50 protein-coding genes, 3 tRNA genes, 1 pseudogene and 1 riboswitch (1 of these 55 running past the window's edge) are annotated in these 57,035 nt (G+C 70.3%); of the genes and pseudogenes, 25 read left to right on the top strand and 29 right to left on the bottom strand.

Translation table 11 applies throughout. From position 1 onward, the window contains the following. Window positions 1-259 carry the 3' portion of a GNAT family N-acetyltransferase gene (locus BLQ73_RS23495; protein ID WP_143020399.1) on the top strand. The gene continues 260 nt to the left of window position 1, outside the view, so only the last 259 of its 519 coding nucleotides appear in the window; its start codon lies off the left edge, out of view; it ends in the stop codon at window positions 257-259. Between the two features lie 5 nt (window positions 260-264). Beyond that, entirely contained in the window at window positions 265-540 is a 276-nt protein-coding gene (locus BLQ73_RS23490; protein WP_093173410.1) for a hypothetical protein, read from the top strand. Here the strand turns inward: BLQ73_RS23490 and BLQ73_RS23485 are convergent. The 4 genes from BLQ73_RS23485 to BLQ73_RS23470 all read right to left on the bottom strand — a co-directional run bounded on the left by BLQ73_RS23485 (window position 503) and on the right by BLQ73_RS23470 (window position 5,108). Further along, a complete protein-coding gene (locus tag BLQ73_RS23485; RefSeq protein WP_093173408.1) occupies window positions 503-1,792 on the bottom strand; it encodes an activator-dependent family glycosyltransferase in 1,290 nt (429 codons plus the stop codon). The two genes, BLQ73_RS23490 and BLQ73_RS23485, sit on opposite strands and share 38 nt — an antisense overlap. A 39-nt stretch (window positions 1,793-1,831) precedes the next feature. Continuing rightward, window positions 1,832-3,217, bottom strand: coding sequence for an NDP-hexose 2,3-dehydratase family protein (locus BLQ73_RS23480; protein ID WP_245691316.1), 1,386 nt, complete (start codon window positions 3,215-3,217; stop codon window positions 1,832-1,834). Next, window positions 3,214-4,326, bottom strand: a complete 1,113-nt coding sequence (locus BLQ73_RS23475) for a DegT/DnrJ/EryC1/StrS family aminotransferase (RefSeq protein WP_093173406.1) — start codon at window positions 4,324-4,326, stop codon at window positions 3,214-3,216. The genes BLQ73_RS23480 and BLQ73_RS23475 overlap by 4 nt, the downstream gene beginning before the upstream one ends. Window positions 4,327-4,544: 218 nt before the next feature. After that, window positions 4,545-5,108 carry an LmbU family transcriptional regulator gene (locus tag BLQ73_RS23470; RefSeq protein WP_176955620.1) on the bottom strand — a complete coding sequence of 188 codons (564 nt, stop codon included), beginning with the start codon at window positions 5,106-5,108 and terminating at the stop codon, window positions 4,545-4,547. Between the two features lie 314 nt (window positions 5,109-5,422). Here BLQ73_RS23470 and BLQ73_RS23465 point away from each other — a divergent pair, with 314 nt between their 5' ends. Genes BLQ73_RS23465 through BLQ73_RS23455 form a run of 3 tightly spaced genes read left to right on the top strand, consistent with a single transcriptional unit; the run spans window position 5,423 to window position 9,314 of the window. Beyond that, on the top strand, window positions 5,423-6,805 hold the full coding sequence (locus tag BLQ73_RS23465; protein WP_093173404.1) for an activator-dependent family glycosyltransferase: 1,383 nt from the start codon (window positions 5,423-5,425) through the stop codon (window positions 6,803-6,805). Between the two features lie 5 nt (window positions 6,806-6,810). Continuing rightward, window positions 6,811-8,034 (top strand): acyl-CoA dehydrogenase family protein, encoded by a 1,224-nt coding sequence (locus BLQ73_RS23460; protein WP_093173446.1) that lies wholly within the window; start codon window positions 6,811-6,813, stop codon window positions 8,032-8,034. A gap of 11 nt (window positions 8,035-8,045) precedes the next feature. Further along, window positions 8,046-9,314, top strand: a complete 1,269-nt coding sequence (locus BLQ73_RS23455) for an activator-dependent family glycosyltransferase (protein ID WP_093173402.1) — start codon at window positions 8,046-8,048, stop codon at window positions 9,312-9,314. 24 nt (window positions 9,315-9,338) lie between these two features. Here BLQ73_RS23455 and BLQ73_RS23450 read toward each other — a convergent pair whose 3' ends face one another. The 3 genes from BLQ73_RS23450 to BLQ73_RS23440 all read right to left on the bottom strand — a co-directional run bounded on the left by BLQ73_RS23450 (window position 9,339) and on the right by BLQ73_RS23440 (window position 13,110). Beyond that, window positions 9,339-10,565 (bottom strand): class I SAM-dependent methyltransferase, encoded by a 1,227-nt coding sequence (locus tag BLQ73_RS23450; protein ID WP_093173400.1) that lies wholly within the window; start codon window positions 10,563-10,565, stop codon window positions 9,339-9,341. Between the two features lie 107 nt (window positions 10,566-10,672). Then, a complete protein-coding gene (locus BLQ73_RS23445) occupies window positions 10,673-11,749 on the bottom strand; it encodes an NAD-dependent epimerase/dehydratase family protein (protein WP_093173444.1) in 1,077 nt (358 codons plus the stop codon). A 5-nt stretch (window positions 11,750-11,754) separates the two neighbouring features. Then, complete coding sequence (locus BLQ73_RS23440) at window positions 11,755-13,110, bottom strand: nucleotide sugar dehydrogenase (RefSeq protein WP_093173398.1); 1,356 nt, start codon at window positions 13,108-13,110, stop codon at window positions 11,755-11,757. Between the two features lie 175 nt (window positions 13,111-13,285). Between BLQ73_RS23440 and BLQ73_RS23435 the strand changes: the two genes are divergently transcribed. Continuing rightward, window positions 13,286-13,888 (top strand): CE1759 family FMN reductase, encoded by a 603-nt coding sequence (locus BLQ73_RS23435; protein ID WP_093173396.1) that lies wholly within the window; start codon window positions 13,286-13,288, stop codon window positions 13,886-13,888. Between the two features lie 9 nt (window positions 13,889-13,897). Next, on the top strand, window positions 13,898-14,197 hold the full coding sequence (locus BLQ73_RS23430; RefSeq protein WP_093173394.1) for a hypothetical protein: 300 nt from the start codon (window positions 13,898-13,900) through the stop codon (window positions 14,195-14,197). Between the two features lie 7 nt (window positions 14,198-14,204). On the opposite strand, the gene BLQ73_RS23425 is transcribed toward BLQ73_RS23430, so the two are convergent. The 3 genes from BLQ73_RS23425 to BLQ73_RS34240 form a co-directional block, all read right to left on the bottom strand. After that, window positions 14,205-15,266: a polysaccharide deacetylase family protein gene (locus BLQ73_RS23425; protein ID WP_093173392.1), complete on the bottom strand. Its 1,062-nt coding sequence runs from the start codon at window positions 15,264-15,266 to the stop codon at window positions 14,205-14,207. A gap of 422 nt (window positions 15,267-15,688) precedes the next feature. Then, entirely contained in the window at window positions 15,689-16,603 is a 915-nt protein-coding gene (locus BLQ73_RS23420) for a universal stress protein (protein ID WP_093173390.1), read from the bottom strand. 26 nt (window positions 16,604-16,629) lie between these two features. After that, window positions 16,630-16,962 (bottom strand): transposase, encoded by a 333-nt coding sequence (locus BLQ73_RS34240; protein WP_275936314.1) that lies wholly within the window; start codon window positions 16,960-16,962, stop codon window positions 16,630-16,632. A 128-nt stretch (window positions 16,963-17,090) separates the two neighbouring features. Here BLQ73_RS34240 and BLQ73_RS23410 point away from each other — a divergent pair, with 128 nt between their 5' ends. Beyond that, window positions 17,091-17,489 (top strand): DUF4259 domain-containing protein, encoded by a 399-nt coding sequence (locus BLQ73_RS23410; protein WP_093173388.1) that lies wholly within the window; start codon window positions 17,091-17,093, stop codon window positions 17,487-17,489. On the opposite strand, the gene BLQ73_RS23405 is transcribed toward BLQ73_RS23410, so the two are convergent. Beyond that, window positions 17,486-17,905, bottom strand: a complete 420-nt coding sequence (locus BLQ73_RS23405; RefSeq protein WP_093173386.1) for a protein kinase family protein — start codon at window positions 17,903-17,905, stop codon at window positions 17,486-17,488. The two genes, BLQ73_RS23410 and BLQ73_RS23405, sit on opposite strands and share 4 nt — an antisense overlap. A gap of 190 nt (window positions 17,906-18,095) precedes the next feature. On the opposite strand from BLQ73_RS23405, the gene BLQ73_RS23400 reads away from it, so the two are divergent. The 4 genes from BLQ73_RS23400 (at window position 18,096) to BLQ73_RS23385 (ending at window position 22,179) form a co-directional block, all read left to right on the top strand. Beyond that, entirely contained in the window at window positions 18,096-18,995 is a 900-nt protein-coding gene (locus BLQ73_RS23400) for an alpha/beta fold hydrolase (protein ID WP_093173384.1), read from the top strand. Window positions 18,996-19,072: 77 nt separating this feature from the next. Beyond that, window positions 19,073-20,365 carry a diaminopimelate decarboxylase gene (gene lysA / locus BLQ73_RS23395; protein WP_245691314.1) on the top strand — a complete coding sequence of 431 codons (1,293 nt, stop codon included), beginning with the start codon at window positions 19,073-19,075 and terminating at the stop codon, window positions 20,363-20,365. Window positions 20,366-20,610: 245 nt separating this feature from the next. After that, on the top strand, window positions 20,611-21,114 hold the full coding sequence (locus BLQ73_RS23390) for a SigE family RNA polymerase sigma factor (RefSeq protein ID WP_093173380.1): 504 nt from the start codon (window positions 20,611-20,613) through the stop codon (window positions 21,112-21,114). A 6-nt stretch (window positions 21,115-21,120) separates the two neighbouring features. Then, on the top strand, window positions 21,121-22,179 hold the full coding sequence (locus tag BLQ73_RS23385) for a hypothetical protein (RefSeq protein ID WP_093173378.1): 1,059 nt from the start codon (window positions 21,121-21,123) through the stop codon (window positions 22,177-22,179). Window positions 22,180-22,328: 149 nt separating this feature from the next. Here BLQ73_RS23385 and BLQ73_RS33550 read toward each other — a convergent pair whose 3' ends face one another. Then, window positions 22,329-23,210 (bottom strand): class F sortase, encoded by an 882-nt coding sequence (locus BLQ73_RS33550; protein ID WP_218125975.1) that lies wholly within the window; start codon window positions 23,208-23,210, stop codon window positions 22,329-22,331. A gap of 401 nt (window positions 23,211-23,611) precedes the next feature. Here BLQ73_RS33550 and BLQ73_RS23375 point away from each other — a divergent pair, with 401 nt between their 5' ends. The 3 genes from BLQ73_RS23375 (at window position 23,612) to BLQ73_RS23365 (ending at window position 26,710) form a co-directional block, all read left to right on the top strand. After that, window positions 23,612-24,685 carry a M23 family metallopeptidase gene (locus BLQ73_RS23375; protein ID WP_143020398.1) on the top strand — a complete coding sequence of 358 codons (1,074 nt, stop codon included), beginning with the start codon at window positions 23,612-23,614 and terminating at the stop codon, window positions 24,683-24,685. A gap of 185 nt (window positions 24,686-24,870) precedes the next feature. Continuing rightward, entirely contained in the window at window positions 24,871-25,821 is a 951-nt protein-coding gene (locus tag BLQ73_RS23370; RefSeq protein WP_093173374.1) for a hypothetical protein, read from the top strand. Window positions 25,822-25,906: 85 nt separating this feature from the next. Continuing rightward, the gene (locus tag BLQ73_RS23365; protein WP_093173372.1) at window positions 25,907-26,710 is read left to right on the top strand and encodes a vWA domain-containing protein; all 804 of its coding nucleotides are present in this window, start codon (window positions 25,907-25,909) and stop codon (window positions 26,708-26,710) included. Window positions 26,711-27,494: 784 nt separating this feature from the next. On the opposite strand, the gene BLQ73_RS23355 is transcribed toward BLQ73_RS23365, so the two are convergent. The 11 genes from BLQ73_RS23355 to BLQ73_RS23305 all read right to left on the bottom strand — a co-directional run bounded on the left by BLQ73_RS23355 (window position 27,495) and on the right by BLQ73_RS23305 (window position 42,930). Further along, complete coding sequence (locus BLQ73_RS23355; protein ID WP_093173367.1) at window positions 27,495-29,774, bottom strand: phosphotransferase; 2,280 nt, start codon at window positions 29,772-29,774, stop codon at window positions 27,495-27,497. Then, window positions 29,771-30,925 carry a serine/threonine-protein kinase gene (locus BLQ73_RS23350; protein ID WP_093173365.1) on the bottom strand — a complete coding sequence of 385 codons (1,155 nt, stop codon included), beginning with the start codon at window positions 30,923-30,925 and terminating at the stop codon, window positions 29,771-29,773. Before BLQ73_RS23350 ends, BLQ73_RS23355 begins: the two co-directional genes overlap by 4 nt. Further along, window positions 30,922-34,470, bottom strand: a complete 3,549-nt coding sequence (locus tag BLQ73_RS23345) for an Hsp70 family protein (protein ID WP_093173362.1) — start codon at window positions 34,468-34,470, stop codon at window positions 30,922-30,924. The genes BLQ73_RS23350 and BLQ73_RS23345 overlap by 4 nt, the downstream gene beginning before the upstream one ends. 2 nt (window positions 34,471-34,472) lie before the next feature. Beyond that, window positions 34,473-36,752, bottom strand: a complete 2,280-nt coding sequence (locus tag BLQ73_RS23340) for a P-loop NTPase family protein (RefSeq protein ID WP_176955619.1) — start codon at window positions 36,750-36,752, stop codon at window positions 34,473-34,475. 409 nt (window positions 36,753-37,161) lie between these two features. Beyond that, a complete protein-coding gene (gene rbsK / locus BLQ73_RS23335) occupies window positions 37,162-38,094 on the bottom strand; it encodes a ribokinase (RefSeq protein ID WP_093173358.1) in 933 nt (310 codons plus the stop codon). Between the two features lie 145 nt (window positions 38,095-38,239). Then, window positions 38,240-38,407, bottom strand: coding sequence for a hypothetical protein (locus tag BLQ73_RS33545; RefSeq protein WP_218125974.1), 168 nt, complete (start codon window positions 38,405-38,407; stop codon window positions 38,240-38,242). 988 nt (window positions 38,408-39,395) lie between these two features. Continuing rightward, entirely contained in the window at window positions 39,396-39,713 is a 318-nt protein-coding gene (locus BLQ73_RS23325; RefSeq protein ID WP_245691312.1) for a (2Fe-2S) ferredoxin domain-containing protein, read from the bottom strand. Between the two features lie 100 nt (window positions 39,714-39,813). Beyond that, a complete protein-coding gene (locus BLQ73_RS23320) occupies window positions 39,814-40,608 on the bottom strand; it encodes a (2Fe-2S)-binding protein (RefSeq protein WP_093173354.1) in 795 nt (264 codons plus the stop codon). Between the two features lie 135 nt (window positions 40,609-40,743). Beyond that, a riboswitch (cobalamin riboswitch) is annotated at window positions 40,744-40,926 on the bottom strand. A 138-nt stretch (window positions 40,927-41,064) separates the two neighbouring features. Continuing rightward, the gene (locus BLQ73_RS23315; RefSeq protein WP_176955618.1) at window positions 41,065-41,709 is read right to left on the bottom strand and encodes a GPP34 family phosphoprotein; all 645 of its coding nucleotides are present in this window, start codon (window positions 41,707-41,709) and stop codon (window positions 41,065-41,067) included. After that, on the bottom strand, window positions 41,696-41,977 hold the full coding sequence (locus BLQ73_RS23310; protein WP_176955622.1) for a type II toxin-antitoxin system antitoxin: 282 nt from the start codon (window positions 41,975-41,977) through the stop codon (window positions 41,696-41,698). Before BLQ73_RS23310 ends, BLQ73_RS23315 begins: the two co-directional genes overlap by 14 nt. 2 nt (window positions 41,978-41,979) lie before the next feature. Further along, a complete protein-coding gene (locus BLQ73_RS23305; protein WP_093173348.1) occupies window positions 41,980-42,930 on the bottom strand; it encodes an SPFH domain-containing protein in 951 nt (316 codons plus the stop codon). Window positions 42,931-43,182: 252 nt separating this feature from the next. Between BLQ73_RS23305 and BLQ73_RS31610 the strand changes: the two genes are divergently transcribed. After that, window positions 43,183-43,431 carry a hypothetical protein gene (locus BLQ73_RS31610; protein ID WP_143020395.1) on the top strand — a complete coding sequence of 83 codons (249 nt, stop codon included), beginning with the start codon at window positions 43,183-43,185 and terminating at the stop codon, window positions 43,429-43,431. A 12-nt stretch (window positions 43,432-43,443) separates the two neighbouring features. Here the strand turns inward: BLQ73_RS31610 and BLQ73_RS23300 are convergent, their stop codons facing one another. After that, window positions 43,444-44,340: a GntR family transcriptional regulator gene (locus BLQ73_RS23300; protein WP_218125973.1), complete on the bottom strand. Its 897-nt coding sequence runs from the start codon at window positions 44,338-44,340 to the stop codon at window positions 43,444-43,446. 65 nt (window positions 44,341-44,405) lie between these two features. Next, entirely contained in the window at window positions 44,406-45,434 is a 1,029-nt protein-coding gene (locus BLQ73_RS23295; protein ID WP_093173346.1) for a phosphotransferase enzyme family protein, read from the bottom strand. 565 nt (window positions 45,435-45,999) lie between these two features. Between BLQ73_RS23295 and BLQ73_RS23290 the strand changes: the two genes are divergently transcribed. Beyond that, a complete protein-coding gene (locus BLQ73_RS23290) occupies window positions 46,000-48,507 on the top strand; it encodes a DEAD/DEAH box helicase (protein WP_218125982.1) in 2,508 nt (835 codons plus the stop codon). A 121-nt stretch (window positions 48,508-48,628) separates the two neighbouring features. Here the strand turns inward: BLQ73_RS23290 and BLQ73_RS23285 are convergent, their stop codons facing one another. The 3 genes from BLQ73_RS23285 to dusB all read right to left on the bottom strand — a co-directional run bounded on the left by BLQ73_RS23285 (window position 48,629) and on the right by dusB (window position 51,516). Next, window positions 48,629-49,348, bottom strand: a complete 720-nt coding sequence (locus tag BLQ73_RS23285) for a YqeB family protein (RefSeq protein ID WP_093173342.1) — start codon at window positions 49,346-49,348, stop codon at window positions 48,629-48,631. Between the two features lie 270 nt (window positions 49,349-49,618). Beyond that, window positions 49,619-50,251 (bottom strand): hypothetical protein, encoded by a 633-nt coding sequence (locus BLQ73_RS23280; RefSeq protein ID WP_093173340.1) that lies wholly within the window; start codon window positions 50,249-50,251, stop codon window positions 49,619-49,621. 203 nt (window positions 50,252-50,454) lie between these two features. Continuing rightward, window positions 50,455-51,516: a tRNA dihydrouridine synthase DusB gene (gene dusB, locus BLQ73_RS23275; protein ID WP_093173439.1), complete on the bottom strand. Its 1,062-nt coding sequence runs from the start codon at window positions 51,514-51,516 to the stop codon at window positions 50,455-50,457. Between the two features lie 170 nt (window positions 51,517-51,686). On the opposite strand from dusB, the gene BLQ73_RS23270 reads away from it, so the two are divergent. From BLQ73_RS23270 to BLQ73_RS23250, 6 genes are all read left to right on the top strand, one after another. Next, window positions 51,687-51,759 (top strand) — tRNA-Gly (locus BLQ73_RS23270). Between the two features lie 29 nt (window positions 51,760-51,788). Next, window positions 51,789-51,859, top strand: a tRNA-Cys gene (locus BLQ73_RS23265). Between the two features lie 10 nt (window positions 51,860-51,869). After that, window positions 51,870-51,941 (top strand) — tRNA-Val (locus BLQ73_RS23260). Between the two features lie 895 nt (window positions 51,942-52,836). Continuing rightward, complete coding sequence (locus BLQ73_RS32685) at window positions 52,837-52,974, top strand: hypothetical protein (RefSeq protein WP_176955617.1); 138 nt, start codon at window positions 52,837-52,839, stop codon at window positions 52,972-52,974. Window positions 52,975-53,071: 97 nt separating this feature from the next. Further along, window positions 53,072-53,551 (top strand): RrF2 family transcriptional regulator, encoded by a 480-nt coding sequence (locus BLQ73_RS23255; protein WP_093173338.1) that lies wholly within the window; start codon window positions 53,072-53,074, stop codon window positions 53,549-53,551. Window positions 53,552-53,597: 46 nt separating this feature from the next. Beyond that, a complete protein-coding gene (locus BLQ73_RS23250) occupies window positions 53,598-54,809 on the top strand; it encodes an MFS transporter (protein ID WP_093173336.1) in 1,212 nt (403 codons plus the stop codon). A 379-nt stretch (window positions 54,810-55,188) separates the two neighbouring features. Here the strand turns inward: BLQ73_RS23250 and BLQ73_RS23245 are convergent, their stop codons facing one another. Then, complete coding sequence (locus tag BLQ73_RS23245; protein WP_245691310.1) at window positions 55,189-55,671, bottom strand: winged helix-turn-helix transcriptional regulator; 483 nt, start codon at window positions 55,669-55,671, stop codon at window positions 55,189-55,191. An 81-nt stretch (window positions 55,672-55,752) separates the two neighbouring features. Between BLQ73_RS23245 and BLQ73_RS23240 the strand changes: the two genes are divergently transcribed. Continuing rightward, on the top strand, window positions 55,753-56,388 hold the full coding sequence (locus BLQ73_RS23240; protein WP_093173334.1) for an NAD(P)-dependent oxidoreductase: 636 nt from the start codon (window positions 55,753-55,755) through the stop codon (window positions 56,386-56,388). A 358-nt stretch (window positions 56,389-56,746) separates the two neighbouring features. Continuing rightward, a pseudogene (locus tag BLQ73_RS23235) lies at window positions 56,747-57,035 on the top strand (IS982 family transposase); the annotation flags it as partial.

Here is a 57,035-nt window from a genome sequence, read left to right as displayed (position 1 = left end):
CGTCCTGGTCATCAACGCCGCGTTCGCCATGTGGGACGTCGACCGCGCCTACTTCAGCGCCCGCGGCGAACTGGCGGAGAGCCTCGGCTCCATGCCAACGATGATCACTCCCGAGCCCCACGTCCCCGAGCACCTGCAGAAGCGGGCGACCGCGGACACGGCGGTCCTGGCCGTCCACCGGGAGCAATGGCTGAAATACGGCACCAAGTTCCTCGAACGCCTCATCACACGGCCCACCGATGACAGGAAGGGACACTGATCGCGATGCTGGAGACGGATCGCACCGAACTGCTGACCCAGATCAAGGTGCAGGCGATGACCATCCTGATGTTCACCGCCAGCGAGCCGGAGCTGGATCTGCCGGAACCGACCGACATGGACGATCTGGACTCGTTCTCCGTGGTGCAGCTCGTCTTGGCGCTGGAGGACATCTACGGCGTGCTGCTGCTGGAGGACATGCCGTCGTTCAAGAACAAGTCGTTCGACGATCTGGCGGACTTCGTCATGGACCGTATACAGACCTCCCGCGTCGAGAGCTGACGGCCTTCTCCAGCTCCGCGACCACCGCGTGCACGTCCGGCATCGCCAGCATCTCCGCGCGCAGCCGCCGCGCCTGCTGCCCCGCCTCGCCACCGGTCAGCAGGCGCGCGAGCGCCGCCGAGACGCGCTCGGCGGTGACGTCGCCGGTCAGCACGGCGCCGGCCCCCTGCTCCGCCAGCCGCTCCCCCAGCGTCCGCTCGTCGAAGAGGTACTGGGCCGTGACCAGCTGCGGCACGATGAGCTGCGGCACGCCGTACAGCATGGCCGTGGCGTAGGTCCCGGCGCCGCCGTGGTGCGCCACCGCCGTACAGGTCGGGAGCAGCGCGTGCAGGGGGGCGAACTCCACGATCCTGGCGTTGTCCGGCACCCGGGCGAGCTTGGCGCGTTCGCGCGCGGGCAGTGTCGCCACGACCTCGACGTCGAGGCCGGCCATCGAGTCGAGCATGTCCTGGGCGCCGAGGCCGCGGCCGTCCAGCCGCTCCGGCGCCGAGCCTCCGAGCGTCACGCAGACCCTCGGCCGCGACGGCGGTTCACGCAGCCACGCGGGCACGACGGCGCGGCCGTTGTAGGGCACATAGCGCATGGGGAGCAGCGGCAGCCCGGTGTCCAGCCTGATCGAGCCCGGCAGGTGGTCGACCGTGGCCTGGCCGCAGGTGAGCTCCTCAGCGAACTCCCCGCCGAACCTCCCCGCCGCGGCGGCCAGCCACTCCCGCAGCGGGTCCCGGCGCTCGGCCGGCTCCCGCCCGGCCATCAGCCGCAGGTGGAGCCCGCGCATCCGGCCGAACAGGTCCGCGCCCCACATCTGGCGCGCGTGCGCCGCCCCGCACGCCTGCGCGGCAACCGCCCCGGCGAAGGTCGTCGGCTCCCACACCACCAGGTCGGGCCGCCACGTGCGGCAGAAGCCCACCAGGTCGTCGAGCATCGGCTCGTTGACCACCTTCCACCACCAGGTGACGAACTGGCCGACGCCCCGCGTGAGGTGCTCGTAGGTGAGCACCTCGCCGCGCTCCTCGGCCATGTCGAACCCCGGGTCCTCGTCGAGGCCGAGGCTCTTGGCCGACCGCAGCAGGTGGTGGAACATGTGGTCCCGGCCCACCGGGACGGCGGTCAGGCCCGTGGACGCGATCACCTCGGCCAGCGCGGGCTGGCTGGCGACGCGCACCTCGTGGCCCGCCGTACGCAGCGCCCAGGCGAGCGGGACCATGCCGAGGAAGTGCGTCTTCTCGGCCTGTGTGGCGATCAGGACGCGCATGCCGTCACCTGCCGACCTTCCGTCACCGCCGACCTCCCGTCACCGCATGCTGTGGATGCAGGTGACCAGGCTGCGCGCCTCGATATTGAGGTAGTGGCCGTGCCGCAGCAGCTCCATCAGTTGGCCGGCCGTCATCCAGCAGTAGTCCTCGGGCACCCGCACGGGGAACTCCTCACCCACCTCGACGATGCGGTAGCGCGTCTGCGCGTGGTGGAACCTGCCGCCCTCCTCCGACAGGACCGCGTCGAACCGCACCCGCCCTCCGCGGTCGCCGAGGGCCTGCTCGACGTACGGCATGCCGGCGGAGGCGAGCAGCGCGCCGGTCGTCGGCGGGAGCTGCACCGTCGGCGCGATCTCCAGCACGTCCAGCAGTCCGGGTTCCGGCCTCGCCTGGACGAGGAAGTGCAGCACGCCGCCGATCGGCCGCGCCAGGAACGCCGACTGGCCGATCTCCCGGGTGGCCAGCAGCGGCTGCGTCCATGTGGCCACCTCGCGGGTCGCCGCCCCGACCCGGACCGCGATGATCCGGAAGTCCCGGCGGCCGTCGTCGGCGATCTCGTCCCCGGTGCGCGACCAGCCTTCGACACCGTTCAGGGGGACGAGGCGCGGCTTCCAGTCGCACCGGGTCTTGGCGTCGGTGAACCAGCTCACGATCTCGCCGAGGGGGTGCAGGGCGGCGCCGTGCTCGTCCGCGCCGCTCGCGTAGGACCGGGCGAGCGCCGCGTCGTCGGGATCCCCGGGATGGTCGACGGGCATGCATGCCATGATCGTCCTGGTGTCCATGTTCACCAGGTTCTCCACGTGCATGAGGTCCATGACCTGGCCGAGGGTGAGCCAGCAGTAGTCCTCGTAGACGGGGATGTCCTCGGTGACCAGGACGACCATGTTCCGGTTGCGTTTGCGCCAGAACCAGCCGCCCTGCTCGGACTGCAGGACGTCGACGAGGATCCGGTCGCGGCCGGCCTGCCGGAAGTACTCGACGTAGGGGGTGTTCCCGCCGCCGTGCACGCGCGTGTAGTTGCTCCAGGTGGCCTGCACGGTCGGCGAGAGCTGCCGGAGGTTGACGTTGCCGGGTTCGAACTTGGCCTGCATCAGGCAGTGCAGGACGCCGTCGAACTCCTTGACGAGGATGCCGAGGATGCCGATCTCGGCCTGGTTGATGATGGGGTGCGCCGTGGCGGCACCCCCGCCGCGCTCGACCCGCAGCCCCTCGATGGAGAAGAAGCGGCCGCTGTCGTGGACGAGGTTCCCGCTCGGCTCTTCGAAGCGCCAGTGCTCCATCTCCTTGAAAGGGATGGGCACCACCTCGACGTCGTTCGCGCGGTTCCGGCCCTCCCACCAGGCCTGGAAGCCCTGCGGCGGCAGCGCGCCGCCGCGCCGGGCGGCCGACGCCGTGAGGAGCGCCGCGGAGTCGGCGCGCCTCACAGCGTGGCCAGGATCTCGCGGAGCGCGTCGATCACCTTCTCCTGGTCCTCGCCGAGGACGGAGGGGTACATCGGCAGGGAGAAGATCTCGTCGGCCACCTCTTCGGTGACGGGCAGCGACCCCTTGGCGTAGCCCAGGTGGGCGAAGCCGGTCATGGTGTGCACCGGCCACGGGTAGCTGATGTTCAGCGAGATGTCGTACGCCTTCATCCTTTCGATGATCTTGTCCCGCCGCGGGTGGCGCACCACGTAGACGTAGTACACGTGGTCGTTTCCGGGCGCGAGCACCGGCGTGACGACGTCGGTGCCGGCGAGGGCCCCGGCGTAGCGGTCGGCGGCCAGTCGGCGCGCGGCGATGTAGTCGTCGAGCCGGCCGAGCTTGCGCCTGAGGATCTCCGCGTGGACCTCGTCCAGGCGGCTGTTCTGCCCCGGTGTCTGGACGACGTAGTAGCGGCTCTCCTCCATCCCGTAGTAGCGCAGCCGGCGTAGTTCGCGGTCGATCTCGGGGTCGGCGGTGATGGTGGCGCCGCCATGGCCGTACGCCCCGAGCACCTTGGTGGGGTAGAAGGAGAACGCTCCCGCCTGGCCCATCGAGCCGGCGATCCTGCCCTTGTGGCGGGCGCCGTGCGATTGGGCGCAGTCCTCCAGGATGACGAGGTCGTGCTTGGCGGCCAGCGCCTCAAGCGGCGCCATGTCGACGCACTGGCCGTACAGGTGGACGGGCAGCAGGCACCGGGTGCGCTCGGTGATGACGGACTCGACCTGCGCCACGTCCATCAGGTAGGTGCCGGGGTGGACGTCCACGAAGACCGGCGTCGCCCCCACCGTGTCGATGGCGATCACGGTCGGCGCCGCCGTGTTGGACACGGTGACGACCTCGTCGCCGGGGCCGACGCCGAGCGCCCGCAGGGCGAGCACCAGCGCGTTGGTGCCGTTGTCCACCGCGGCGCAGTGCGGCACGCCGTGGTAGGCGGCGAAGTCCCGTTCGAACTCGCCGACGCTCGGCCCCCACACCAGCAGGCCGGAGCCGAACACCTTGTCGACGGCGTCGAGGATGTCGGCCCGCTCCTTCTCGTACTCCCGCAGGTAACCCCAGACGTAAATGGTCATGTATTCGTCACCTTCGCTAGATCTCATCCCAACCGGGGTCGGCGAGTCACCCGCACGGGGCAGGGTGGGCGCCGCGCGGCGGCGCTCGAAAACCGGCCGTGCTCCAAAACCGGCCCTCTCCAAAACCGGCCGTGCTCCAAAACCGACCGCACTCCAAAGCCGACCGTGTTCGAAACCCGGCCGCGCTCCGAAGCCGGCCCGCTCGAAGGCGGCTCTCGTCAGAGGCCGGCCGCGTCCGCGTCAACCTGGTCCTCGACGGCGGCGAGGGCGGCCGCGTCCAGGGTCTCCACGATCCAGTCGAGCAGGTCGCGCTCCACCGACTCGGCCGCCCGCTGCCACCGCTCCTTGCGTTCGGAGAGGATGTTCATCTTGATGAGGGAGCCTTTTTCGACGCTCCCTGCCTCGTGCCGGCCCGACTTGATCCGCCTCCTCAGTTCGTTGCGCGACCAGCCGCCCTGCTCCGCGCGGGTCAGCCAGATGTCCTGCTCCCCCTCGGGCAGTCCGGCGACCTCGGCGTGGTGCTGGAAACTGAGCTTGTCCCGCCGTCGGGACAGCGTGAACTTGCGGGCGACCCAGGCGTAGTTGCGCAGCGTCTGGTAGTCGAGTGAGGTCTCCAGAACGGCCCGCTTGTAGCGGTCCGGATAGTAGGTCTCCCCGTAGATGAGCCAGTCTCCGAGCCACCAGGCCGACGAGTCGGAGATGACGAACATCTGCCGCCCCAGGTGGCGCCATTCCGTGATCGACAGGCCGGGAGGGAGTGACAGGCTGGTGCGCTTGGTCATCGCGCGCACCTTGGTGGACACCCGGCCGTCCTGCGCGGCCGACGCCGGCGCTCTGTTTCCATTGGTCTGACGACTACCGAGCCGTATTCCGGAATTCATCGGCATATGCAGCACTCGACCCCGTTCCCCGTCCGCGGCTTGACCTGGATACGCAGCGATTCTGTCCCGGAGAGCGATGGCGGGTCCCGACACGTTCTAGACGGCGTCTAGACGCGCCGCACAGGCTTTCCCAGGGGGCCGATTAGGGGTTGGTGGGGCAATGCGCGCTCGTTAACCTCCGGGAGGATGGTGCCTAAGGCGCGTGGAGGAGAGTCGTGCGCGTTCTGATCGCGACATACTCCGAAAAGACACATTTCCTGGGGATGGTTCCGCTCGCGTGGGCGCTGCGGACCGCGGGCCACGAGGTGCTCGTGGCCAGCCAGCCGGAGTTGATCGACGCCATCGCGGGCACCGGCCTCACCGCCGTGCCCGTCGGCCGCGACCACTCGCTCTACCGGCGTTTCGCCTGGGCCAGGCTCCAAGGGCTGGACGACGACCCCGGCTTCTTCGACGTGGGCGACCGCTGGCCCGACGACCTTACCTGGTCGCGCGTCCGCTGGGGTTATCGCGAAGTGGTCACCTGGTGGTGGAAGGTCGTCAACGAGCCGATGCTCGACGACCTGGCGGACCTGTGCCGCGCCTGGAGGCCCGACCTCGTCCTCTGGGAGCCCGGCACCCACGCCGCCCCCGTGGCCGCCGCGGCCTCGGGCGCCGCCCACGGCCGGGTGCTGTGGAGCGCCGACCTGTACGGCCGCATGCGCGCGGACTTCCTCAGGCTCGCCGCCGAGCAGCCGGCGTCCGAGCGCGAGGACGCCCTGGGCGAATGGCTGGCCGCGCGGATCTCGGCGTACGGCGGCGCCTTCTCCGAGCACATGACCCGCGGCCACTTCACCGTCGACCCCATGCCGCGCTCGATCGGCCTCGACAGCGGCGTACGGCGGGTGCCCATGCGCTACGTCCCCTACAACGGGCGGGCCGTGGTGCCCGACTGGCTGCGGGAGCCCGCCGACCGGCCGAGGGTGTGCCTGACGATGGGGGTGTCGGCCGACGAACGGCTCGGCAGGCACGCCGTCTCCGTCAGCGACGTGCTCGACGCGCTGGCCGACCTCGACGTGGAGATCGTGGCCCCACTGCCGCACGCCCCTCCCGGGTTCACGGCCCCGCCGAACGCCCGCGTGACCGGCTTCGTGCCCTTGCACGCCCTGCTGCCGACCTGCGCCGCGATGATCAACCACGGCGGCCCCGGAACGGTCTGCACCACGCTGTTCCACGGGGTGCCCCAACTGCTGCTCCCCCGCACCCTGCTGGACGATCCGCTGGTCGCGCGGAACATCGCCGAGCAGGGGGCGGGGCTGGCCCTGCCGAGCGCCGAGGCGACCGGGACGGCCGTCCGAGAGCACCTGCTGCGGCTGCTCGACGAGCCCTCCTTCGCGGAGGGGGCCGCCCGGCTGCGCGAGGAGATGCTCGCCATGCCCGGCCCGAACGCGGTCGTCCCTCTCCTCGAAGAGCTCACCGCCACCTACCACGGCTCCCCACCACGGCCCCCCATCACAGCTCCACGGCCCAGCTCCACGGCCCACCGCTCCACCGCTCCACCGCTCCACCGCTCCACGGCTCCACCGCTCCACGGCTCCACGGCCCATGACGAAACACGGTGAACGCGATGTCGACGATCCAGAGGAACCACATCTCCGACAGCCGGTTGACCGAGCCGGTCACCCCGCAGGGACGCGCCCTCCTCGACCTCATCTCCCCGCACCTGCCGCAGATCCGCGCCGGGGCGGCCGACAACGACCGGAACGGCACGTTCCCCGTCGAGTCCTTCGAGGCGCTGCGCGAGGATGGCGTGCTCGGCGCCACCGTCCCCACCGAGCTCGGCGGCCTGGGCGTGCAGTGCGTCCACGACGTGGCCCTCGCCCTGCTGCACGTGGCGCAGGCCGACGGCTCCACCGCGCTGGCCCTGCACATGCAGCTCAGCCGCGCGCTGACCCTCACCTACGACTGGGCGTACGGCCCGCCCGCGACCCGCGCCCTCGCCGGCAGACTGCTCAAGTCCATGGGGTCGGGCGAGGCCGTGGTGCCCACCGGGGTGAAGGACATCCCGAGGAACGGCGTGCGCACCGTGCTCACCCCCGACGGCGCGGGCGGCTGGCTGCTGTCCGGCGGCAAGACACTCGTCAGCCTGGCACCGATGGGCACGGACTTCGTGGTGTTCGCGGTGATGGAGGGCGACGAGAAGCCGGCCCGGCAGGCCGCCGCGGTGCTGCCGCGCGAGACGCCCGGCTTCACCGTGCTCGACAACTGGGACGGCCTGGGGATGCGCGCCTCCGGCAGCGTCGACATCGTCTTCGACAACTGCCGCGTGCCGGGCGACAGCGTGTTCCACCGTGGGCCGATCGGGCAGCAGGACGTGGCCGCGCTCGCCGGCATGACCGTCAGCTCGATCAACATGCTGGGCATCTACACGGGTCTCGTCCAGGCGGCGCGGGACATCGCGGTGGAGACGGTGGCGCGGCGCGGATCCCCGCCGGCGGGGGTGAGCACACTGGTGGCCGAGATCGACGCCCGGCTGTTCGCCGTACGCTCCACCGCCGCCGCGGCGCTGGCGGCGGTCGACCGGCTGCTGTTCGACGTGGGCGGCGACATGGCCGAGCGGGGCCGCCGCATGATGACGCCGTTCCAGCACGCCAAGCTGGTCGTCAACAGGCTGGGACCGGAGATCGTCAACGACTGCCTGGTGCTCGTCGGCGGGGCCTCCTACTCCGCGCGCCACCCTTTGGCTCGCCTCTACCGCGACGTGCGCGCGTTCGCGTTCATGCACCCCTTCACCTACGCCAACGCCGTCGATTACCTGAGCGGCCAGGCGTTCGGCCGCGACCTCTTCTAAGGACCGCCGCAATGCGCGTGCTGATCGCCACATTCGCCGAGAAGACCCACTTCCTGGGTATGGCGCCGCTCGGGTGGGCCCTGCGCAACGAAGGCCACGAGGTCCTGGTGGCCAGCCAACCCGAGCTGACCCCCGTGATCGCCGCGACCGGGCTCACCGCGGCCCCCGTCGGCCGCGACCACCTGCTCCCGCAGGTGGCCGCGTGGGCCCGCCGGCTCGGTCAGGGCGGCGAACCGGCCTTCGACCTGCTGGCCCGGGAGCCGGAGCGACTCACGTGGGAGCACCTCCAGCGCGGCTACCGCGAGGCGCTGCTGCCGCTGTGGTGGAAGGTCATCAACGAGTCGATGATGACCGAGCTGACCGAGTTCTGCCGGTGGTGGCGGCCCCATCTGGTGATCTGGGAGCCGCTCACCTACGCCGCGCCCGTCGCCGCACGGGCGTGCGGCGCCGCGCACGGACGCCTGCTGTTCGGGCTCGACCTCGCCGCGCGGCTGCGCGGCCACTACCTGCGGCTGATGGCCGGGCGTACCGGCGGTGACCGCACGGACGCGATGGCGTCGTGGCTGGGCAGCCGGGCGGCACGGCACGGCGGCTTGTTCTCCGAGAGCCTCACCCGGGGCGACTTCACGCTCGACTACATGCCGGACTCGCTCCGGCTGGACACCGCGCCGGGTGTGCGGAGGCTGCCGATGCGCTTCGTGCCGTACAACGGCAGGGCCGTCGTCCCGGACTGGCTGCGCGTGCCGCCGGACCGGCCGAGGGTGTGCCTGTCCCTCGGCAGCACCGCCACCGACAGGCTCGGCGGCTACGTGGCCCCGGTGAGCGAGGTCATGGAGGCGCTGGCGGACCTCCCCGTGGAGATCGTGGCCACCCTCCCTCCCGGCCGGCACACCGGCGTCGGCACGGCGCCGGACAACGTGAAGGTCGTCGGCTACACCCCTCTGCACGTCCTCGCACCGACCTGCGCCGCGGTCATCAACCACGGCGGGTCCGGCACGATCTGTTCGACCCTGCTGTACGGCGTGCCGCAGCTTGTCCTCCCCCACCACATGTTCGACGAGCCGCTGCTGGCCGACCTGCTGGTCAAGCAGGGCGCGGGGCTCGCGGTGCCCGCCGGAGAGCGGGACACGCCCGAGCGGACCCGCGCCGCGCTCCAGCGGATGCTGGCCGAGCCGTCCTTCTCGCGCGAGGCGGCGCGGCTGAGCGGCGAGATGCGGGCCATGCCCGGACCGAACGAGCTGGTGCCCGAGCTGGAGAGGCTCGCGGCCCGCGCCGCCTGACCGCTCCGGCCCGGGCACCCGCCCTCACACCACGCGCACGTCGGGGATGTAGAGGATCCACCGCCCGCCCGCGTCGCGGAACGCCTTCTCCTTGGCCATGATCTCCTCGGCGTGGTTCCAGGCGAACAGCAGCGCGTAGTCCGGGTAGGGGTCGGCGAACGCCTCGGGGGCGCGCACCGGGATGTGCGCGCCGGGCGAGAGCGTCCCCTGCTTGAACGGCGTGCTGTCGCTGATGAACTCGACCAGGTCGGAGTCCAGCCCGCAGAAGTTCGTCACGGTGGCGCTCTTGGCGGTGGCGCCGTACCCGACGACCCGCTTGCCCTCGTCGCGCAGCCGGCGCAGCAGCGCCACCAGCTCCGCCTTGTTGCGGTCGGCGTTCTCCCCGAAGGCCCGCAGCGTCTCCGGGTCGGTGAGCCACAGCCCCCGCTCCCACTCCACCAGCTCCGCCACGGCGGGGCTCGGCGTGCGGGTGCCCCGGTGGGCCAGCGTGTAGCGCACCTCGCCGCCGTGCGTGGGGAGCCGCTCGACGTCCACCAGCTCCAGGCCGAAGCGGGTCACCACGGTCTGGACGGATGTGGCGGTGAAGAGGAAGAAATGCTCGTCGTAGATCTGGTCGAAGGAGGTGCGCTCCACGATGTCGGCCCAGTACGGGTCCTCGAAGACGAACACTCCGCCGGGGGCGAGCAGGCGGGCCACCCCGCTGAAGATGGAGTCGACGTAGGCGATGTGAGACAGGGTGTTGGCCGCGTAGATGACGTCGGCCTGCCCGTCGTTTTCGAGGATGTCGAGCGCGACGGACTCCTCGAAGAAGTCGTTGCGCACCCGGATCCCCTTGGCCTTGGCCATCTCGGCCACGCCGCCCGAAGGCTCCACGCCGAGGTGCCTGACGCCCGCGTCGGCGATCGTCTTCAGCATGATCCCGTCATTGCTGCCGAGTTCGACGATGAAGGGGTCCTTCCCCGTGAGCTCGGACGTCAGGAAGTGCTTGGCCATCCCCTCGAAGTGGCTGCGCATGACCGACGAGCCCGAGGACACGTACGGGTAGCCCTCATGGAACATACGCTGCCGGTCCACCTCCTCCATGAGCTGCACCATGGTGCAGGAGGAGCAGGCGCCGACGCGCAGGCGGTAGAAGAACTCCTCCTGCGCCCCGCCCGGGCTGACGAACGCGTCGGCCACGGGCTGGCGTCCGAAGTCGAAGAACTCGCCGACCTGACCCGGGCAGACGCGGCATTGGGACGTGTTGGGCATGTGGTCTCCTCAGCACCTGTTGATCATTGGGAAGAGGGTTGGCGTCTCGCCGGCGGGACTCGTCGCCGCGCGGCGTCGCGAGAAGGCCCGGTCACGAGAAGTCCCCGTCACGCGAAGGCCGTGTCGGGCTGCTCCAGCCACCACGGGTTGGCCCGCGCCCACTCGATGGTCGCCGCGAGCCCGTCGTGCAGCGGGACCGTGCTCTGCCAGCCGAGCAGCGTGCGGACCTTGGTGGTGTCCGGGATGCGGCGGCTGAGGTCCTGGTAGGTGTCGCCGAACCGGCGCCGGGTGTCGACCGGCACCACCTCAAGGGCGCAGCCCGTCAGCTCGACGATGAGCTTGACCGCGTGGCCGATCGACATCTCGTCCGAGCAGCCCACGTTGAAGGACTCCCCTTCGGCCGCGGCGGCATCCGCGATCGCCAGGGTGGCCGAGACGGCGTCGTCGATGTAGGTGAAGCTGCGCGTCTGGCCGCCGTCGTCGTAGACCACCGGCGGCACGCCCCGCAGAGCGCGGTGGATGCTCCTGCTGACGAGGAAGGCGGGACGCTGGCCGGGGCCGTACAGGTTGAAGTAGCGGATGATGGACGCCCGCAGACCGCGCTGCCGGGCGAAGGCGAAGATGAGGTGTTCGGCCAGCGCCTTGCTGGTGGCGTAGCTCCAGCGGTCGGTGGCGGTGCTGCCGAGCAGCCGGTCGGCGTCCTCGCTCCAGGGCACGCCGGGGTTCTTGCCGAACACCTCGCTGGTGCTGGTGAAGATCACCTTGGCGCTGGCGCGTTCGGCCAGTTCGAGTACGTGCCTGGTCCCGATGAGGTTGATGTCGACCACGTCGAGCGGCCGTGCCAGGTAGAGGTCCACGCCCACGACGGCCGCGAGGTGGTAGACGACGTCGATGCCGCCGTCGATCACCGTGCTCAGGGCGTCGATGTCGCGGACGTCGCCGGTCACATACCTGACGCCGTCGGCGATGCCCGAGGGATGCGGCGGGCTGATGTCGAAGACGGTGACCTCGTCGCCCCGCTCCGCGAGGGCGCGGGCGAGATGGCGGCCGACGAATCCGGATCCGCCGGTGACGACGACGCGGGCGGCGCCGGTCCCCCTGCCCGCTGCCCTGTCCGCTGCCGTGCCCGCTGCCCTGTCCGCTGCCGTGCCCGCTGCCCTGTCCGCTGCCCTGTCCGCTCCCATGCCGGTCACCTGCCGATTCCGCGGTAGGAGAAGCCGGCCCGTTCCAGCCCGTCGATCTGCTCCCTCGACAGGTAGGCCCGCCCGTCCACCACCGCGCACCGGTCGGCGACCAGCGGTTTCAAGGCGGTCAGGTCGAGCTCCTTGAACGGCCGGTGCCAGGCCAGCAGCGCCAGGCAGTCGGCGTCGCGCACCGCCTCGGCCACCGAGGCGGCGGGGGTCGCGCCGAACGTCTTCTGCGCGTCGTCGGCGTCGGCCAGGGGGTCGTGCAGGCTGACCCGCGCCCCCGCCTCGCGCAGCGCCGCCACCACCGGCTCCACCGGCGTGGCGCGCAGGTCGCCCGTGTCGTTCTTGAAGGCCAGCCCGAGGACCGCCACCTTCGCCCCGGCGGGCGACTTGCCGTGCTTGGCCAGCTCCTCGACGATCAGCGACGCGGTGTGCCGCGGCATCGAGTCGTTGACCTTCCTGGCCGCGGGCACCGTACGCAGCTCCACACCCCGCTCCCGGGCGGAGTGGACGATCATCCACGGGTCCTTGGTCAGGCACGACCCTCCCACACCCACACTGGGCGTCAGGATGTTGATGTTGCCGTTGCCCTTGTCGATGGAGTTCGCCGCGGCGATCACTTCGAGCACGTCCACGTCGACCGCCCCGCACACCAGCGCCAGCTCGTTGGCCATCGCGATGTTGTGGTCGACCCACCAGTTGTTGGCCAGTTTGACCATCTCGGCGACCTCCGGCGAGGTGCAGGGCACGACCTCCACGCCCAGCCCGTCCTCCCAGAACACGGCCGCCGCCGCAGTGCTGTTGGCGTCCCAGCCGCCGATGACCACCGGGAAGCGCCGCAGCTCGCTCAGCGCCACCCCCTCGGACAGCCTCTCTGGGCAGAACGCCACACCGAAGTCGACGCCGGCGCGCAGTCCGCCCCGTTCGAGCAGCGGGACGAGCAGCTCCCGGGTCGTGCCCGGCGGCACGGTGCTTTTGAAGATCACGAGCCGGCCCGGCCGCAGGCACGCGCTCAGCGCCTCGCAGACGCCGCGCAGCTGGGTGTCGAGCAGCGCCCCGTCCTCCTGTACGGGCGTGCCCACCGCGATGACGACCACGTCCGCGGCCTCGACCGCCTCCTCATAGGACGTCGTGACGCGCAGGGCGGGAGTGCCCGCCAGCCGCGCGATGAGCTCCGGCAGTTCGGGCTCCTTGAACCGGCAATGCCCGCGGTTCATCTCCTCGACCAGTGTGCGGTCGGTGTCCACGCCGACCACCGGCATGCCGCGGTCCGCCAGAGCCGCGGCCAGGCACGATCCCACATAGCCGAGTCCGATGACCGCTGCCGTGACGCTCTCCCGGTCGGGAAGGAATCGCATGCGAGCTCCATTCGGCATTTCTCTATAAGTAGAAACATCCCCGTAATTCGATAATCACCGATCCCCATAATCGCCATTCGGTGGCGATGAACAACCCCTAGCCCGGCCCCTATCCTCTGGCGCCGCCGCATTTCCTCAGGCACATTTCAATTCAGCCGCCTGTTCTGGAGTAGCGATGAAGCCCTTGACGCTCACCGTGGTATCCGCCGGTCTCGGCCTGCCCTCCTCGACCGGCCGGCTCGCGAAGCTCCTCGCCACGGCGACTGAGAAGCACCTGGCGGGGGCATCTCCGCTGGACGTGGTGTCCGTCGAACTGCGCGACCTGGCCGTGGCCGTCGCCGCGCGGCTGGTCTCCGGCTCCCTCACCGACGAACTGCGCGCCGCGGTCGAGGCCGTCGTCAAAGCCGACGGCCTGATCGCCGTCACGCCGGTCTTCACCGCCTCCTACAGCGGGGTGTTCAAATCGTTCTTCGATCTGCTCGGCGAGGCGGCGCTCGACGGCGTCCCCGTGCTGATCGCCGCCTCCGGCGGCACGGCGAGGCACACACTCGCCCTGGAGCACGCCATGCGGCCGATGTTCACGCATTTGGGGGCTCACGCCGTACGCACGACGGTGTATGCGGCGCCCGGCGACTGGGGGTCGGACCGGCTGGAGGCCCGGATCGACAGGGCCGCGCGGGAACTCGCGGCCGCCTTGCCGGGCGGCGTGAGCCGTGTCAACGGCGACCGGTCCTGTCGGGCGGCCGGTACGGCGGTGCCGCCGAGCGGAGGTCTCTAGAGTGAGCGCATGGCTCACGACCTCCGAGGACCCGTCATCAGGCAGCTCGCCGAGTCCGGCGGACCGTTCCACCACTGGCGCGGCGACGACGAGGACGGCGGGATCTGGCTGTTCGAGACGGTCGAGGGCGAGGGAGAGCACTGGGCGGTGCGGCAGATCGAGATCGACCCCGCGCGGGTCCCCCACCGGTATTGGTGGCGGCATCTGGAGGACCGGCGCGGGTTCCTCACCGACCAGGCGGTGGAGATCTGGAGCCTGACGCAGATCTCCGCCGAGGCGTTCGAGGCCGTCTGGCGGTCGCAGGATTAGTGCGTCGTCAGTACGCCAGGGCCTGCTTGTCGTAGCGTTTCGCCATGAACGGCGCCTTGAACTTCGGATAGGCCACCGTCTTCACGTCGCCGTCGGAGGTGTATCTCTTGTCGGGGTTCGCCTTCAACCAGTCCAGCCACGCGCCGGAGCAGAACCGCACGCAGTCGCCGGCCTTGGCGCCGGAGCGGATGCGGGGGATGCCGACCGCGTTGTAGTCCTTGCTGTACGGCGAGGGCGCCGGGTTGTAGCCCGCCAGGAACACTCCGCCGTAGTCGTAGTTGACGCTTCCGGAGCTGCCTTTGCGCGCCCAGTCGGCCTTGTCGGGCTGGTTGCCGTACGGCAGAGCCAGCGTCACCGGCGTGGCCTCCTTGACCAGGTCCGTGATCAGCTTGTGGCCGGCCGCGACCTGCGCGAGCACGTCCTTCTTGTCTCGGCCGCGAAGGTTGTGGTGGTCACGCGTGTGGTTGCCCACGTCGAAGCCGTTGTTGCGGAGCCAGGTGATCATCTGGGCCTGCTCCTCGGGGGTGGACACACCGAACATGTCACGTGTCACGTAGAAGGTGCCGACGGGCCGGAAGCCGGGGTGGCGGCGGCCCACGTCGAGCAAAATGCCCACCGCGGTGTCCGCCTTGGGCACGCCCATGCCGTCCAGCGTCAACTGCGACGGCGACGAGTCGTCAAAAGTCAGCACGACGGGGTGTTTGCCGGCCGGGATGTTTATCCGTCCCGTCGCGTACTCGGCCGCGGTGATCGGCACATATCCCTCGGCCGCCAGCCGTACCATCTCGGTCCGGAACTGCTTGGGCGTCAAATCGTCGACCGTCGCGGGCTTTTCGACGATGCGGTGGTACATCAGCACCGGAATCTGCCCCAGTTCGTTCGCGCGCGCCTTGGCCGCCGCCGCGAGGCTCGCCACACGGGCCGCCGCCGCCTTGGCCTGCGCGGCGCTCGCCTGCACCTGCGGCGAGACGGCTTTGGGCTGCTCCTTGCCCAGCCACGGCAGGCACCCCGATAGGGCCACAACGCTCAACGACAGAATTCCAATACGGCCGATTCGCAAGTACACCATGGCTCCCCCAGCCAATGCGTGAAGACAATGGTCTTCTTCCCCGCTGACCTGCGGTTTCATCTCCATGGCGGGACACCATCAGGGCAAGAGCAGCCCTAGCGCCGGAAACCCTGCGGCGTTCGAGCCGCACCACCGGGCGGGATCAGTCTAAAGAGACGATCGGGGTGATATATCACCCAATGGCCGATAAACCATCCGGCGCGGATAAGACACGGATAGGACTATCGGATAGGACTATGGATAGGACTATGGATAGGACTATGGATAGGACTATGGATAGGACGTGGATAGGACATGGATAAGACACCGCATCGCCGCTCACGTTTTTCCGAATTTGATTACCGGACGCATTTCCGGCGCCTTCCTCAGCGGTGCCCCCGTCACCACCCCGTCGCGGAAACGGGACCGGCCGCACCGAGGACTCATTCCTGAGGAGGCGGGACGATCACCGTGGGGCAGCGGCCGTGATGGAGCAGGGCGTGACCCGCCGAACCCAGCACAAGCCCGGTGAAACCACCACGCCCCCGGGAACCGACCACGATGAGCTGGGCCGACACCGACGCCTCCGACAGCACCTCACCCGGGTGCCCTTCGGCGTCCCGCGTGGTCACCGGAACGGACGGATAGCGTGCCCGCAACGACTCCAACTGCTCGGCCACCGCCGTACAGGCGGCCTGTTTCGCGTATTCGCGCCGGGCCCTCCACCCCCGAGGCACGTCGACGCCGCCGCGCGCCTCGGGCTCGACCCGCTCATGGGCCCCAGCGACCTCCTCCATCGCGCGGGGCAGCCTGGCCACGACGTGGATCGCCCGCACGCCGGCGCCCCGCAGCGCGGCCTCCGCGAAGGCGAACGCGGCGGCGGCCGTACTCCCCTCCGAGCCGTCCACGCCCACCACCACATCGCCCCGCGCGGTGGAGCCCCCGGCGCGGACCACGGCCAGCGGGCACGCCGTACGGCCCGCCACCCCGAGCGCCACCGAGCCGAGCAGCAGCCCCCGGAAGCCGCCGATGCCGTGGTTTCCCACCACCAGCAGGTCCGTCGATCGCGACATGTCGATCAGCACCCGCCGCGAGTCGCCGGGCACCGCCTCCGCGTTCACCTCGACGGCCGGCCTGTCCTCCCGGACGTGCTCGACCGCGTCCCGCAGGACCGACTCCGCGCCCTCCCGCATCCAGCGGCCCACTTCCCCGTACGGCGCGTCCTCCACCATCGTGCGGACCCACCGCGGAATCACGTGGACCAGCCGCAACGGCACCTTCCTCAGCGCCGCCTCCCGCGCGGCCCACGTCGCCGCCTCCAGCCCGGCGGCCGACCCGTCCACCCCCGCCACGATCATGTCCGCTCACCTCCCCGCGAGCGATGTCATGCCCCTGATCTGGGAGAACATCCCTCTTCCCTGTGTATGGAGAAGGCCGGAACCCCTCGCGATCCACGCTCGCTGTCGGTGGCGGCCTCTATGCTGCCTGGCGAGTGTTCGGCGCAGGGATCTCCGGCGCGCGGCCTTCCAATCGCACGGGAGCGCAGGTGCGGAAACTCGGCGCGCAGGTGGTGGGAGGTGAACCCCTTGAACCGGTCGGCCGTATGCGACGGCGGGTTCTTCGGGTGCGGCTTGACCAACAGGTGCACGTGGTCGGGCATCACCCCAAGCGCCGCGATCTCCCGGCCGTGCTCGTCCGTTATAGCAGCGCTGCACATCTGACACGCGATGAACGGAGACCTCTGATGCGCAGACCAGACAGGTCACTGCACGCTCGGGCCGTGGCGGCCCTCCCGCTCCCGATTCACCCGTCGCCTAAAGGCGACGGTCCCCTCGGGAGACTCTGATGGGCGCCTGGGACTACGGACCGTTCGACAACGACGGCGCTCTCGATCTGCTCGGCGAGTTGGACGGCGTCGACGATGTCGCGGCGGCGGTGACGAGGGCCATGCGCGAGATGCTCGACGCCGACGACTACATCGAGGGGCCCGACATGTCGGGCGCGGTGGCCGTGGCCTGCCTGGTCGCCGCCCGCCGGTCCCGCTCCCCCGAGGCCGGGAACGCGAGCACATGGCTCACCGCCAATCCCTTCGACGTATCCGACGACCTGCGCAAGCTCGCCGCCGAGACGCTGGAGCGCGCGCTTCGCCCGGACGACAACGAGCTCTACGACCTGTGGGCCGAGGCCGAAGCGCTCGACATCTGGACCACCCGCCTGCAGCCCTACCGCACCGCCCTCCGCTAAAGGGAGCTCCGCCAGCCCGCCGGATCTGCCGACCCGGTCCCCGACCGCACGAGCGGGCCCGGCCACCGGGCGGAGCTGACAATGTACGGCTTGGGCCCCTCCAGGTCCACAGCGAGGATCTTGGCCGTGCAGAAGGAGGCGACGCGGCGCGCGGCCGTCGCCTCCTTCCCGAACCGCCCCCGCAGGGCGGGGTCGTCCGCCGCGTCGCCATGGAGGACCTTGAGCGCGACGCGCGCACCGTCGGAATCGTATGCCTCGTAGACGACGCCCTGCCCGCCCGCGCCGAGACGCCCGGCCAGCCAGAAGTCGCCCAGACTGGGCCGGGTCGCCGGGGAGCAGGGCGGATGCCCTGGCCATATGCCATTCCTCTCGTGCGACCTACGCGGGATCGTGTTCTTGAGAGGCGCGTGTCTCAACCTCGCCAGTACCCTCTGACGCCCTGGGCCGCGCTTTGGTTCGCGGCGGCGTCGAACTCGCTCCCCGCCGAACCCTCCCGCGGCGCAGCTTTGGGCCCCGTCGATCAACGCCGATTCCAGGACAAATAGGTGCTAATGTCGCGATCATGGGTGCCCGACCAGACCGCGGGAGATCGAGGAGGCAGCGGGAATGAAACGGCGTCCTCGCCTGAGTACGGCCGCGGCCCTCGCGACCGCCGCCGCCCTCCTCCTCGTCTCCTGCGGAGGCGGCGGCCCACGCCGGGTCACGCCCGACGCCGCGCTGGACGCCCAGTGCGACTCCGTGCCTTCCGGCGCGGAACGCGTCGTCGTCGAGGCCATCGACGGCGTCCGCCTGGGCGCGGCCGTCATCGGCTCGCCGTCCGCCGACGTCGTGGTCGTCGTCGTCCACGGCGGCACCCAAACCCTGTGCGACTGGCTTGAGGAGGCGGCGCGGCTCGCCAAGACCCATGGCGTCCGCGTCATCGTGCCTGATCGCCGGGGCTTCGGATCCAGCGAGGGGAGGGCCGAAGCCCACCTCTACCCCAGCGACACCGTCGACGCGGCCTTTCTGATGTCGCACAAGTGGGCGGTCACCACCCGGTACCGATCGGGGCGGGACAAGCCGGCCTTCGTCATGCTCGGCGCGTCCTACGGCGCGCCGATCGCGCTGATGGCCGCCATGCCCGAGTCGCTCCAGGAGAGGCTCGGCCCCACCGACGCTTTGATGCCGCTCCGCATGCCGCCTTCCTGCGCTGCGGTTGTGATCTCGCCGGCGCTCTCGATCGAGGAGCCTGCCGGGCGGCTCAGGCCGGTGAACATGTCCTCCTTCGCCCCGTCCCTCTGGATCGCCGCCGAAGAGGGCAGCCCCGCCATCGCGGCCAACGCCCGGACCTTGGCCACCCGAATGCCCGCCAAGGAGAAGCCACATCTTCTTCTCGTTCCAGGCACCCTGCACGGCAGCGGCCTCCTCAACGACGACGCCCGCGTCCGGGAGCTGGTCGACCGGGCCGTCACGTCCTGCGCACCGAAGCATCGTGGTGACACATTGCGGGGAAGCCAAGAATCGTGATTGCCGGTGATTGTGAGCAATCGAAGGCTTCGATGCTCTTTTATCGCTTTGGTCAGCATGCCGGTACCGTTTTCACCATGACCGTGGTGATCGACAAGGTGTGGCCGCGTACGGCCGGCAGGATCGACGGGGAGCTGGTCCTCGGCGGGGTCGGCGTGCGCGCCCTGGCCGCCGAGTACGGCACGCCCGCCTACGTGCTCGACGAAGAGGATTTCCGAGGGCGTGCCCGCGCCTGGCGCGACGCGCTTCCCGACGGGGAGGTCCACTACGGGGGCAAAGCGTTCCTGTGCCCGCTGATCGCCACCTGGCTCGCCGAGGACGGCCTGTCCCTCGACGTCTGCACGGGAGGCGAACTGGCCGTCGCCCTCGCCGGAGGCATGCCCGCCGAGCGCATCACGTTCCACGGCAACAACAAGTCGGTCGCCGAGCTGCGCCGCGCCGTCGCCACCGGGGTCAACGCCGTCGTCCTCGACTCGTTCATCGAGATCGAACGCCTCGCCGAGGTCGCCCGCGAGGCCGGCGTACGGCAGCGCGTGATGATCCGCGTCACCCCCGGCGTCGACGCCCACACCCACGAGTTCATCGCCACCGGCGGCGAACGGTCCAAGTTCGGGTTCTCCCTGGGCCTCGGCCTGGCCGCCGAGGCCGTCGCGGCGGTGGCGGCGGAGCCGTACCTCGACCTCGTCGGGCTGCACTCCCACATCGGCTCCCAGCTCGTCGACCTCGCCGGGTTCGCGCAGGCCGCGGCCAGGATGGCCGCCTTCCTGGCCGAGTGCGAGGCCAGGCACGGCATCCGCATCCCCAAGCTGGACCTCGGCGGGGGGCTCGGCATCGCCTACCGCGCCGAGGACCCGGCGCCGCCCACCCCCGCCGAGCTGGTCGCGGTGCTGCGGGACGCCCTCGCAGGCCTGGCCGCTCCCCCGGTCCTCGCCGTCGAACCGGGGCGTTCGATCGCGGGCCCCACCACGGTCGCGCTCTACGAGATCGGCACCGTGAAGGAGATCCCCGGCGTCGGCGTCTACGTGAGCGTGGACGGCGGCATGAGCGACAACCCGCGGCCCGCGATGTACGGCGCCGCCTACACCGCCGCCCTCGCGAACCGCGTGTCCGACGCCCCGGCCCGGCCGGTCAACCTCGTCGGCAAGCATTGCGAGAGCGGCGACATCCTCGGCTGGGACATGCCGCTCCCCGCCGACACCCGCCCGGGCGACCTGCTCGCCATCCCCGCCTCGGGCGCCTACCAGCGGTCCATGGCGAACAACTACAACCACGTCCTGCGTCCGCCCGTGCTCGCCGTACGCGGCGGGCGGGTCACCGTCGCCGTCCGCCGCGAGACCGAGGACGACCTGCTGCGGCTCTACACCTCCTGAGCCTCCGCCGTACGGCACGGCCTGCCGTACGGCATGGCCCGGCGGCACGGCCCGGCGGCACAGCCCGGCGGCACAGCCCGGCGGCACAGCCCGACGGCACAGCCCGACGGCCGTCACGCAGGACCGGCCCACGCCCGGCGCGTCACCGACGCGCCGGGCGTTCGCTTCCGCCGTCCCGGGCAACCTTCCTCCGCGCTGGCCGCGTAATACGGGTGAACTTCACTACTGAGGGAGACCCGTGAATCGTGGACCGATCGGAGTACGAGGCTTTTGTCGCGGGGGCATGGCCCCGGTTGCTCCGAACCGCCTACCTGCTCACCCGGGATTGGGCGACCGCCGAGGACCTGGTGCAGACGGCGCTGTTCAAAGCCTGGAGCGCCTGGGGCCGCATCGGGGATGAGCGCGAAGCCTACGTTCGAAAGATCATGTTCAACGCCCACCTGTCGTGGTGGCGGCGGAAGCGGCGCACGGCGGAGATCACGACCGACGTGCCGCCCGACCGGGGACAGGCCGCCGACCACAGCGGCGAGATCGACGAACGCGAGCTCGTCTGGAAGGCCCTCGGCCGCCTGCCGCCCAGGCAGCGGGCAGTGGTGGTCCTGCGGTTCTTCGAGGACCTGACCGAGGCCCAGACGGCCGACACGCTCGGATGCAGCGTGGGGACGGTCAAGAGCCAGACCAGCAAGGCGCTGGCCAAACTGCGGGTCGACGACGCGGTCACCTCGACGTTCGCGACGAGAAGGAGGTAAGCCTCGATGCCCATCAACCAACGTGATCTCCGTGAACTTCTGGACGAACGCAGTAGACCCGCCTCCGAACGGCCCGTCCCCTGGCCGGAGCTGCGGGCGCGGCTCCGCGGCTCCCGGCGCCGGCGCCTCACAGCCGCGGCGCTGACCGCCACCGCCGGCGCAGCGGCAGTGGCTGTCGCCGTCACCGTCCTCCCAGCGGGAAACGTCGTCACCGCGCCGGACCGCAGCAACGACACCCGAGTCCTCGCCGCCCCCAGCGGCCCGTTCCAGCCGCAGATTGTGGAATCGGACGGCACGGTCTACCGCAGACTGGCCACGGCCATGCTCGACCCGCTGTCGAAGAAGCCGACGAGCGTGGACGTGGAGCTCAGCGGAAAACCCCTCGCCGTCCTGTGGGACTGCCCCGGCGGGCTGGCGGCTCAATACAACTTTCCGCTCGTCACCGCCGAGGTTCCGGGGGCCTCCGTGCCGATCGGCCTGTCACCGAACGGCACGCTGACGGGCACATGCCAGGACGGCAGGCCCATCGACATGCAGCCCCTCCCCGCCGGTGCGCGCCGGGCCACGCTCACCTTCGCCGCGGGCGCCGCAGACCCCGCCACAAGGCCCAGGAAACTGCCGGTGTGGCGGTTCGGCGTCTACGAATGGACACCGCCCGGCCCTGGCGAAGCGGTGCCTCCCTCCCCTTTGACGCCCGCGCCGATCGAGGGGCGGACCGTGGTGGGAACGACCCGCGGCACGTGGCCGGCGACCCAGGAGTTGAAGATCACCGTCCCCGCCAAGGGCAGGAACTTCACGTTCATCACGTACTGCGGAAAGCACTTGGCCCGCCGCATCGCGGGTGATCTTCGGATCAACGGCCGCCTGATCAACGCTCCCGTCACCGTCACGTGCTTCGACCCGTCGCTCCAGGCTCGGGGTCACCGAATCTTCACCATGCTCGGTGACGCCGATTCCCGGGGCCGGAAGACGATCACTATCAGCGTTCGCCTCAGAACGCACATCTCCCACTACCGGCAGCGGCCCGGCGCCCTTTCCCTCGTCGTCTACAAAGACCGCGGATAGGCCGGGAACCGGGACGCGCCCGCGGCCCGTCGCCTCCCGTGCCGCACAGGTCCTGCCATTCCCCCGTCCGGACCGGCCTACCGGACCGGACGGGGGGACGATCTGCCTGTTCAGGGCCGGGGAGGAACGGGCCTGATCGGTCGCGGGCGTCAGCGGGCGAAGACCACCAGGTTGTCGCGGTAGCTGCCGCGCTTGCGGTCGAAGGTGCCGCCGCAGGTGATGAGGCGGAGCTGGGCGTCCTTCGTCGAGCCGTAGACGGCCCGGGAGGGAACGCGGGTCTTGTTGTAGCGTGCCAGTTTGGTGACCCGGAACGTGACGGTCGTGCCGTCGGCACGGTCCACGTGCACCTTGTCACCAGCGCGCATCTGGCGCAGCCGGTAGAACACGGCGGGGCCGGACTTGGAGTCGACGTGCCCGGCGATCACCGCCGCGCCCCGCTCTCCCGGCTCGGGGCCCTGCCGGTTCCAGCCGGCCTTGGTGAAGCTCTTCGGCGCGGCCAGGCGGCCCGAGGAGCCGATCTTCAGCGGGATGATCTTGGTGGACACACCGATCGCGGGGATGCGGAGCCGTACCGGGTCGGCCACCTGAACGTTCCACATGCCGCCCGCGCCCGTGTCCACGCCGCCGCGCGGCACCCGCCGGTCGTCATCGTCATCGTCGTCATCGTCGTCGTCCGACATGCCCCCTGCGCCCGTGTCCACGCCACCCCGCGGCACCCGCCGGTCGTCATCGTCATCGTCATCGTCGTCGTCCGACGCCCCGCCCGCACCCGTGTCCACACCGCCGCGCGGTACGCGGTGGTCGTCGTGCTCATCGTCGTCATCCCGACCTCCGCGTCTGTCGCCGTCATCATCGCCGTCATCGTCGTTGTCGCCGCCGTCGCCGTCATCGTCGTCGCGAAGATCGGCCTGCGGAGCGGCGCCCGCCGCCTGAGGAGGTGCGGTCTGTCCGGCGGCCTGAGCCGCGCCCTGCGCGGTGAAACCGAGGACGACCGCGAGAACGAGCATCGTTCGCCGCATCGTCAGCGTCATGAGGGGCTCCCGAGTCCTTACCGCAGTCCTTCTGCGGATGACTAAAGGCTGTTTTGTCACAGTTACGCCACCATGAAGTGCCTATGAGAGGCCGTTCACTCGCCCACTCGCGCCGTACGGCAGCGCCCTCCAGCGGCACATCTCACCAATCACGACATAAGCACGTAAATACTCACAAAGACCGCAGTTCAGTGAAAGCGAGTACACTCTCTGAATTTCAATTCAAGCCCACAGTCCATCTCAGATCGGTCACAAATCCCCAGGTGGCCAGCCCGTACCCCCGCATAACACCCCTTATCCCCCTTAAGAGTATTGACGCCCCCAGCCTCGACACCCTTGCCCGGACTTGTCCGGTTACCAGATTCTCTCGGAACCCGTCCCAAACATGGAGGAAGCAACCCATGAGGTTCCGCGGAAGACTCTGGATCGGCGCCACGGCAGGAGCACTTGTCCTCGCGACGATCGCTCCGGCCGTCGCGGCGAGTTCGCCGACCCCGCCAAGCACTTCCAGCGCGTCGGGGGCTCCCGCCACGGCCCCCGCAGCGCAGGCGGGTCTGGAGAAGGCGGTGGCCGCTGCGATGCTCAGCCGCAGCGGCCTCAGCTCGGCGGCACTGGCCTCCAAGAAGCAGCAGCCGCAGGTCAACGCGCAGCGGCAGAGCGGCATGTGGTCGTTCGGCACGAGCGTCATCACGGCCGCGCAGGGCGACCACACCGCCCCGGAGGGGTGGTTGTTCGTCGCGGAATCGGTGAACGGCCAGTGGAAGGTGGGGCTGGAGGGCACTCCGGCCTTCGCCGAGATGATCGCCCGGTCCCCCGACGCTCTGGTGGACCGGGCGGAGAAGCAGACGTTCGCCAACAACGCCCGCAACGCCCCGAAGGCCGCGACCGCGTTGCAGGCCAGGACGGGGTTGGCTCTGCCGTACCCGCAGGGAGAGAGTTGGGCGATCATCGGGGGGCCTCACGGGTGGAGCGGGCAGCCCCGTCCGTGGAGTTCGATCGACCTCAACAAGACCTTCGGCAGGGGAAGCTACCGCGTCCTGGCCGCGCAGTCCGGGCGCGCCTATGACATGTGCCGCAACGGCGGGCACGTCCGGATCGTGCATGACAACGGCTGGACCACGGAGTACTACCACCTGGCCAATGAGATCCGCCCCAACGGCACCCCGGTCAAGATGGGCGACTACCTCGGCATGACCAGCACCCGCATCCCCTGCGGAGGCTCGGCCGGCAGCAACCATGTCCACTTCGGCCTGAAGCAGGGCGGCTCGTTCGTGCCGCTGGCCGGCAAGACGATCGGCGGCTGGACCTTCGTCGAGGGCTCCCGCGCCTACAGCGGCAGCGCCCGCCGGGGCGGGACGACGGTGGGCGTGGGCGGCTTCATCCAGAACTACGGCACCGAGACGACCACGCAGCCGAACCCCGAGCCGTCGCCGACGGTGTCCCCGAGCACGCCGCCCTGCTCGCAGGAGAAATGACCCCCTCCCCGAAAGAGTGATCTGCATCACATTCCCGCATGCGCACGGGCTTCCGATAACAGGGCGATAACGACCTGCTTACATAGAGTTGTCCTATAACTACTTAACTACCCCAATAGACATCGCGGGGCTCCCCCGACAAGATGTGGGCTCCGAAGGCTTACGGCGTCATCAGGAGTCCTGCGATGTCACGGCGTATCACCCCGTCGGGTTCCATGGAGGCCAGCCCCGAGCTGAACACCGCCTTGCGCAGCGGGCCCTTCGATCGGGCACTTCAACTGGCGATCCAGTCGCGCGGGCTGAGCCTGGAACGCATCCACGCCCGGCTCACCGAGCGCGGCATCCCCGTCAGTGTGGCGAGTCTCAGCTACTGGCAGCGCGGCCTGTGCCGTCCGGAGCGGGCGCGTTCGCTCCGGGCGGTCAGGGTGCTGGAGGAGATCCTCGATCTCGAACCCGACTCCCTGGTCACACTCATCGGCCCCCGCCGCCCGAGGGGCCGCTGGCTGGAGCACGTCCCCGGATCGCTCACCTATGAGGATGTGTGCGTCGTCCACGGCGGCCTGTCCGATCTGCTGGACGACATCGACAACCCGGTCGACGGCCAGTTGGAGACGCTCAGCCACCACGAGACCTACCTCGTGGGGCCGCGCCGGGAGGAGCTCGCCGCCCGGTCGCGCGTGGTGTTCCGGGCGCGGCGGGCCGGCGTAGACCGCTACGTGGCGATCCACCACAACGAGGAGCGCGTGGCCCCCATCGACGTCACCAGCGACCTGTGCAGGGTGGGCCGGGTGCGGTCGGACCCGGAGCGGGGCCTGACAGCGGCGGAGCTGATCTTCGACCACCCGCTGGCGCAGGGCGAGACCTACGTCATCGACTACGCGTTCACCAACCCGGGCGGCGGACCTCCCAGCATGCAGTGGGTCCGGGGGTTCCGCTTCCCGACCCGCGAATACCTGCTGCAGGTCCGCTTCGACGAACAGGCACTCCCGGCGCGCTGCTACCAGATCTGGCAGCCCAACATCGAGACCGAGCCCACCGACCGCCGGGAGCTGCGGGTCAGCAACTGGAACTCGGTCCACATCTTCGATTTCGAATCCCGCGCCGGAGTGCACGGCATCCGCTGGGAGTGGAACTGAACGCATCACCCGGACAGCGCATCAGGGAAAAATCCCTAAAATCCCTGGTTGTCAGAAGGAGGGGAAGCTGGTTGTGTGACGTGGCGTGAGCACCTATTCCGCAGAGATAAACCGGGAAAATCCGGCATATCTCATCTTCCTTCTGGACCACTCCTACTCCATGACCGGCCCCCTCGCCGGGCTCTCCCAGCGGAGCAAGGCGCAGGCGCTGGCGAAGGTGGTCAACGACAGCCTCCTGGAGCTGGTCCTCGCCTGCAAACGCGACATCGACCGGCCCGCCCGGGAATACTGCGACGTCAGCCTGATCGGCTACTCCGACGAGGTGCGCCTCCTGACGCCGAACCCCATCGTCTCGGTGCCCGAGCTCGAACGTACGGCGCAAGCCATACCATCGAGCGGCTCCGGCGACGGCGGCGACCTGTCGGCCTCCTTCGGGTGGATCACTCCGGCGGCGGGAGGGAAGACGGCGATGTGCGCCGCGCTCACCGAGGCGGCCAGACTGGCGGGCGAGTGGATCGCCCGCCACCCGGACGCCCTGCCGCCCATCGTGCTGAACATCACCGACGGCGCCGCCACCGACGGCGACCCCCGCGTTCAAGCGGCCCACCTCACCAACCTGTCGACCACCGACGGCAACGTGCTGCTCTTCAACATCCACCTGTCCGAGATCAAGGGACACGCCATCTTCTTCCCGGCGAAACCCCCGATCGTGGTCGACCCCAATGCCCGCGTGCTGTTCGAGGCGTCCAGCACGATCCCCCGGCAGATGGCCGACCTCGCCGACTTCCCCATCGAACCAGAGGCGAGGGGTTTCGCCTTCAATGCAGAAGAGTCCCAGCTTGTGGCATTCCTCGACCTCGGAACCCGCCCTGTCCGGCAGTGGGTCTGATCCCCGCCTCCGCTGGGAGGCCCTCTCGGTCCCCAAGTCCGGGGAGCGCGGCGACGACGCCTACGCCTTCCACGCGTCGGACGACGGCTCCGGCGGGAGCCGGGTGGCGTTGAGCGACGGCGCCGGCAGCGCGATCGACGCGGGGCGGTGGGCGGCGGTCCTGGCGGCTCATGCCGTACGGCACAGCCCCCTCGCCGACCCGGCCCGCTGGATCGCCGACGCGGCGGCGGAGTGGCTGGCGGGGGCGGCGGCGCTTCCCGGCGCGGCGTCGCCGTTCGCCCGGCTCAAACTGGACGGCGAGGGCAGCTTCGCGACGCTCCTGCTCCTGGAGACGGCCCCCGCCGGGGACGGCCTGATCGCCTACCGTGCCGCGGCCCTCGGGGACACGTGCGTGTTCGTCGTGCTCGACGGGCGGCCGGTGTCGTTCCCGCTGACGCGTGCCGAGCAGTTCGGGCCGCGGACGTCGCTGGTGCCGACCCTCGACCGGCTCCAGGAGGCGGCCTGCGCGGGATTCGCGGTGACGGAGGGGGTGTGCCGGGCCGACACCCCGGTGTTCCTCGCCACCGACGCCGTGGCCCACTACGCCGTGCGCCGCGCCGAGCACGGCGAGCCCGTGTGGGAGGAGTGGGGCGCCCTGCCGGTCGCCGAGCTGGCGGAGGCCCTCGCCGTACTGCGGGCGGACGGGGCGATCGCGGCGGACGACCTGACGTTGATCCGCAGGGTTCCCCCGGGTGGACGCCCTGCCGCCGGGCGCCCTGCGGGCGGGGTCTCATCGGGCAGGGACTCAGCGCCGACGCATCGCGGCGACGGCCAGGGCGACAGTGGACACCACGAGCAGGGCGAGCCCGGCGACGAGAGGCACGAGGCCGTGCCACGGGTCGACCGGCAGGCCGACCAAGGTGACCAGCTCTCCCCACGCGTAAGGCAGGAATCCGGCGAGAGCACGGGTGTCGACCTGGATGGCGTGCAGGGCGGCTCCGGCGGCGAGCCCGAGAGGCCACAGGACGCGGGTGGCGACCCTGCGGGTCCCGAACGCGGCGCAGAGGGCGATCAGCGGCAACCCGAGGAGCCCGGCGGCGACCCCGCCGAGGTCGGCGGCGGCGGTCAGGTCGACGGTGGAACCGGCCACCGCGACCAGCAGCCCTCCGGCGACGGCGGTGCTCATGACGGCGAGGGGGGCGGCGCGGGACGGGGCGGCGAGGACCGACTCCTGCCGCCGCAGCGCGACATGGGCGGCGACGTAGGCGCCGGACCACAGGACGAGCGGCACGAAGGCGGCTGACAGGACCGCGGGCGACACCTGCCCGCCCTCGTACCACGCCCAGGCGGCCCGCCCCGCCGGGGGCAGCGCGAAGGCGGCCCCCGAGGCGGCGAGTCCCACGCCGAACGCGGTGGCCTGCGTCCGCGCCGCCCCCGGCAGCAGGCAGCCGAGCAGCGCGGCGACGAGCAGCCCGGCGTGCGTGATCAGCATCCCGGCGTCGGGCGTCGGCGTGAACGCCGACCACTGCCACAGCACGGGCTCGACCAGCCCGACGGCCGCCAACCACCACAGGAACGCCGCCGGCACAGGCTGTACGGCAGGGCGCACCCCGGCCCCGCGCCCCCGCCCGCTCCGCCCACCCGGGGTGGCGCGGGTGGGCGGAGCGGTCGCGGTGGCCAACGGCATCGTGTTGACCGGCGCCGCGCTCGGCCCACCGCCGCCCGTCGGAGAGGGGCCGTGCCTCAAGGCGGACGTGCCCGGAGCCGACGACGCGGCCCTGAGCCCGGCAGCCGCCGTGGACGGGCCCGGCCCTGCGGCCCCGGGCGGGGCCGGCCTGCCCGCCGGGGGCGGGCGGGGCGGTCCCGGGGTTTGCGAGGTGCCCGGCGCGGAGCCGTCCGGCCCGCCTTCCCGGCGTTCGGTCAGCCAGCTCGCGTCGTACAGCCGGCTCGCGTCGTACAGTCGGGTCTTCCCGTCCCGCGCGGAACCGTCCGCCGCGCCCGGTCCGGGGCCCCTCCTCCACCTCCTCCTCAGCCTGGCCGACGTGTCCAGGGTCCTCCTCGCGAGGTGCTCCCCTGTCTCCCTCAGCCGGGTGACCGCCTCCCGCACCGCGTCGAGCCCGCCGCCCTCGTGGAGGGCTTTGAGCTGCTTGACGCCTTCCTGCGCCGTACGCCGCAGACCCGCGAGGTCGACGCGGGGCAGGCCCGTCAGGGGCGGCACCTCGGCGACGGACCCGGCGCACGCCCGCACCAGGACGTTCGCGTAGTGCTCCACTTCCCGGTCGCCGCAGGCGAGGAGCTTGGCGACGGCCTGGCTGGCCGCCGGGTCGGCGTAGTCGCGGCGGCCGAGGATCAGCCGGTTGTCCCCGCTCCACAGCGCGGGGTCGTGGGCGACGGCGAGCAGGGACAGGTGGATGACGAGCGCCGAGAACCGGTCGATATCCGGCCCCCAGTCGTCGCGGGTGCGCTTCGGATGCTGGTAGCCCGCCAGGCCGATCTCGGCGGGCGGCACGGCGGCGATGCCTGGCACCCAGATCCCGTCGAGGTCCACCAGCCGCAGCTCGTTCCCGGCCGTGACCAGGACGTTGCCGTGCTGGAGGTCGCCGTGGGCGATGTCGGCGCTCCGCATCCGGGCGACGAGGTCGAACCAGCGGGCCGCCACCGCCTTCAGGCGGAGCGGCTCGGCCAGGTTGTCCTCGATGTAGGTGTCCAGCGGCCGGGCGTCGATCCACGGCATGACGGTCACCGGCCATACCGTGCCTTCGACCTCGATGCCCTGCTCGCACCAGCGGGGGCAGACCAGTTCGGGCACCCGTTCGACCGCCTGCCACTGGCGCAGTGCGGCGAGCCGCGGCGCGACGCCGTGCGGTTCGCGGTGGAAGCACCGCATCGCGTACGACCGGCCGCCCGGCGTCCGCAGTTCGAACACCGAGGCGTATCTCCCCGTCACCGGCCACGCCCTCCCGTCCCGGAGGACCGGCGCCGCCTCCCGCAGCGCCGGGTCGCGGGCGGTGTCGGCGAAGCGCGACACGGCGGCGAGGTAGTCCTTGGGCCTCGGCCAGCGCCGAGGGGTGGTCTGGGCGGTCACGAGCGCGCCCCGAAGATGACACGGCCGGGTTTCTTCTTGCCTCCCGCCTCGGCGTAGGCGCGCAGGCAGTGCAGCACGCGCCCGTCCTCGCCTTCGACGCGCACGTCGCCGGAGGTCCACCCGGCGATCTCATCCATACGGGTGCCGACCGCGTCGAACCTGCGCACGACGGCGCCCGGCACCGTGCGGCGCATGGCGGTGAGTTCGGCCCGCGACGCCTGCCACAGCCGCGACCACCAGCTTTCCTGGGCGGCGAGCGGCAGGTGGACGACGGAGCAGAGGTGTTCGTCGACCTCGACGAGCCGCAGCAGCCGGGCCTCGGGGGCGACGCCGGGCCTGCCGTACGCCTCAAGCCGTTTCAGCAGGCGGCTTCGGAGCATGTCCCGGGTCTGCGGGTCGCTCAGCAGCAGCGGCCGCTCGCCCGCCCCCGACGCCCAGTCGTACAGCTCATGGTCGCGCGCGGCGAGCGCGAGCAGCAGCGAGCCGAGTACAGCGAGGCGGGGCGCGCCGGGCGCCTCGCCGAGGGCGGTCGTCAGCTCGGCCGGCGGGTGGGCGCCGCGTGTCGTCTTGAGACCCACGACGCCCTGTTCCGGCCAGGGGTGGATGAGCGGTTCGGGCTCCGCGAGTGCCGGCGCGGTGTCCCATTGAGCGCCGTCGCCCGGGTCGAGGCCGACGGCTTCATCGCGCCACCGCCTGGCCTCGTGGGCGGGGAGGCGGAGCAGGTCCAGGCAGAACCGCTGCCACGCCGGGCCGGGCCCGGCGGCGGCGGGCCTGCGGCCGAACGCCTCGGCGGTCGCCTTGGCGAACCGCTCCATGAGGTCGAGGCGGGGGTCGGCGGCGGGGGCGGGCTGCGCCCGCGGTCCGGTGTCCACCCGCGCGGGCTGCGGGGTGGGCCGCCGCGCGGGCTCGTGCCGTACCTCCGCCGGCGTTGGCGCGGTCCCCGCGGGGGTGTCCCCCTCCGGCGATTGGCCGGAGGGGGACAGCAGGCGGGCCAGGCGGGCGCCGACCTCGGGGTAGAGGTCGGCGCCCGGGTCGCCGTCCCGGGTGCTCGCGTCGCGCAGGGCGGCGTCGACCAGTTCGAGCCCGGCGCGCAGCCGCCTGGCCAGCTCCGAGCCGGGCACGCCGAGGAGTTCGGCGAGGGGGTCGTTCACTGGAGCCCGCTGAACGGGTGCCGGTTGACCTGCCAGTCCTTGTCGGAATGGTCGGCCACCAGGTAGGAGCGGACCGTGCCGGGGACGTCCTCGACCTCTTTCAGGCTCGCGGCCGTGCGGTACGGCGGTTCGCCGAGATGCAGGCGGAGCTCCCCGGCGTCGTCGAGGGTGACGAAGTGGGCGACGCCGCGCTGGGCGGTGAGCCGTTTGACGGTGCCGAGCGACTCGAAGTTGTCGGAGGATCCGTCCGGCCAGTATTCGAAGGTCCACGCGCCGTTGACCGGTTCGGGGAGCGGACCGAAGATGGCGCCTCTGCGGATGGTCGTGGTCTTTCCATCGCGGATGTGGAAGGTCTCCACGAACAGCGACGGGCCATCGGCGGATTCCTCGAACACGGCGCTTCCGTCGCTCTGCGCGTCGTGCGTGCGGTTGACGACGATGCGGCCCCTGAGCCGGTCGAAGACGTTGCCTTCGCCCGCGGGTTCCGACTGCGTGGCGGTGCCGTACGTGGGGAAGGGCTCGGTGCCGCCGGATCGGCCGCGCAGTCCGTCGAGCAGGGTTCTGCGGCCTGGCTCCTGAGGGGAAGGGGGGCGCCGGACGCCGAGCCGGCCCGCGGGAGGCTCGGTGATCACATAGTGGGGCCGCGGCCCCCGCCACAGGTGCAGTGTGGGCATCAGGCGCTCGTCGAACTCCAGCGCGGTGTGCACCTCGCCGAGTTTGCCCACCCAGACCGAGCGGTCGTGCCGCCAGTCCTCGGGAACGAGCCCTTCCGCGCGTTCCTGCTCCAGGCGCGCGATGTAGTTGAACTGGACCCAGGTAATGGACTCGTCGCGCCGGATCTGGTAGCTCTCGGTCAGCGCCCCGGTGTCCCTGCGGATGCGGGTGTGGTGGCCGTCGCCGAGCAGGTGCATGGCGTCGCCCGCGCTCATGATCGGTTGCTCGGACTTGCCCTGCCCGACGAGTTTGAAATCGCACGGCAGATCGAGGAACAGGTTCTCCACGTCCACGTAGATGATGGTGTCGCCGCGCATGAGCGCGTCGACGGCGTGTTCGGGGTTGTCGTGGCCGAAGGCGCGCAGGTGTTTGGCGAAGCAGGCGCCGACGGAGGTGGCGTGCTTGGCGTACTCCTTCTCGACCGTCACCTCTTTCGGCAGCCTGGCGATGACGAGCATGTCCTGCGCGTCGCGTCCGAACTTGTCGGAGAACACGCTGGTCACCAGCGGCAGCCGGGTGGCGTTGCCGGTGAGGATCAGGCGGTCGAGCGGCTGCCCGCCGAGTCTGTCGTGCGCCAGGGTGGTCGCCAGGGTGCAGACGTCCTTGACGTGTTTGACGGCGAGCATCCGGAACAGCGAGGTGTCGAGGGTGATCGGTCCGAGGGGCGCCTCGCCGTCCTCGGCGGCGTGGATGCGTTCCAGCAGGACGACCAGGTCGTCGACGTCGGATTCGTCGACGGTGTACGCCTGGTCGGGGCGTTCGGCGATGAGCCGTCCGAGCTCGTGCTTGGTCTTCACCGCGAGCTTCCAGAGGCTGTCGAACAGGGCGCGCCTGCGCGGGTCCTCCTTCCACTGGGTGGGGACGACGCGTTCCACCTGGAGATGCCTGGCGCGGGCGTCGGCGGCCTGCCCGGACTGCCACGCCAGCGTCATCGTCGCCTCGACCTGCTTGACGGCGTGGTCGAGCAGGGCGCCCGGCCTGTAGTGCTGCTGGCCGTCCACGAACGGCTCGTCCAGCACTTCCAGGGTCGCCGCGACGGTCGGCCGATCGCTCCAGGCCGACATCAGGCGGTCGGCCAGCACGGTCTTCAGCCAGTGGAAGACCTCCAGGGTCAGGTGGTCGCCGCCGTGCTGGGCGTTTCCGCCCGCTCCGAGGAGCGTCGGGGTGATCCGCCAGTAGCGGCCGGTCCTCCGGCTTCCCTGCTTCGCGCCGGGGAGTTGGGGCGTCTCCTCCCGCAGGTTGAGGGCGAGCAGGGCGATGTCGGTGGTGCCGCCGCCGATGTCCACGACGAGCATGTTGTGCCGCCAGAGGTTGTCACCGATATGGCGGGACCTCGCGCGCAGGGCCTCGATGCCGGTGGCCGGGTCGCCGCCGAGGTCGCGCATCAGGAAGAAGAACGAGGCCGCCACGGCCTCGTCGAAACGCATCTCCACGTCGGACACCCCGAGTTTCTCTCGGGCGATGCGCTCAAGGCCGGCCCGCACGCCCGGCCCGGCCACCGTGGGATAGGTCAGGATCACCTGGTCGGTGCCGCCTTGGCCGAGCCTGTCGGAGGAGCGGCCGATGTAGTCGTCGGTGCGCTGGACGAGGTCCTTGAACGCGGCGGCGATGAGGTCGAGCGCCGACACCACGGTGCCGTCGGAGAGCCTCTGGTCGCCGAACTCGTTGAGCTTCTGCTTCAACCCGAGGAACACGTCGGCGGCGTCCTCGGGCCCTCCGGCCGAGAGGGTGACGACCGAGTCGCCGACGCGCACCTCCAGGGGGCGCCTCCGCTTGACCTCGACCCTGCTGGACAGCTCCTTTCCGCCCCGGGCCGAGTCGAGCGCGACGCGGTGCAGGTCCCAGCGGTCGAGGGCGGGCGCGGCGAAGGCGGCGTCATAGGCGCGGTAGAGGCGAAGCGCCAGCCAGTCGCGGACTTCCTCCTCGCAGTAGATGTAGAGGTCTTCCAGGGCGAGCAGCACGCGGTGGAGGTTGTCGCCTCGGATGCCCTCCTCCCCTCTCAGCAGGGCGCCGAGCCGCTCCCCCAGCCCGTCGGGGGTCTTGTCGATCTCCAGGCGGTCGGCCAGGGCGCCGAGAATGATCTGCCATTCCTCCTCGCCGCCCTTCGGGAGCCCCTTGGGGTGGAGGGTCAGCAGCTCCAGCGTCTTGCGGCGCAGCACCTCGGTCTGCGACGGCGGGAACGCCGACCGGGTGGGGCGCCACCGGTCGAGCAGGGTGACCGTGGACTGGCTGGTCCCGAAGTCCAGCGCGACGTATCCCTGGTGGGCGGGGTCGGGCCGTTTGCGGTTCTCCACCGCTTCCGCGCCCGGGCTGTGCGTGGGAGCGGGGCTGTGGGCGGGAGCGGTGGGGGTCGGGGCGGGCTGGGCCGGATGCGGTGTCGTGTTCGGGGCGGGCGTCGGCGTCAGAGGGTCCGGGGAGAAACGCACGGACATGTCAGTCCTCGCAGAGTGTTGTGCGGGATTGGCCGGGCGGCCCGACGGGCTCGCGTCCTGATAGGTCAACGTGAAGCGCAGCCGCAGGTCGTGCGGTCCGGTGACGTCGTCGGCCGGAAGCACGGCCCCCGGCAGCCGCATTTCACTGCGAACGGCGCCGCCGGGCAGCGCCACGCGCTCCACGGCCGACCGGATGGCCGAGGCGGACTCCATCGTCGACGCCCCCTCGACCGTGACCGTCAGCCATGTCAGCAGCGCGCCGGAGCCGTTCGTCGGCACGGCGAGAAGGGCGGGAAGTTCGAACAGTCCGTCGCGGGGGCGCAGGGTGACGTGGCCGTGCGCGTCCCTCGTGACGGCCTCGGGGTCCTTCGGCGCCGCCTGGTAGATCCTCAACGGCATGGTTACTCGTAGCTCCGCAGCAGGTCGATGAGGTCGGCATAGGGTGAACGGCGTTCGCTGGCGGGCTCCTCCTTGGAGGCCGCCCGGAGCTCGGCCAGTGTGGGGAAGCCGTGCCGGCCGAACTCGGCCTTCACATGGCCGGCGGTGGCGTGCAGCGTGTCCGCCAGCCTGTCGGCCGCCAGGTCCACCAGCGCCGACGTCAGCTCACGGTGGATGCGCCGGATATGGATCTGGTGGCGCATGGCGGCCTTCGTCTTGGCTTGCGAGAACTGCGCGTCGATGTGCCACGGCAGCATGTAGTCCTCGCGCAGCGGGAACCGCTCCTGCGGCTCGGAATCGTCGCCATGGACGGTCACCGGCTCGATCTCCGCGACCCACGGCAGTTCCGCGTACGGCGCCAGCATCGCAAGCGGTTTCGCGAGCTCGGGGTGCTCCACCCCGGCCCGCGCGATCCACGTGCGGGCCTCGGCCATCCGGTCGGTCTGCTCGCGCCGCCACGCCTCCAGCACATCGCGGGCGATCCCATCGATCACCGTGTCGAAGTCGTCGTAGGTCTCCAGGAACCGCTTGCGGAACGGCTCGGTCGTCGCGGCCAACTCGTCGCCGGCCTCCTCGGGCACGATCACCCCTCCCCGCACAGCGGAGAACAGCGGCTCCCACTCAGTCCAGTCGGTCACGGTCCGAGCCACCGCGGCCTCGGTGATCTCGACGAGGGTGCGGCCGTCGCCGTACGGGCGGCGGTTCAGATCGCACAGCTCCTCCTCCACGAGCTGCTTGACCGCGCCGTAGTCACTGCGCAGCTTCACCGCGAGCCGCTGCAGCTCCAGGGCACCCGTCTTGTCCTTCAGCGAGGTCTTCTTGCTGCCGGCCGCCTTCTCCAGGAGATTCGCCACATCCTTGGCCGCCACCGCGGCGGCGGCCACCTGCTTGCCCACCGCCTCGGCGGCGAGCGCCAGGCCGTGCGCGGTGACGTGCGCGCCGATCGCCTCCCGCAGCCGCGCCACGCCGCCGTCGGCGCCGAGCGCCGCCAGCGCGGCGGCCAGCCCCTCGTAGGACGGCAGGTCCTCGCGGAGCAGGTCGGCGATGTGGTCGAGCCGGTACCCCTCGCCGGGGTCGGCGTGATAGTACGCCGAGACCAGGAGCGTCTCGCCGGACCTGCCTCCGGGCTGGGCCTTGCGGCACTGGTTGACCAGGGCCGCCAGCTGCGGCGCCTGCGACTCCAGCGCGGCGGCGGTGAGCGGCCGGGCCGTCTGGCCGAGCCGCAGCGCGTCCTGGGTGATGAGGTCGGCCTTGGTGCCGCAGGCCAGGCGGCCGTGGTCGCGCCGGTTCTGCCCCGACTGGCCGCCGGAGTAGAAGTCCTCGATCATCTGGAAGGGGGCGTGGTCATGGGGAAGGCCCGCGTCGATCGCGACCAGCGACACCGTCACCTCGCGCAGGTCGCGCCGGGCGAGATAGCGGTCCCGCATCCCCGTCTCGTGGTTGCCCGCGCCGGGGAAGTCGTAGATGAGGCCGCCGTCGCCCAGCAGTTCGGCGCCCCAGCTTCCATGCGGCACGTCGACCGTGATCTCGATGTGGTCGACCAGGTCGAACACCGCCTCGGCGGTGCGGGCGGTCAGCCTCTCCCCCCGCCGCACCGGACGCACCGGCGGCGCGGGCAGGTCGTCCGCCTCCTCCACGTGCTCGCGGTTCTTGATGGCCGACACCTCGCGCAGCACCGCGTCGTCCACGGCGACGGCCGCGCCGAGTAGGTCCCGTCCGCTCTCGTAGGCGCCGAGCAGGCGGGAGAACTCTGCGGCGCGGGTGCGCAGGGGGCTGATGTTGAGCCGCCAGGCACGTTCCAGCCACCCGCGCAGCGCGTCGACGTCGGTGGGGTCGAGGGCTTGCAGCCCGGCCGGGTCGAGCCCGGCGGGGGCGCCGAGGTCGTGGAGCATGGCCGCGATGGACCTGGCCATGGACGTGATGCACCGGGTGAGGTCCTCCTGCGAGAGGAAGTGGACCTGGGTGCCTCTCCTCGTGGCCGTGACCGCGTCGCAGGCGTGAAGCCTGAGCACTGTCACGTTCCCGGTGGTGGGGTCCCACTCGCTGGGCAGCAGCGCGGGGTTGCCGAGAAGTGTGCCTATCAGTCGGGACTTGCCGGAGCTGTACCGGCCGATGAGCGCCAGCCGTACGGGCTCCGACACGAGCTTCTGGATCTCGTCGGCGGCGTTCTCCAGGCGCCGGAGTGCGCCGCCCAGGTCCGGAAGCGGTCCGGCGCTCCGGATAGCGCCGAGTAGGTTCCCCACGTTCGCTCCGGCCGCGGCCATCGCCGCGCGATGGTCAAGTGCGGAAGATGCGAGGTTCCCACCCGCTGGTTGTGCCATGCGTACTTTCCTCCCCGCCCACAGGTGGCTGGATTTTTGCGTCGAATAGTACGAAGGACTCGGTTCAACCTTTAATCCTAAATAATGGGGATGGCATCTGGCAGGGGTGTGAGTTTTCTCTTGAGAGGGAGAGCCGCGAGGGACCGCCGCGAGGGACGGCTCCCGCCGCCGGCCTGGGCGGATCTCGGGGTCGGCCTCCGCCCGCCCGCCACCGAATTGCGTTCGGCATGAAAAAGGCCGCGGGAGGCGCACCTCCACGCGGCCAATTTTCTTGATCGGCGATTACGATGGATGGGCTTTTTCGCAGCCCCAGCGGTTCACTCTCGGACTTTCAAGCCTCTTTCTTTACTTCTGTCCGATTATTCAGACCCGCCAGGCGAGCCGACAACACATCGTCGATCTCATGGCGGTGGGGCATCGACGTGCTCGCCCCGTGACGCCGCACCGCCAACGACGCCGCCGCCGAGGCGAAACGCAGCGCCTCGGCGGGCTCGCGCCCCTCGGCGCGGGCCACCGCCAGCGCACCGACGAACGTGTCCCCCGCCGCCGTCGTGTCCACCGCCCGCACCGGCACAGCGGGCTCGTGAAGGCGCGTTCCCGCGCGCGAGCCGTACACCGCGCCCCGGCCCCCCAGCGTGACCACCGCCTCCGGCACCAGGTCGAGCAGCGCCGACAGCGCGTCCTGCGGGTCGGCCGAACCGGTGATGCCGGCGGCCTCGTGCTCGTTCGGCACGATCAGGTCGACGCACTCCAGCAGCTCGGCGGGGAGCTCGACCACGGGGGCCGGCGTCAGCACGACCCGCACCCCCGCCTCCCGGGCCGCGCGGGCGGCGGCGACCACGGCCTCCAGGGGCAGTTCGAGCTGGAGAAGCAGCGCGTCCGCACGCGCCAGCAGCGCGCGGTCGGCGGCGTCCGGACCGGTCAGCATGCCGTTCGCGCCCGGCACCACGATGATCGAGTTGCCCGCCTCGTCGTCCACGACGATGTGCGCCACGCCCGACGGGCCCGGCACGGTGCGCACCCGCTCGACGGAGATCCCGGCACCGGCGAGCGTACGGCGGAGCTCGACACCGAAGGCGTCGTCCCCGACAGCCCCGAGGAAGGCCACCTCGGCACCCGCCCGGGCGGCGGCGATGGCCTGGTTCGCGCCCTTACCGCCGGGGATCGTGTGGAAAGCCCGCCCGGTCACCGTCTCCCCGCGTTTGGGAGCTTTGGCGACGTAGGCCACCACGTCCATGTTCGCACTGCCGTACACCGCTAGCACCGAAGCTCCTCCTCGCTGAAACGCCCAGCGTAGGACGGTGCTCGGCGGAGCCGACACGGGGGGCGAGGAGCACGATGGGCGGAACACGATGAGGTGTGGGGACCGCTGTCCCCACACCTCATGCGTCGGTCTCCGATCGACCTGACTAGTTGTTCGGCGGCGAAAGGTTGACGAACGTGGTGCAGTTACCGGGCCAGGCCGGGTTGCCACCCGTGCCCGGAGTGGGCGTGACGGTGCACTTGCTCTGCTCCACGACACCCGTGTTGGTCAGCACGGTGACGTGGATGTCGTTGCCCATGTTCGACAGGGCCACGCCGACGATCCCGCCGGGGATCCCCGGAACGGTCGCCAGGCTGTGCCAGGTCGGTGACGTCCGAGGGTCACGAATCAGGACCCCGCCGTCGCCCGGAGCCAGGCCGATGAACTTGTTGTTGCCCTGGAAGGCGGTGGAGATGCTCCCCGCCGAAGGTCCGGGAGGACCAGACGGCCCGGGAGGACCGGACGGCCCAGGCGAACCGGAAGGTCCGGGAGGACCGGAAGGTCCGGGAGGACCAGACGGCCCGGGAGGACCAGACGGCCCAGGCGAACCGCTCGCTCCAGGCGGACCGGAAGGTCCAGGAGGACCAGACGGCCCGGGAGGACCAGACGGCCCAGGCGAACCGCTCGCTCCAGGCGGACCAGATGGTCCGGGAGGACCAGACGGCCCAGGAGGACCAGACGGCCCAGGCGAACCGGTAGCTCCAGGCGGACCGGAAGGCCCAGGAGGACCAGACGGCCCAGGCGAACCGGTAGCCCCGGGAGGACCAGAGGGACCGCGCGGACCTCGGGGACCACGTTTGCCACGCTCACCGCGCTCACCAGGCGGGCAGTCGCACTCGCCGTGGTGGTGGCCGACGTGGTGCGGGCAGCAGTGGTGGTCGAACACCACGTGGCCGTGGTGGCCGTCGTGGCCGTCGTCTTCCGGCGACCCAGGTGCGGCCAGGCCCATCGTCCCGTACCGCATGTGGGACATGTCCATCTGCCGCATGGGCGTGTCGCCAGACGCCGCCCCTGTCAGCCCGGAAAGCCCTGCGGTCACGGCCACCGCGAGAAGGCCGACACGTGTGGCCCGGCTCCGGAGCAGCTCCGGCATCCGGATTTTTCGCTGAGGAATCAACCTTTGTCCCCCGTATCACTTGAACGCAAAGAAAGTCGTGCAACTTTCTGCGACACCATGATCATTGGCGCGGAGCGAGAGATACCCCGGCCATTGGTCGACGACTCATGGCGGCGAGTACGGTACGGCAAACAAAAGCTATAAGTCAGAAAAGTCGAATGACATCTTTCTCAACGCCGGCCATCTTCCGCCTCGGCGGAGACATAACATAAAGAGTGAGAATAACCGGAATTTCCGCCAGCCCTGGTCCCCCCGCGCAAACCCACTCCGCGATATCGTCGGCGGCGTCCGCCTGGTTCACCAGCCCCAGCCACACCGGACGCCCTCCGGCGGCCCGGCCGGCGGGCGACGGCCGCACCACGACGACGTTGGCCTGCTCGCACACGCCCAGGCAGTCGGTGACCCGCACGTCGGCCACCTCCGCCAGTCGGCGCACCTGCTCATTGTGATCGAGCCCCGGCACTTTGCGCGCAGTTCCACAGCAACATCCACGGCACACAACAATGCCACTCATCGGCACACAAATCCCATGCCGAAGCGCCTCTTCCCAACACCGACGGGACTCACGACACTCCCTCGAATTCTCGTACGGCCCGCGCCCATATATCGTGGCGCTCCTGAGGACGGACCAGCGCGCAATCCCCGCATTTCGACCCGGTCGGCAGACGGTAATAGAGGCAGCAGCTCCGCCGTACGAAGAACAGATGGCCGGGGGCGCCCTCGATCAGCTCTCCGGAGCCCTTCAAAAAACCGGTTTCCAACAGAGCGCCGCCGAGGGCTGCGGCTTTCGCGAGAAGTTCGGGATGCCGCCGGCCGACGGCGCGGACCGCCTCGGCGACGGTGGAGGCGGCATTGCCCCACAGCAGGCCCGGCGCCAGTTTCACCATGCCCCGCATCGTCTCGGCGATCGGCTCCAGTAGGTCGGTCGCGACCATGCGGTAGAGCGGCTCGGCCGCACCGGCCGGGTCCCCGACCTCCCACGCGGCGAGGCTCTCGGCACGCATGGGCAGGGGGCCGCTTTCCACAGCCCGCCAGTACACGCGCGCGGGAGACAGGTCGATCAGCAGGTCGTGGACCAGCGCCGCCGCGATCGGCGGCGACCACAGGCGGGCGGCGAGCCCCTGGAACATGATCGACGCGGCCACCCGGGTGTCATCCGTGCCCAGGCGCCGCGCCACGGTCGCGATCCGCGCGGCGAGAACACCGGGATCGGGGTAAAGGTCCGCCAGGGGCAGCCATTCCCGGTCGACCGGCCCGATGTCGAAGGCGAAGAAGCCTCCCGCCGCCGACACCTCGGCGACGGCCCGCGCGACCACGGCTTCGTCGGCCAGGATGGCGGGGTCGACCGGCTCCGGCACAGTCACCCTCGCCGACGTGCAGGGGCGGCGCGAAAGCCGTACGAAACCCGACTCCTGACATGCCGCAGCTCCGGCATTCCCGGCATTCCTGGCACGACGGCCACCATCCTCTCTTGGGGAGATCCGCCCCAATTCCAGTGAGGAGGCGACCGCGTGAGTCTCCTGGCTCTCGGGTCCAAGCTCACCTCGGCCTTCCCACCCGCCATGCGGGCAGTGGCCATACGCGAGGTCCGCTCGCCGATCACAGTGGCGGGACCGCACCGGATTCGCACCGGTTTCCTCGTTCCGCCGTCGCCTACGCCGTCCATGCTCGCATACGTTGCATTGCTCGCATAGACGACCATCACTCAGATCGGCGGCCATCCCGCACAGCGGCAGGTCCTGCTGGAGCGCCGGCACCGCCACGGTGATCTGCAGGGCGAGAGCCGGCGGTGCGAGCCGCCATGATTCGTCGTGTCAGCCCTCTCCGATCGCCGCCGCCGACCTGGCTGCCTCGACGCTCTTGCGCAATGCGGTCGCGATCGGCTCGACGGGTGCGGACAGCTGCTGGATCCGGTCCCGGCGCAGACGCGTCTCCCGCCAGGAGGGAACCACCGTCTTGAGCCCGGCCGCCGCGGCCAGCGCCGCCAGAACGCGGACGTCCTCGTCCAGGCGCCCGACCGGCCGGCCGCCGCGGACTGCCCGGCCGACGCGCTCGGCCAGCCTGCGCGACAGGTACGCCTTGCGCAGCGTGATCCGCTCGACCGGGAATAGCAGGATCCGGTGGCGCTCCACGCTGATCATCCGGGCGGCCTCCAGCTCGTCGCGTACGACGCGGACCGCCTTGCCGTTGTCCTCCTGCACCCACCGCTGCCACGGGCGGGGCGGCGAGTTCGAGATCCGCTCCCAGACCACGGCCCGCAGGGAACCAGGCTCGGCGGACGGGGCGGTGCGAGCTCGCGCCTTGCCCGACTCGTCCGCCAGGTTGCCCGCCAGCAGCAGCTCGGCGAGGGTGGCCGCGCGCAGCAGGTAGCCCAGCTCGCCCCGCTGGGTCAGCTTCTCCTTCCGCAGGTCGAAGGCCAGCAGGAAGGCCGATCGGGTCAGTGACTCACCCTGCTTCACTCGCGTCTCCATCCGCCCGCGCCTCTTCTTCTTCCTGATCTGTGTCGTCCCCTGCGCCCTCCTCTGGCGCCTCTGGCGCTTTCCTCGGCCGTCCGCGTGGGCGCATCCGCCCAACCCCGTCAGGCAGGCGCCCGGCCTCGGAGAGAGCCCTGCGCAGCAGGAACTCGATCTGGGAGTTCGTGCTGCGCAGCTCGTCGGACGCCCACCTGGCCAGCGCGTCGTGAACCACCGGGTCAAGCCGCAGCAGGATCTTCTTCCGCTCCACGATGACTAGTGGTAGAGCGTGCCCGTGTTGACCACGGGCTGGCTGTCGCGGTCACCGACCAGCACCACGAGTAGGTTGCTCACCATCGCCGCCTTGCGCTCCTCATCCAGCTCGACCACGTCGTGCTCGGCGAGCTTGGCCAGGGCCATCTCCACCATGCCGACCGCTCCCTCGACGATCCGCTGCCGGGCCGCCACCACCGCGCCCGCCTGCTGGCGGCGCAGCATGGCGTGGGCGATCTCGGGCGCGTACGCCAGATGGATGATGCGGGACTCGATGACCTTCACCCCGGCGGACGACACCCTGGCCGCGATCTCCGTGGACAGCCGCTCGTTGATCTCATCGGCGTTGTCCCGCAGCGAAAGCCTGGGCTCGCCGTGCGCGTCGTACGGATAGCTGCCCGCGATGTGCCGCACGGCCGTCTCCGCCTGGATGGCCACGAACTCCACGAAGTCATCCACCTCGAAGACCGCCTGCGCGGTGTCCTGCACCTGCCAGACCACCACGGTCGCGATCTGGATCGGGTTGCCGTCCGCGTCGTTGACCTTCGTCACGTCCGTCTCGTGGTTGCGGATCCTCGTGGACACCCGCCGACGCGCCGTAACCGGGTTGACCCACTGGAAACCGGGGGTGCGCAGGGTGCCGACGTACCGGCCGAGCAGCTGCACCACCCTGGCCTCGCCCGGCGCCACCGCGGTGAGGCCGAAGGCCGTGAAGGACCCGAGCGTGATCATCAGGACGCTCACGATGACCAGCCACATGCCACCCTGCCCGGCCCCCGAGGCGAGCATGACGATTCCCGTGACGAGCAGCACGATCCCGGCCAGGTTCAGCGCCGTCGCCACCCCCAGCATCACGAACCCGTTGGCCGCCCGCACCGGCCGCTCTCTGGTCTGCGGTGCGGGCATGTCCACGACGGCGGCCTCGAGTACGGCCGCGCCCGATGTGTTGGCCATGGCCCATCCCTTCTACGTGACTTCACGATGCCATCAAAATGATATCACTTTTTCGCGAGGACGCGAGGACCCGCCGGACCGCCTATACACGGGACAGCCCACTCAGATAGACAAATCAGCGACCAGACATCACAGAATGGGCACGCATCGCTGGTGTCCGACCACGAGATTCCGACCGGCGGCGGAGTCAACGACGTCGTGCGGATAGGCGCGACCGTGCGGGTCCGACCGGCCCCTGGTCGCCGTCGGTGCATGACCTACCGCGGCACCTGCGTCACTGCGGTTTCACGGCGACGCCGTCGGTCCACGGGACGACCGGCGACGGGTTCGAGGTTCTTCCTGGTCGAATCCGTGGAGGCCCGGGCGGCGGCGGGGAACGCCGCCTTCGCCGGCCATCTCGAGGCCGGCCACCACATTCACTATCTGGCCGACGCAGAATACGTGGACCGGCAGCGCGACGTGTTCGAGCGTTGTCTGCTCGCGAACCGGTCGCGGGAGTGACGGCGGCGGGTGTCAGGGAAGGTCGACGGGGCGGCCCCGGGTGTGGGCCGAGTCGGTGACGCGGTTGCTTCCCGTGGTGTGCACGAGAATGCGCGTGCGGTCGGCGCGGAAAAGGTCGTGGGAGAACTCGAACGGCCGCTCTTCGGGGTCGCGCGTGGTGCGCGTGATGGCGAGGAGCGGGGCGTTCTCCGCGATGTCGAGCAGGGCCGCCTCGGCGGGCCCGGCGGGGACGGCCTCGATGCGTTCGGTGGCGTCTCCGGGGCTCACGCCGTACGTCGCTTCGAGAAGTTCGTAGATCGAGCCGCCGAGGTGCATATCGAGCAGCCCCGGGAAGCGGAGAGCGGGGAAGCGGGCGTGTTCGAGCGAGATGGGGTGGCCGTCGGCGAGGCGGATGCGGATGATCTCGGTCACGAGGTCGCCGGGGTTGAGGCCGAGGGCGTGGGCGGTGGTCTCGTCGGCGCCGCCGATGGAGGCACCGACGACGCGCGACCCGGCGGTGAAGCCCTGGTCGCGGAGCATGGCGGGGATGCCGACGACCCTGGACAGGTCGCGCTCAAGCTTGGGCCGGGCCACGAAGGTGCCGCCGCCCCGCCCGGGGACCCTGCGCACGGCCCCGCTCTCCTCAAGCAGGCCGAGGGCCTGGCGGAGGGTCGTACGGCTGACGCCGAGGTCATGGGCCAGCTCCCGCTCGGCGCCGAGGCGTTCGCCGGGGTGGAGCGCCCCCGAGGAGATCATCTCCAGGAGGCGCCGGCGCGTGACCGCGACGGCGGTCTCCTCCGAGGCCGGCGCCCGGACCAGCGCGCCGCCCGCGACGTCGGCACCGGCCGGGGACTCGGCGCGGCCCTTGCCCTCGGTGGTGCTCACCGTGCTCGTGCCGCCCGTGGTGTCGTGTGTGCTGTCGCCCGGCAAGCCGTCACCCGCTTGTGTTTGGTCTGTGGGGTTCAAGGATACGGTCGGACCGGATCACGAGATCGTCACCGTGGGACGGGCAGCCTGCCGCGAAGGTAGCGTTCGGCGAGCTCGCAGGTGCCGAGCGTGTAGCCCGCGCCCAGCGCGCCGGCGATGGCCGCGCCGGGGTGAGTGCCGATCCAGGCGACCAGCAGGAGCCTGCGGAACAGGATGAACGTCCAGATCTCCTCCTCGTCGGCGGCGGGCAGGTCGAGAACGGCGCGGTAGCCGCGCAGCCACGAGTCGATCATGTCGGGCACCCGCGGGTGGTGCTCGATGAAACTCAGGGCGGCGGCCAGATCGTACAGGCGCCAGCCGTACCCGCAGTCGTCGAAGTCGATGACGGCTGGCTCGGCGGAGCCGTCGGCGAGGAGGTTGGCCAGACGCAGATCTGCATGGATCAGGCCGTAGCGGTCGGGGCCGGCGCCGTACCGCCGCAGCCTCCGGCGCAGTTCGCCGTCGAGCCGGGCGAGGACGGCACGGGCCTCGCCGTCCACTCCCGCGCCGCCCTCCCAGCGCCCCCAGCGCGACTCCGCGCCCAGGGCCGCCCCGTAGTCCCAGCGGAACCGCGTGAAGCCCTCTGGCGCGTTCCAAGAGCGCGCGTGGCGGTGCATGCGGGCCGTGAGCGCTCCCAGGACCTCGAAGTGGTCGACGAGCCCGTCCTCGGCGGGCTCGGAGCCGGGCAGGAACTCGAACATCACGCACCTGCGCGGTTCGGGGCCGTCCGGGTCGGCGATGGTCACCACGCGCTCGCCCCGCAGGGTGGTCCGTACGCGCGGGGTGCGCACGCCGGCGTCGGTCCGCAGGGCCGTCAGCCAGTCGAGCTCGGAGTGGATCGCGCGCTCGGAGTGGTAGTCCAGGCGGTGGACGCGCAGGACGGCCCGGTCGCCGGTGGCGGGGTCGTCAACGCGGAACGTGGCGTTCTCCGAAACGTTGATCAGTGTGGCCGTCGCCGTAGGCGGCAGGCCGTACGCGTGCAGTGCGCGCCGGGCAACGCCGTCGACCCTGGCGAGGACGGCGTCCCCGCCGGAGAGGTCGTGGACCTTCAATGACATCTCCCAAAAATGCGCTAAAGGTCCGCACATTATGTCCCGGCGGTTGCGTGCTCCGCGTCGGATGGTGGCGGGGAAGCGGGGACCTAAAAGATCAGAAACGGCAAATATCAGCAGAAATAGCACCGCCCCCGGGGATGAACCCGACCAGGACGATCGTCCCGGCTCCCCCAGGGGCGGCACCACCTCCGGAGATGGGTCCGGCTGCGGGGATTAGCCCACGGCTTCCCCGGAGGTGGATCTGAGTACGGCGACCTCCCCGGGGCATGGTGACCCCTTCGGTCTGCCGACTGGCATGGCCGGAAGTCTGTAACGGTTGGACCATGTTCGTCAACGGTTCTCGTCGTACAGATGAAGAAAAATGACGGATATCGCCGGAATCGCACCTTTAGACCACGTGATCGATCTACCAGATCGCCCCAATCGGGCGACACGCGCGCGTCAGGGTATCCTCACCAGCGAGCCCGGCCCCCAAGGGCCTCGGCCCACCTTATGGACCTTGAGATGAATGTGCCCTCTGCCGCATTTGTCGCCGGTCGCGAAGTGATCTTGCCGCCGGTTCGGCAGAATTGGGTCCGTGAACCTCATCGACTACCTTCCCGAAGACATCGACGCCGACCCGGACACCGTCTTTGACGCGTTTGTCCGGTGGAACGCCGATCGTGGGTTCACGCTCTATCCCCACCAGGAGGAGGCGCTCATCGAGGTCGTCTCCGGCAACAACCTCATCCTGTCCACCCCGACCGGGTCGGGGAAGAGCCTGGTGGCGGCGGGCGCCCACTTCACGGCGCTCACCCGCGACGTGCGCACCTTCTACACCGCGCCGATCAAGGCCCTGGTGAGCGAGAAGTTCTTCGACCTGTGCGCGACGTTCGGCACCGAGAACGTCGGCATGATGACCGGCGACGCCAGCGTCAACGCCGGGGCGCCCATCATCTGCTGCACGGCCGAGATCCTCGCCTACATCGCCCTCCGCGACGGCGAGCGCGCCGACGTCGACCAGGTCGTGATGGACGAGTTCCACTTCTACGCCGAACCCGACCGAGGATGGGCCTGGCAGGTGCCCCTGCTTGAGCTGCCGCAGGCGCAGTTCATCCTGATGTCGGCGACGCTGGGCGACGTGACGAGGTTCGAGACCGATCTCACCCGCCGCACCGGACGCCCCACCTCGGTGGTCAAAGACGCCGAACGCCCGGTCCCCCTCTACTACTCCTACCGGCTCACGCCGCTCCACGAGACGCTCGAAGAGCTGCTCGCCACCCAGCAGGCCCCCGTCTACGTCGTGCACTTCACCCAGGCTGCCGCCCTGGAGCGGGCGCAGGCCCTCATGAGCATCAACATGTGCACCAAGGCGGAGAAGGAAGCCATCGCCGCCCTCATCGGCAACTTCCGCTTCAGCACCCGCTTCGGCCGCGCGCTCTCCCGGCTCGTACGGCACGGCATCGGCGTCCACCACGCCGGCATGCTGCCGAAATACCGCCGGCTGGTCGAACGGCTGGCACAGGCCGGACTGCTCAAGGTCATCTGCGGCACCGACACCCTCGGCGTCGGCGTCAACGTGCCGATCCGCACCGTGCTGTTCACCGCGCTGTCCAAGTACGACGGCAACCGGGTGCGGCTGCTGCGGGCTCGCGAGTTCCACCAGATCGCCGGGCGGGCGGGCCGAGCCGGGTTCGACACGGCGGGATACGTCGTGTGCCAGGCCCCCGACCACGTCGTCGAGAACGAGAAGGCCCTGGCCAAAGCGGGCGACGACCCCAAGAAACGGCGCAAGGTCGTGCGCAAGAAGGCTCCCGAGGGATTCGTCAACTGGAGCGAGGAGACCTTCGAGAAGCTGCGCAAGGCCGAACCGGAGCCCCTCACCTCGCGGTTCAAGGTCAGCAACGCCATGCTTCTGGCGGTGATCAACCGTCCCGGCGACTGCTTCGGGGCCATGCGCAAACTTCTCACCGACAACCACGAAGACCGCAAGCGGCAGCGCAAGCACATCAGCCACACCATCGCGATCTACCGCTCGCTGCTCGCCGGCGGCATCGTGGAGAAGCTCAAGGAGCCCGACGACCAGGGACGGATGGCCCGGCTCACCGTCGACCTCCAAGAGGACTTCGCGCTCAACCAGGCGCTGTCGACCTTCGCCCTCGCCGCCTTCGAACTCCTCGACCTCGAATCGCCCGGCTACGCCCTCGACATGGTCTCGATCGTCGAGTCCACCCTGGACGACCCCCGGCAGATCCTCTCCGCCCAGCTCAACAAGGCCAAGGCGGAGGCGGTCGCCCAGATGAAGGCCGACGGCGTCGAATACGAGGAGCGCATGGAGCTCCTCACCGAGGTCACCTACCCGATGCCGTTGGAAGACCTGCTGCTCGGCGCCTACGAGACCTACCGCCGCGGCCACCCGTGGGTCGGCGACCACGTCGTCAGCCCCAAGACCGTGGTGCGGGACATGTACGAGAAGGCGATGACCTTCACGGACTTCATCCAGTACTACGAGCTGACCCGGTCCGAGGGCTCGGTCCTGCGCTACCTCGCCGACGCCTACCGCACCCTGTCGCGCACCATCCCCGAACACCTCAAGACCGACGACCTCGTCGACCTCATCGAATGGCTCGGCGAGCTGGTGCGCCAGGTCGACTCCAGCCTGCTCGACGAGTGGGAGGCCCTCGCCAACCCCGCCGCCGCCCTGGAGGAGCAGGCCAAGGAGCTGGAAAGCAAACCGCGACCGGTCACGGCCAACGCCCGTGCCTTCCGGGTCCTGGTGCGCAACGCGATGTTCCGGCTGATCGAGCTGGCGGCGCTGGAGAAGTACGACGAGCTCGAGGAGCTCGCGCCCAACGTGGACTGGGAGGAGGCGCTCGACGCCTACTTCGAGGAATACGACGAGCTCGGCACCGGGCCCGACGCCAGGGGGCCCGCCCTGCTGCAGATCACCGAGGAGAAGGAGCTGTGGCGGGTGCGGCAGACCTTCCACGACCCGGCGGGCGACCGCGACTGGGGCATCTCCGCCCAAGTGGACCTGGCGGCCTCCGACGAGGAGGGTCGTGCCGTGGTCCACGTCACGGGGGTGAACCGGCTCTAAGCCCCGCCGCCCCTACGGCGCGGCACGGCGCCGCCGTGCCGCGCCCCGCGTTCCGGGAGTCAGAGCCGAGGTTCGGCAGGCAGGGGGCGGAAGGCCACGCAGAAGGCCACGGGGGCAAAGGTCAGGACCGCGGGGTGCCGGGAGGAAGGGGCGTGCCCTGGGCCAGGCGCAAATACTGGCGTTTCTTCTCCTGACGTACGACGACCCCGATCTTCGAAAGTTCTTCGCGGAGCTCGTGAATGTCCCGGGAGTTCCCCTTGTCCAGCGCCTTCTGGCGGGCTGTCAGCACTGCGTCAGCGCCGTCCGGCAGACCCGACATCCCCGGCACCCACCTGCGGAACTCAGACTTGTGCGGGTCTTCGTCCAAGAACCGGTAGCCGTGTCCGGTGAAAGCGGCGGCGAGCTCGGCGACCGACAGATCGTCGCAGCGCTCCCGAGCCAGCTCCACACCGTCATGACCGAGAAGAACGAGATGTTTGGCGTCGACAAAGGCCGCGCTGACGGCAGAGCGGTCGAAGTCGAGCGACCTGCCCTCCCTTTTCAGGTTGACCCGCTCATCCGCGACGGTGACGACCAAGGCTTCATGCAGCGCGATCGCGGACACCGTCAGCCCCAGCAGTGCGCCCACGATCGGTGCTCCGACGGCGAGCCAGGGGTCCGGAATGGACTGGATCAGCTTGAGCGGCCCCTCGAAAGGCGATCCCACCAGCCAGTCGCTCAGCGTCGGGAGCAGCCAGCCCAACCCCGCTCCGACAAGAGGGAAGACAAGCCACAGCAGCAGGTGGCTCCACCATTGCTGCCTCACGATCGTGTGACCAGACCGGCCATCCGCGTTGGTCATGCGAGAGCAACTCCCCAAGAGCCCTTTTCCCGTTCCCCCGGCGGGGCATCGCGCGCGGGCCACCTTATAAAGGGGACGGCCCGGCCGGTTCGTTAGTGTACTGGCACCGGGAAGACAGTGGAAAAATAATCCACATCGCTCACCGAGGAATCCCGCCATGCGAAACACGGCGACCTTTCCACACCGCTGCCGCTCACGGCTTTCGCCGACATCGACCGCGAAGTGCGTCGAGCCGCGGGAATGGGCGTCCCGGCGGCTCGACGCGAAGGTTCACCTGCAGACGGCGACAGTGCAGATCTTGCCCATCATCGTCTTAGCGTCCTTGAGCACGCTCTTGAAGTCGCTCCGCCTGGGCGGGCCCCACTCACCCGACTCGGAGTAGACCGCGACGGCGTTGCCGCGCCGCGCGACCACCGCACGCTCACCGTGGATCTGCACCTTGCCGCCCTGATACGCCTGCCCGGTCACCCGCACCGCCTCGTCGCCGACCTTCACGGGAGCCGAGCTGAAGCGGTAGGCGCCCTTGTCCACTGAACGGCACTTGCTCAACGCGGTGCGCACCTCCTTCAACGCGGTCGCGGCGGCGGCGCTGTCGGCGTAGACGATGACCTGCTCGACGCGCTGGAAGTCGGGCACCCCGACATAGCTGATCGTTCGCGCCACCGCGCGGTCGTGCTTGCCCGGCCTGCGGTTGCAGGGGTTCACGCCGAGGACGGCCGTCAAGCGATTGCTGATCGTCCACTGGTGCTCAGGGTCCTTCTTGCCCTGAGTCACGGCCTTGTTCTCATAGAGCAGGAAGCCCTTGGGGATGACACTCGCCGTGGACGCCGCCGCGGGCGACACCGCCGCCGAGCCGAACAGCAGCGCTGCCGCGACCGCGGCCCCACACACAACCTTCTTCACCGAACTTGCCCCTCGCTCACCCAGCAACGTGTCATCTCATTGGATGCGGCAACTTTGCCAGAAGTTCGAGGGACTTTCCGCCACGGCGGCGGAGCGGGGATACGGCTCGGCAACACACGCGGTTTAGCCCCCCAGCGGAATCGGACACAGGGCGCACTCGCCACATGAATATCAAGCGGGCGCGGGACAAACACGAAGCCTGCTTATCCCCCCGAAATATCGAGCTCCGCCATCCCGGGCACGGCGCAGTCGTCCGCGTCGTCCAGCCAACCGTCCGGCAGATGCACATGAGACCGCTCCGAACTCTTGCCCCGCGGCCCCTCCGCCCCGTCCGGCCACGGCTGGACGTGGTCCAACCCATCCAGGCGATCACGCAGCTCCGCGAGCGAGGCCGACGTCGTAAGCCCCCGGCGTACATCCCCGCCGACCTCGAAACCCTTCAGATACCAGCCCACATGCTTGCGGAACTCCATCACCGCCTGCGTCTCAGAGCCATGCCACTCGGCCAGCATCGCCGCATGCCGCGCCATCGTGCCGGCCACCTCACCCAGATTCGGGCGGGCACGCCCCGGATCACCGTCCAACGCACGCGCCAGATCCCCGAACAGCCACGGCCGGCCCAGACACCCCCGCCCCACCACGACCCCGTCGCAACCGGTCTCCTTCATCATCCGCACCGCGTCGTCCGCGCTCCAGATGTCGCCATTGCCCAACACCGGGATGTCCGGCACGGCCTCCTTCAACCGCGCCACCGACTCCCAATCCGCGACCCCGCCATAGTGCTGCACCGCCGTACGGCCATGCAGCGCCACCGCGCTCGCCCCCTCCTCAGCCGCCGCCCGACCAGCCGCGAGATAGGTCAAATGATCGTCGTCAATGCCTTTGCGCATCTTCACCGTCACCGGCAGCTCCCCCGCCCCCGCGACCGCCGCCCGCACAATCGCCCGGAACAACCGCCGCTTGTACGGCAAAGCCGACCCCCCGCCGCGCCGCGTCACCTTCGGCGCCGGACAGCCGAAATTCAGATCGATATGATCCGCCAACCCCTCATCCGCCACCATCCGCGCAGCCCGACCCACCACCTCAGGATCCACGCCGTACAACTGGATGCTCCGCGTCCGCTCCCCCCGATCGAACCGGATCATCCTCAACGTCTTCGCGTTCCGCTCCACCAGCGCCCGCGTCGTGATCATCTCCGACACGAACAACCCCGGCCCCTGCTCCCGGCAGAGCACCCGAAACGGCGCACTCGTGATCCCCGCCATCGGCGCCAACACCACCGGCGGCCACACCTCAATCGCCCCGATCCTCACCCCCGAATTATCCGCGACCCCACCCACCGCCCCACCCCCACCACCCGCCGGTTACGCACCCAGCCCCAAAACCCGCTAGAGTTCAACACGTCGCCGACGGTGAAACGCCGACCGGCCGACACGCGGACGTGGCTCAGCTGGTAGAGCATCACCTTGCCAAGGTGAGGGTCGCGGGTTCGAATCCCGTCGTCCGCTCGAAGGGGCCGACCCTCTTGGCCTCGCTCGGTGGAGTGGCCGAGAGGCGAGGCAACGGCCTGCAAAGCCGTCTACACGGGTTCAAATCCCGTCTCCACCTCGTTGCACAAGGGCGATTAGCTCAGTGGGAGAGCGCTACCTTGACACGGTAGAGGCCACTGGTTCAATCCCAGTATCGCCCACTCGGTCGATGGGCGACGTGTGCCGCGCAACATGCGCTGGCCGCGTCGCCCTCGTCGTGTAGTGCTCGCTTCGCTCGCTTGCGGGGGCTCCGCCACCCGCACCCCCGGGCTGGCGCCCCTCGGCCCTGAGCCTCGACCGACGGCCAACGGGCCGGGTCAAGGTGCGACGTTCGGCCGACCGCCCGGGCCAAGGTGGGACACCAGGCCAACCGCCCGGGCCGACCACGAAACAGCCGGCCAACCGGCCGGCCAACGTGAAACAGGTGGCCAACCGGCCGGGCCAAGGTGCGACGTTCGGCCGACCGCCCGGGCCAGGGTGGGACACCAGGCCAACTAGCCCGGCCAACGTGAAACGGGCGGCCAACCAGCCCGGACAAGATCCAAGGTCCGGCCGAATGGCCCGGGCAAGGTGCAACGTTCGGCCGACCGGCCGGGCCAAGGTGGGACACCGGGCCAACTGGCCGGGCCGACCACGAAACAGCCGGCCAACTGGTCGGCCAACGTGAAACAGGTGGCCAACCGGCCGGGCCAAGGTGCGACGTTCGGCCGACCGCCCGGGCCAGGGTGGGACACCAGGCCAACTGGCCGGGCCGATCAGAAAACAGTCGGCTGACCGCGCCGGCCGACAGCCGAATAGAGCCCAGGGAATCCAGGGCTACTCATTGTTTGTCGTTGTTCTCCGTTGTTTGCGGGACGGGTGGTGGCCCTGGCACTTCCTCTGAGCGCCAACGGCCAAGCTTCCGGATCAAGAGAACCCAGGATTCAAGGTTCTCTCGCCGAAACGGCGAATGGTCTTGCTGGCCACGGAGGAGTGATGGGTTCTTTGAGGATGCTCAGCTGGTCTCGAAGATGTCCAGCGGGTAGGAGCTGAACCGTTAGGGCGAACCGCACCGAGGTGCGCGACGTCTACGTCGCGGGGCGCCCGCTCCTGCGGGGCGGCGAGTTGAAGACGCTCGGCGAGGAACGCATCCTCTTCGGGACCCGCCGCATCGCCGCATGTATCGGCCTCGCGGAAGCCTGGCCGAAGCCCTGACGCCCACCCCGAACCCCGCACGTCGCGGCGGCGGGTGACGGCTGCTCCCGAGGCCCCGGCCCCGGCTCGCATAATCAGGACGTGTATTGTCCTGGTTATGCGAATGGGCGAGGGAGTCGAGTGGGGCCTGCACTGCTGCGTCACGCTGGCGTGGCTCGGCGACGACGAGCCGGTGCCGACGGCGCGGCTGGCGGCCTGGTTCGACCTTCCGCCGGCTTATCTGACCAAGCGCCTCCAGGCGCTGGTCAAGGCAGGAGTCCTGAGCTCCACCCCCGGGGCCCGGGGCGGCTTCCGGCTTGGACGGCCGCCTGAGCGGATCACGTTGATGGACGTGGTCGCCGCCATCGAGGGCCCCGACGAGATGTTCCGCTGCACCGAGATCCGCCGTCGGCCGGAGAGAAGCGGCGCGCCCGCGCGGCAGTTCCCTCAACCCTGCGGGGTCGCCGCCGCGGTCCGCAAAGCCGAGATGGCCTGGCGCCGAGAGCTCGCCGGGCAGACGGTGGCCGACCTGCTGGCCGCCGCGCCCGCCGGGGCCGCGGACCACACCCGACGCCACTTTCCCCGCGTGACCGGCTGATCGTCCGGCACCCCAGGGCACGCGCAGACGTATAAGGAGAATCTGGATGTCAAATGTCTCGATTCCGACCGGGCGCTCGGCCGCCACCGAACCGGGCGCACCTACCCGGGGAGGGCTGTCGTCCGCCCTGGTCCTCGCCTTAGGGACGTTCGCCGTCGGAACGGACGCCTTCATCGTGGCCGGCTTCCTGCCGTCCATGGCCGCGGACCTCCGCGTGTCCTCCGCCACCGCCGGCCAATCGATCACCGTCTTCGCGGCGGCTTATGCCGTACTCTCCCCCGTGCTGGCCACGCTCCTCGCGCGGCTGCCGCGGCGGACCCTGCTGATCGGCGCGCTGGTCACGCTCGGCATCGCCAACCTGGGCTCGGCGCTGGCCCCTGACATGGCCGTTCTGATCGCCACCCGGGTCCTCGCCGCGGCCGGCGCCGCCGCCTACACACCCAACGCCGGAGCGGTCAGCGCCGCCCTCGTCCGGCCCGAGCTGCGCGCCCGTGCCCTGGCCGTGGTGGTCGGGGGCCTCACCATCGCCACCGCGCTCGGCGTCCCCCTCGGCAGCGTCGCCGAGCATTGGTTCGGCTGGCGGACGGCGCTTGGCCTGGTCGCCGGGCTCTGCCTACTCGTCGCCGTGATCGTGCGCCTGATCATGCCGCGGCTGCCGGGCAGCCCGAGGGTGCCGCTGCGCACCCGCCTCGCGGTCCTGCGCCGCCCCGCCGTCCTCACCGTCCTGCCGCTCACCGTGATCGGCATGGGTGCCGGCTACACCGCGTACGCCTACAGCGTGCCCGTGCTGGAAGGGGTCAAGGTGCCCGAGGGCGCGATCCTCGGGATGCTCTTCCTGTACGGCCTGGGCTCCGTCGTCGGCAACCTCGCCTCCGGCTACGCGACCGACCGCTGGGGCTCCGCCAAGGTGCTCACCGCCGGTTACACCGCCATGGCGCTCGCCCTCGGCTCCCTGGCCTGGCTCGCCGCCGCCGAAGCCGACGTCCAGCCGCTGGTCGGCGCGCTGGTGCTGCTCTGGGGGGCCGCTAGCTGGTGCCAGACGCCTCCGCAGCAGCACCGCCTGATCGAGGTCGCACCGCAGGAGGCCCCGCTGGTGGTCTCGCTCAACGCCTCCTCGATCTACCTGGGCATCGGCCTCGGCACCGTGATCGGCGGCGCCACCCTGGCCGCCGGCGCGGCCACCGTCTACGGCCTGGGCGCGGCCCTCGCCGCGGCGGCCCTGCTCTTCCTGCTGTCCACAGCGGGACGCCGGGGGTGAGTGAGCGCGCCAGGTGAGGTTCGGCGTCACCCGTGTCCCGCTTCGCGTCGAGGACTGCGCTCGATGTCGGACACCGGGGAGCGGCCGATCAGCTCGTCCTTGACCACCTCGGCGAAGACCGCGTTCAGCACCAGGTAGGTGTTGTGGACGGTGCCGGGGCGTACCGGCCGCGCTCAGCCCTGCGATCAGGTCCTTGACCGTCTGCCGGGTGACCGCCACGGCGATGCGGCCCTGTGCGTCGGCGTGCTCGTCTTCCTCGAGGATCGCGAGTTTGCATTCGGCGGTGAGGGTGCGCCGCCGGGTCCGGAGGGATTGGAAGGTGCGCTGCCCACCTGGCGATCATGCCTGGCCGGGGTGGTCAGGTCGGTCATGCTCAAGGTCACTGTTGCGGAGATCCCGCTCTCGCCCTGTCCGTGTCGTTAGAGACTCGTTCATCGTGTGTGTCCCGCCAGTCTGGCAGGGAGGGCTGCGGCCGTACGGATGCCCGCAGGCGTCCTTCGCTCGCCTCGCGGGCGTCGATGAGCGCGTCCCAGTGCTCTTCCGCCCACATGCACATCGCGTTGAGCGGTTCGAGCAGGCTGAGGCCGAGCGGTGTCAGCTCGTAGTGGGTCTGCCTGCCCGGCCCCGTGCCGTTCGTGCGTGTGAGCAGGCCGTCCCGTTCCATGGCGCGGAGCGACTGGGTGAGCACCTTGGCCGTGACGCGGCGCAGCGGAACACGCAGTTCGGAGAAGCGGCGCGGCCCGCTCTCCAGGCAGCGGATGATCATGCTGGTCCACTTGTCCCCGATGCGGATGGGCATCAGATCGGTCGGACAGACAGGGTCGAACATGTCCGGATCCAAGGGCATAGTCACATCGTTCACGGTAACTCGGTATCCCCGAGGTAACCACGCATCCCACTACCTTGCGGAGCACACAGTCCATCGCACTGCGAGGAGAGATCCATGGGGAAGATCATTGTTTTCGGTGCAGGCGGCCGAGCCGGCAGTGCCGTCGGCCGCGAGGCGTGCCGCCGGGGTCACGACGTCACCGCCGTGGTCCGGCGCACCGCCGACCACCCCGGCCTTGAGGCCCCCGGCGTACGGCTGGTCGCCGGCGACGTCACCGACCCCGCCGACGTGGCGCGGCTCGCACCCGGCCACGATGCCGCCGTCGTGACCGTCTTCGACCCCGGTGCTCGGCCTGACGAGTTCTATCCCGCCGCCGCCCGCGCCCTCGTCGACGGCCTGCGGCGGGCGAGGGTGAGCCGGTTGATCTCGGTCGGCGTGGCCTCGACCCTGCCCACCGCGTCGGGTGTGCGGCTGATGGACACGCCTGGCTATCCGCAGGAGCACCGCGGCTTCCTCCTCGCCCACGCCTCCGGCTCCGCCGTCCTCGCGGAGAGCGGCGGCGAGCTGGACTGGCTGGTCATGAACCCCTCGGGCGACTTCGACCACGGCGGCATCCGTACCGGCCGCTACACCACGGCCCCCGGTGACGCGGCCTCGCGCGTCTCCTATGACGACTTCGCGATAGCCGTACTCGACGAGATCGACACCCCTCGGCACCACCGCACCCAGATCGGCGTCGAACAGGGGTGACCTCGCAGCGCCCAATCAGACACAGCCGTGAGATTGTCGGAGTCCGTCTCTAGCGTGGCAGTGTGGCCGGGTGAGTCGTGACGCTTTCGTCGTGCGCCAGGCGTGCTGAACCAGAGGGTTCGAGCCTGTGAACCGCTGTTCGCCCCCGCATGAGGGCGGACAGCGGACAGTTGGGCGGCAACGGTGAGGGGCAACAGCAGGATGGAGCAGGTCGGTTTGGACCTCGGAGTGCAGACTCGGACTCAGGCCGCAGCCGCGGAGTCTGAGGTGCCCTAAATCTTCCGGACAGCTCCCCAACTAGACGAGTAGTTCCTAAGTTCAGCCCCGTGAACGCAGCGAGGGTGTCCATGATCCGTTTGTGACGACAGACCTGAACACCCTCTTGACCGCACTCTACGTGAAGATCGACGACGAGATCGGAGGAGCGCGATGCACCGGCCGCCCGCCACTGCTCAGCGATCCCGAGCTCGTATGCCTCGCGGTGGCCCAGGCACTGCTCGGCCACCGCTCCGAGGCACGATGGCTGCGCTTCGTCACCAGGCATCTGACCGGCATGTTCCCCTACCTACCGCAGCGGCCCGGCTACAACAAGAGACTCCGATCGGCGCTCCCGCTGATCAAACGCGTCATCCGGATGCTCGCCGCCG

This window comes from Sinosporangium album (assembly GCF_900100605.1).
Taxonomy (GTDB): domain Bacteria; phylum Actinomycetota; class Actinomycetes; order Streptosporangiales; family Streptosporangiaceae; genus Sinosporangium; species Sinosporangium album.
Note: the sequence above shows the minus strand (reverse complement) of the source record. Positions and strands in the feature narration are given on the sequence as shown.

Excerpts from the sequence above, each read along its gene's own strand:
- BLQ73_RS34240 (WP_275936314.1), bottom strand. The coding sequence starts at position 16,962 with ATGTGCAGCGCTGCTATAACGGACGAGCACGGCCGGGAGATCGCGGCG.
- BLQ73_RS23285 (WP_093173342.1), bottom strand. The coding sequence starts at position 49,348 with ATGACCAACGCGGATGGCCGGTCTGGTCACACGATCGTGAGGCAGCAA.
- BLQ73_RS23375 (WP_143020398.1), top strand. The coding sequence starts at position 23,612 with ATGAGGTTCCGCGGAAGACTCTGGATCGGCGCCACGGCAGGAGCACTT.
- BLQ73_RS23295 (WP_093173346.1), bottom strand. The coding sequence starts at position 45,434 with ATGTCATTGAAGGTCCACGACCTCTCCGGCGGGGACGCCGTCCTCGCC.
- lysA (WP_245691314.1), top strand. The coding sequence starts at position 19,073 with ATGACCGTGGTGATCGACAAGGTGTGGCCGCGTACGGCCGGCAGGATC.
- BLQ73_RS23250 (WP_093173336.1), top strand. The coding sequence starts at position 53,598 with ATGTCAAATGTCTCGATTCCGACCGGGCGCTCGGCCGCCACCGAACCG.
- BLQ73_RS23450 (WP_093173400.1), bottom strand. The coding sequence starts at position 10,565 with ATGCCCAACACGTCCCAATGCCGCGTCTGCCCGGGTCAGGTCGGCGAG.
- BLQ73_RS23240 (WP_093173334.1), top strand. The coding sequence starts at position 55,753 with ATGGGGAAGATCATTGTTTTCGGTGCAGGCGGCCGAGCCGGCAGTGCC.
- BLQ73_RS23420 (WP_093173390.1), bottom strand. The coding sequence starts at position 16,603 with ATGATCGTGGCGGGGGTGGACGGGTCGGCCGCCGGGCTGGAGGCGGCG.
- BLQ73_RS31610 (WP_143020395.1), top strand. The coding sequence starts at position 43,183 with ATGACCTACCGCGGCACCTGCGTCACTGCGGTTTCACGGCGACGCCGT.
- BLQ73_RS23440 (WP_093173398.1), bottom strand. The coding sequence starts at position 13,110 with ATGCGATTCCTTCCCGACCGGGAGAGCGTCACGGCAGCGGTCATCGGA.
- BLQ73_RS23475 (WP_093173406.1), bottom strand. The coding sequence starts at position 4,326 with ATGACCATTTACGTCTGGGGTTACCTGCGGGAGTACGAGAAGGAGCGG.
- BLQ73_RS23435 (WP_093173396.1), top strand. The coding sequence starts at position 13,286 with ATGAAGCCCTTGACGCTCACCGTGGTATCCGCCGGTCTCGGCCTGCCC.
- BLQ73_RS23400 (WP_093173384.1), top strand. The coding sequence starts at position 18,096 with ATGAAACGGCGTCCTCGCCTGAGTACGGCCGCGGCCCTCGCGACCGCC.
- BLQ73_RS23425 (WP_093173392.1), bottom strand. The coding sequence starts at position 15,266 with ATGGTGTACTTGCGAATCGGCCGTATTGGAATTCTGTCGTTGAGCGTT.
- BLQ73_RS23485 (WP_093173408.1), bottom strand. The coding sequence starts at position 1,792 with ATGCGCGTCCTGATCGCCACACAGGCCGAGAAGACGCACTTCCTCGGC.
- BLQ73_RS23385 (WP_093173378.1), top strand. The coding sequence starts at position 21,121 with ATGCCCATCAACCAACGTGATCTCCGTGAACTTCTGGACGAACGCAGT.
- dusB (WP_093173439.1), bottom strand. The coding sequence starts at position 51,516 with ATGGCGGGGATCACGAGTGCGCCGTTTCGGGTGCTCTGCCGGGAGCAG.
- BLQ73_RS23445 (WP_093173444.1), bottom strand. The coding sequence starts at position 11,749 with ATGGGAGCGGACAGGGCAGCGGACAGGGCAGCGGGCACGGCAGCGGAC.
- BLQ73_RS33550 (WP_218125975.1), bottom strand. The coding sequence starts at position 23,210 with ATGACGCTGACGATGCGGCGAACGATGCTCGTTCTCGCGGTCGTCCTC.
- BLQ73_RS23410 (WP_093173388.1), top strand. The coding sequence starts at position 17,091 with ATGGGCGCCTGGGACTACGGACCGTTCGACAACGACGGCGCTCTCGAT.
- BLQ73_RS23490 (WP_093173410.1), top strand. The coding sequence starts at position 265 with ATGCTGGAGACGGATCGCACCGAACTGCTGACCCAGATCAAGGTGCAG.
- BLQ73_RS23470 (WP_176955620.1), bottom strand. The coding sequence starts at position 5,108 with ATGACCAAGCGCACCAGCCTGTCACTCCCTCCCGGCCTGTCGATCACG.
- BLQ73_RS23305 (WP_093173348.1), bottom strand. The coding sequence starts at position 42,930 with ATGGCCAACACATCGGGCGCGGCCGTACTCGAGGCCGCCGTCGTGGAC.
- BLQ73_RS23455 (WP_093173402.1), top strand. The coding sequence starts at position 8,046 with ATGCGCGTGCTGATCGCCACATTCGCCGAGAAGACCCACTTCCTGGGT.
- BLQ73_RS23430 (WP_093173394.1), top strand. The coding sequence starts at position 13,898 with ATGGCTCACGACCTCCGAGGACCCGTCATCAGGCAGCTCGCCGAGTCC.
- BLQ73_RS23460 (WP_093173446.1), top strand. The coding sequence starts at position 6,811 with ATGTCGACGATCCAGAGGAACCACATCTCCGACAGCCGGTTGACCGAG.
- BLQ73_RS23370 (WP_093173374.1), top strand. The coding sequence starts at position 24,871 with ATGTCACGGCGTATCACCCCGTCGGGTTCCATGGAGGCCAGCCCCGAG.
- BLQ73_RS23255 (WP_093173338.1), top strand. The coding sequence starts at position 53,072 with ATGCGAATGGGCGAGGGAGTCGAGTGGGGCCTGCACTGCTGCGTCACG.
- BLQ73_RS23345 (WP_093173362.1), bottom strand. The coding sequence starts at position 34,470 with ATGCCGTTGAGGATCTACCAGGCGGCGCCGAAGGACCCCGAGGCCGTC.